Origin of the sequence: Aeromicrobium wangtongii (genome assembly GCF_024584515.1) — a bacterium.
GTDB classification, from domain to species: domain Bacteria; phylum Actinomycetota; class Actinomycetes; order Propionibacteriales; family Nocardioidaceae; genus Aeromicrobium; species Aeromicrobium wangtongii.
Window position 1 is genome coordinate 1,006,667 of sequence record NZ_CP102173.1, and the last position, 57,671, is coordinate 1,064,337.

The following is a 57,671-nucleotide window of genomic DNA, read 5'->3' on the forward strand; positions in this document are numbered from 1 at the left end:
GCCGGCACGGACGTCGTCGACGAGCTGGACGCCCGGATCCAGGCGACGACCGCCGACGCCGCCAAGCCGGCCACGTGGTGGAAGATCGTGCAGATCGTCCAGATCGTGGCCGTCGTCGCGCTGGTCCTGGGACTCGTCTGGCTCGTGGTGCAGGGCATCGCATCCCTCGTCTCCGCCGACCTGCCCGATCTGGGGTCGGTCGGGCCGCTGCCGGTGGCCGCCGTGGTCGCGATCGGGGCGCTCGTCGGCGGTCTGCTGGTGAGCGTGCTGTCGCGGTACGCCGCGGGCGTCAGCGCTCGGCGCAAGGCCGCGCGGGTCGATGCGGCGCTGCGTGCCGACATCGACACGGTGGCCGGCGAGCGGGTCGTCGGACCCATCGAGGCCGAGCTGGCGGCCTACGACCGGTACCGCGCGGGCATCCTCACAGCGCTGGGCTGAGGCCTCGGGCGTCCGGCGCCTGAACCGCCGTGGAGCGGCGCCCATCGGCTCGATAGGCTGGAGAGCATGGCTGAATACGTCCTCTCGCTGCGCAACGTCCGCAAGGCCCATGGCGACAAGGTGGTGCTCGACAACGTCACCTTGTCCTTCCTCCACGGTGCCAAGATCGGCGTCGTCGGCCCCAACGGCATGGGCAAGTCCTCGCTGCTCAAGCTCATGGCCGGGCTCGACCACCCCAACAACGGCGACATCGTGCGCGATCCCGACGCGACGGTCGGCATGCTCCAGCAGGAGCCGCCGCTGAGCGAGGGCAAGACGGTGCTCGAGAACGTCCAGGAGGCGGTCGCCGAGATCAAGGGCAAGCTCGACCGGTACAACCAGATCGGCGAGGAGCTCGCCAGCCCCGACGCCGACTACGACAAGCTGCTGGCCGAGATGGGCGATCTGCAGACCGATCTGGACACCCACAACGCCTGGGAGCTCGACTCGCGTCTCGACCAGGCGATGGACGCCCTGCGGTGCCCCCCGCCCGACGAGCTCGTCGACCACCTGTCCGGTGGTGAGCGCCGCCGCGTGGCGCTGTGCAAGCTGCTGCTGCAGCAGCCCGACCTGCTGCTGCTCGATGAGCCCACCAACCACCTGGACGCCGAGAGCGTGCAGTGGCTCGAGGGCCACCTGAAGACCTACCCGGGCGCCGTCCTGGCCGTGACCCACGACCGGTACTTCCTGGACAACGTCGCCGAGTGGATCGCCGAGGTCGACCGTGGCCAGATCCACGGCTACGAGGGCAACTACACGACGTACCTGGAGAGCAAGAAGGAACGCCTCAAGATCGAGGGCCAGAAGGACGCCAAGCGCGCCAAGATGCTCGAGCGCGAGCTCGACTGGGTCCGCTCGAACGCCAAGGGCCGCCAGACCAAGTCCAAGTCGCGCCTCGCGCGGTACGAGGAGCTCGCGGCAGAGGCCGAGAAGTCCCGCAAGGTCGACACGAGCGAGATCAACATCCCCGCCGGTCCCCGCCTCGGTGACATCGTGCTGGACGCCAAGGGCCTCACCAAGGGATATGACGGCCGCGTGCTGTGGGACGACGTCTCGTTCACGCTGCCGCGCGCCGGCATCGTCGGTGTCGTGGGCCCCAACGGCGTCGGCAAGACGACCCTGTTCCGCATGATCACGGGAGAGGAGACCCCCGACTCCGGCTCGCTCGAGGTCGGCAAGACGGTCAAGATCAGCTACGCCGACCAGAGCCGTGGCGACATCGCCGGCGACAAGAACGTCTGGGAGGTCGTCTCGGAGGGCCTGGACTTCATCAAGGTCGCGAACTTCGAGATGAACAGCCGGGCGTACGTTGCATCGTTCGGCTTCAAGGGCCCCGACCAGCAGAAGAAGGCCGGCGTGCTGTCCGGTGGTGAACGCAACCGCCTCAACCTGGCGCTGACGCTCAAGCAGGGCGGCAACCTGCTCCTGCTCGATGAGCCCACCAACGACCTGGACGTCGAGACGCTGTCGTCCCTGGAGGACGCACTGCTGGACTTCCCCGGATGTGCTGTGGTCACCTCGCACGACCGGTGGTTCCTCGACCGCATCGCGACGCACATCCTGGCGTGGGAGGGCACCGACGAGAACCCCGGCAACTGGTTCTGGTTCGAGGGCAACTTCCAGTCCTACGAGGACAACAAGATCGAGCGCCTCGGCGCCGACGCCGCGCGCCCGCACCGGGTGACACACCGCCGCCTGACCCGCGACTGATCAGGTGCTGCGGGGCGCCGACCGGCGTCCCGTAGCCCGGCCCGGAGCTAGAACTTGCGGCCGTGCAGCTTCTCCACGACGCCGCTCATGACGCGTCCGAGCGCCTCGAGATCGGCGGGGTCGGAGTCCGCGACGAGATAGTCGTGCACCCCCTGCACGTGGGTGTGGGCGGCCTGCTCGAGGATGCTGAACCCGTGGTCGGTCAGCACCGCGGACACGCCACGTCCGTCATCGGAGCACTGGCCTCGCGTGACGATGCCCTCCCGCTCGAGGCGGGCGATGGTGTGGGTCACCCGGCTGCGTGAGTGCGCCACGGCATCGGCGAGCTCGGCCATGCGGATGGCCCGGTCGGGTGATTCCGAGAGACGCACGAGGATCTCGTACTCCGGCATCGACAACCCGTGCTGGCGGCGAAGATCGCGGTCCAGACGGTCCATCAGGACGGTCGTGCCGCCCAGGAACGCACGCCAGATGCGCTGCTGCTCGGTGGTGAGCCACGGGGTCTCGGTTGCCGTCTCCATGGCCCCATCCTACGTCGCGGGACATTTAATTGAAAGTTCAACCGCATGCGTGTATCGTGATCCTTGTTGAATCATCAACCACCAGCGCTTTCGGAGAAACCACATGAGCATCGACACCGCAGTCACCACCGGCACCTGGGCCCTCGACCCGACCCACACGGAGATCGGCTTCACGGTCCGTCACCTGATGAGCAAGGTGCGCGGCAAGTTCGACACCTTCGAGGGCACCCTCGTCACCGCCGAGGACCCGACGGCCTCGACAGTCTCGGTCTCGGTCGACCTCAGCTCGATCAGCACAGGCACGGCGGACCGTGACGCGCACCTGCGCTCGGCCGACTTCTTCGAGGTCGACACCTACCCGTCGATGACGTTCACCAGCACCGGCGTCACCCAGAAGGACGACGACGAGTTCGTCCTGCGCGGCGACCTGACCATCAAGGGCGTCACCAAGCCCCTCGAGCTCGAGGTCGAGTTCCTCGGTGAGGGCGGCGACCCGTGGGGCGGCACCCGCGTGGGCGTCGAGGCGAAGGGCGAGATCAGCCGCAAGGAGTTCGGCATCGACTTCAACATCCCCGTCTCCGGCGACAAGGTGATGATCGGCGACAAGATCAAGCTGCACATCGTCGCCGAGGCCGTCCTCCAGGCCTGATCGACACAGCTCCGCCACGGGCGCGAGCGGCGCAGAGACGTCCGGTTCTTCCCCCGAGAACTGGGCGTCCCTGGGCCGTTCGCGCCCGTGTCGTCTCAGCGAGCCGCGGTCATCCTGACCGCCAGCTCGGCGTGCAGCGACGCCAGGTCGTCCCCGGAGCGCGATCCGCCCGGCTCGAACCAGCGCACCAGGTCCACACCCAGGGACAGCAGCGAGAATGCGGTGCCGGGGATGTCGGTGACGTCCAGGACGCCCTGCGCGACGCCGTCGGCCAGGGCGTCCTGCATGGTCTTCTCGATGCTGCGCCGGAAGGCCGCGACCTCGGCGCGGTGCTCCGGCGTCAGGGCGTGGTACTCCCACTGGACGATCCGTCCGACCCGGCTGTGGTCGGCGTGCCAGCGGCTGAAGTCGTAGACCATGCGGCGGATGCGCTCGACCGGGTCGCTCGTGGCGGCATACGCCCGGTTGATGACGTCCAGCGCGCTGCGGTGGCCCTGCAGGCTCACCGTGAACAGCAGGCTCTCCTTGGAGTCGTGGTGCACGTAGACCGCCGCGGGACTCATCCCGGCGCGCGATGCGATGTCGCGGGTCGTGGTCGCGGCGAAGCCCTTCTCGGCGAATGCCTCGACCGCGGCGTTGATGAGTCGTTCGCGGGCGGTGATCGTGGTCATGTCGCTCCTTCGTCGGTTGACAGCATGACGGAGGGATTGCATGCTAAGCAAGCGCTTAGCGCGTGACGTCCCCCTGAACTGCGAGCACGAGGTGTACCTGACATGAAGCGGATGATCTTCGACGAGGACCACGAGGCATTCCGCGAGTCCTGCGCGGCCTTCCTGGCCAAGAACGTCACGCCCGATCTGGAGACGTACGTCTCCGACAAGGCCCTGCCCCGCGACTTCTGGCTCGCCGCGGGTGCCGAGGGCTTCCTGGGCCTGGAGATCCCCGAGGCATTCGGCGGCGCCGAGGCCGGTGACTTCCGGTTCAACACGGTGTTCGCCGAGGAGCTGGCCAAGCTCAATGCGGCACTGCCCTCGTGCGTCGCGATCCACACCGACATCGCGGTTCCCTACATCGTCGACCTGGGCACCGAGGAGCAGAAGCAGCGCTGGCTGCCCCGGTGTGCGACCGGTGAGATCGTCACGGCCATCGGCATGACCGAGCCGGGGGGCGGTTCCGATCTGGCGGCCCTCAAGACCACCGCGGTGCGCGATGGCGACGAGTGGGTCATCAACGGCTCCAAGACGTTCATCACCAACGGCTTCTCCGCCGACCTGGTGCTGACCGCCGTGCGCACCTCGCCGGAGAAGGGCGCCAAGGGCATCACCCTGTTCGGCATCGAGGCCACCGATCCCGGCTTCAGCCGGGGCCGCAAGCTCGACAAGGTCGGCAACGACGAGGCCGACACCTCCGAGCTGTTCTTCGAGAACGTCCGCCTCGGCGACGACCGCGTCATCGGCGAGGTCGACCGCGGCTTCATCTACATGATGGAGCGGCTGCCGCAGGAGCGGCTGACCTGCTCGGTCGCCAACATCGCCCACGCCAAGCAGATCCTGCTCGAGACGATCCAGTACGCCAAGGACCGGCACGCCTTCAAGCAGCCGATCGGCAGCCTGCAGCACAACAAGTTCCTGATCGCCGAGCTCGTCACCAAGATCGAGGTCGCCGAGTCGTACGTCGACCAGGCCGTGCTCGCGCACTCGCGTGGTGAGCTCACGGCCACCGACGCGGCCAAGACCAAGTGGTGGTCCTCGGAGGTCCAGAACGAGGTCCTCGACCACTGCGTCCAGCTGCACGGCGGTTATGGGTACATGAACGAGTACCGGGTCGCCAGGGCGTGGCGGGACGCCCGCGTCAGCAAGATCTGGGCAGGTTCCAACGAGATCATGAAGGAGCTCATCGGCCGCGACCTCGGCCTCTGAGCACACCGTCGTCAAGCACGTTCCTCCACCGGAAAGGCACGACCATGCCCGAAGCAGTCATCGTCTCCACCGCCCGCTCGCCGATCGGCCGCGCGGGCAAGGGATCGCTCAAGGACATGCGTCCTGACGACCTCACGGTCCAGATGGTCGAGGCGGCCCTCGCCAAGGTGCCGGCGCTCGAGCGCACGGACATCACCGACCTGCACCTGGGAGTCGGCCAGCCGGCAGGGGAGTCGGGCAACAACCTGGCCCGCATCGTGTCGGTCCTGTCCGGCATGGACCACCTGCCCGGCGTGACCGTGAACCGTTACTGCTCGTCGAGCCTGCAGACGACGCGCATGGCCTTCCACGCCATCAAGGCAGGCGAGGGCGATGCCTTCATCTCGGCCGGCGTCGAGACCGTCAGCCGCTTCGGTGCCGGGATGTCCGACATCGCCGACGCCTTCAACCCGGTCTTCGACGAGGCGCTGGAGCGCTCCGGCCAGCGCTCGCAGGGCGGCGCCGACTCGTGGCGTGACCCGCGCGAGTCCGGCCTGCTGCCGGATGCCTACATCGCGATGGGCCAGACTGCGGAGAACGTGCAGCAGCTGATCGGCATGAGCCGCCAGGAGCAGGACGAGTTCGGCGTCCGCAGCCAGAACCTGGCCGAGAAGGCCATCGCCGACGGCTTCTGGGCCAAGGACATCACGCCGGTCACGCTGCCCGACGGGACGGTCGTGAGCACCGATGACGGCCCGCGCGCCGGCGTCACCTACGAGGCGGTCTCCCAGCTCAAGCCCGTCTTCCGTCCCGACGGGACGATCACGGCGGGCAACTGCTGCGCGCTCAACGACGGCGCCGCGGCGATCGTCATCATGAGCGACACCAAGGCCAAGGAGCTCGGCCTGACCCCGCTGGCGCGCATCGTGTCGACCGGCGTCACCGGGCTGTCGCCGGAGATCATGGGCCTCGGTCCGATCGAGGCCGTCAAGCAGGCCCTGGGCCACGCCCGCATGGGCATCGACGACATCGACCTGTGGGAGATCAACGAGGCCTTCGCCGTCCAGGCGCTCGGCTCGGCGCAGGCCCTGGGTGTCGACATCGACAAGCTCAACGTCAACGGCGGCGCCATCGCCGTCGGTCACCCCTTCGGCATGACCGGCGCCCGCATCACCAGCACGCTGATCAACTCGCTGCAGCACCACGACAAGCAGTTCGGCGTCGAGACGATGTGCGTCGGCGGCGGACAGGGCATGGCGATGGTCCTGGAGCGTCTGTCCTGATGGCCGGCACTTCCGGCGGCCGGTTCGACGGCAAGGTCGCGATCGTCACCGGCGCGAGCCGCGGCATCGGCCTGGCGATCGCCGAGCGCATCGTGGCCGAGGGTGGCCGGGTCTGCATCACGGCCCGCAAGGCCCCCGCGCTGGCGGAGGCGGCCGAGTCCCTCGGTGGGCCCGAGCGCGCGATCTTCGTCGCCGGCGCCGCCGATGACGCCGACCACCAGGACGAGGTCGTCGCGACGACGATCGAGGCCTTCGGCGGCCTCGACCACCTGGTCAACAACACCGGCATCAACCCCGTGTACGGCCGGATGATCGACGTCGACCTCGGCGCGGCCAACAAGATCTTCCAGGTCAACGTGGTCGCGGCGATCGGGTGGGCGCAGAAGGTCTATCGCGCCTCGATGGCCGAGAGCGGCGGTTCGATCGTCAACATCGCCTCCGTGGCCGGACAGCTGCCTGCGCCGAACATCGGCACGTACGGTGCGTCCAAGGCCGCGCTGATCCACGTCACCAAGGAGCTCGCGGTCGAGCTCGGGCCGGACATCCGGATCAACGCGGTGGCACCGGCCGTCGTCAAGACGCGGTTCGCGGAGGCGCTGTACGACGGGCGCGAGGAAGAGGTGTCCGCGCCGTACCCGCTCAAGCGCCTGGGTGAGCCGTCCGACATCGGCTCGGTCGTGGCCTTCCTGCTGTCCGAGGACGCTGCATGGGTGACGGGGCAGACCATCACGGTCGACGGGGGACTGCTGCTGACCGGCGGCGTCTGACCGCACCCCACCCGCTGGGCCTGACGTTCTGACCGACACGCTGCGCGTGTCGCGGTCAAAACGTCAGGCCCAGCGTCGTTGGTGACCCAGGACACTCAAGAAACATGAGGAAACCCTCGGATTAAAGTTGAGGAATCCCTCATGTTTTGCGAGGATGGAGGTCACCGACCGTCGATCCAGCGACGGCAGGACCGAGGGACTCCACGTGACGATCGACACCCTGCACGCCACCAGCCACCCGACCGAGCGCCGCGGAGCCCTCGTCGATCGCATCCTGGCCGGCACGCCGTACGCGATCGGATTCGGCGGGCAGGGCAGTCCGTGGCTGGAGCCGCTGGCCTCACTGGTCCGCGACTACGCGCTGGACGCCGAGCTGGAGTCACTCGTGTCGCAGGCCGATGCGCTCGTGGCGCCGGTCGCCACGGAGCTGGCCCGCGTCGGGGTGGCCTTCGACCCGCTGGCCTGGGCGGACGTCCTGGCGTCGGCGGAGTCCGCCGAGGACGATGACGCGCCTGTCCTCCCGGGTGCCGAGGTGCTGGATGCCCCGGGCGCCTCGGTGCCGGGCATCCTGCTGGCCCAGCTCGCCGGGATCCGCGCACTGCGCCGTCAAGGCATCGACCCGCACGTCGTCGCGCCGGCCGCTGTGATCGGCCACTCCCAGGGGCACCTGGCCACGCAGTCGCTCGCCGGGGTGCCCGATGCTGAGCTGCTGGCCGTCGCGCGGCTCATGGGCGCCGCCGCCCAGCTGGTGGGACGCCGCCGCGGTCTGCTGGGTCAGACCATGCTGAGCGTCTCGAACGTCGTCCCCGAGCGCATCGACGCGATCCTCGCCGAGCTGCCGGCGTCGCTGCGCGTCGTGTCGCGCCTGCGCAACGGCCGCCGCAGCGTCGTGCTGTCCGGGCCGGCCGAGGGACTGCAGGTCGTCGAGGCGCGATTCGCGGAGATCTCGGCCGCGGAGAAGGCCGAGCGTGACCGCAAGACCACCGGCGGCTCCCCGTTCGCGCCGGTGCTGGAGCCGCTGCCGGCACGACTGGCCTTCCACCACCCGGACCTGGCGGAGGCCGCCGATCTCGTCGCGACCTGGGCCGCGGCGTGCGGGCTCGACGCGGAGGTGGCTCGCAGCCTCACGATGCACTCGATCGTCGACGCCGTCGACTGGGTCGCCGCGCTGGACGGCGCGGCGGACGCCGGCGCCTCCTGGATCCTGGACCTCGGTCCCGGCGACCTGATGACCCGGCTGTCGTCGCGCGAGCTGCTGGCCCGCGGCGCAGCCGTCATCGCCACGACGACCCGCCGCGGCCACCGCGAGCTGACGGCCGCAGGTGCGACGCCCCGTCTGTCGACGCCGTGGTCGGCCTACGAGCCCACCGTGGTGACCCTGCCCGACGGCACCTTGCACGCCGAGACCCGCTTCACCCGGCTCACCGGCAAGTCCCCGATCCTGCTGGCCGGCATGACGCCGACGACGGTCGACCCCCAGATCGTGGCGGCCGCGGCCAATGCGGGCTTCTGGGCCGAGCTGGCCGGCGGCGGTCAGGTCACCGAGGAGATCTTCGCCGATCACGTCGCCCAGCTGGACGAGCTGCTCACGGCGGGCAGCACCTACCAGTTCAACTCCCTGTTCCTTGACCCGTACCTGTGGAAGCTGCAGCTGGGGCAGAAGCGGCTCGTCCAGCGTGCGCGCGCGGCCGGTTCGCCGATCGACGGCGTCATCGTCACCGCCGGCATCCCCGAGCTCGACGAGGCGGTCGCCCTCGTGGAGGAGCTGCGCGAGGCATCCATCGCCCACGTCGTCTTCAAGCCCGGCACCGTCAAGCAGATCCGCCAGGTCATCGCGATCGCCAAGGAGGTCGCGCCGACGGCGGTGCACATCCAGATCGAGGGCGGCCGGGCCGGCGGCCACCACTCGTGGGAGGACCTCGACGACCTGCTGCTCGCGACGTACGGCGAGCTGCGCAAGCTCGACAACGTCGTGGTGTGCGTCGGCGGTGGCATCGGGACGCCCGAGGTCGCGGCGGCCTACCTGACCGGCGAGTGGTCGCGCCGTCACGGCTTCCCGCTCATGCCGCTGGACGGCATCCTCGTCGGCACGGCCGCGATGGCCACCCTGGAGGCCACGACGTCCCCGGCCGTCAAGCAGCTGCTGGTCGAGACCCGTGGCACCGGCACCTGGGTCGGTGCGGGCACCGCGAAGGGTGGCATGGCATCGGGCCGCAGCCAGCTCGGCGCCGACATCCACGAGATCGACAACACGGCGTCCCGCACCGGGCGCCTGCTCGACGAGGTCGCCGGTGACGCCGAGGCGGTCGCCGCCCGTCGCGACGAGATCATCGAGGCGCTGGACCGCACCGCCAAGCCGTACTTCGGTGATGTCGCCACCATGACCTACGCCCAGTGGCTGCGCCGCTACCTCGAGCTGTCCGGGACCCCCGCATGGCTCGACGTCACCCTGCGTGACCGTTTCGTCGCGATGCTGCAGCGGGCCGAGGCGCGCCTGCACGAGGCCGACCGTGGCCGCATCCCCACGCTGTTCGACGATGCCTCGAGCGTCGACGACGGCGCTGCCGCCCTGCAGAGGCTGCTGGACGTCTTCCCGCATGCTGAGGACGTCACGCTGCACCCGGGCGACGTTGCATTCTTCGTCGACCAGTGCCGGACACCGGGCAAGCCGGTCAACTTCGTGCCGGTGCTCGACCAGGACGTCCGCCGCTGGTGGCGCTCGGACTCGCTGTGGCAGGCTCACGACGCGCGGTACGCCGCCGACGAGGTCTGCATCATCCCCGGCACGGTCTCCGTGGCCGGCATCGACCGGGTCGACGAGCCCGTCGCCGAGCTGCTGCGCCGCTTCGAGGACGCCACGATCGACGGTCTGCTGGCCGCCGGGCGCGCTCCCCAGCGGGTCGCCGGACGCCGCCGCGTCGACGGCGCCGGTGAGATCCTCTCCCTCGTGCTGGCCGCACCCGATCTGGTGTGGGCCGGCCGAACGGTCCGCAACCCCGTCCACCGACTCGGCTCCGGGTGGGTCATCGTCGACGAACGGCGCGCGGAGCACCCCGAGACCGGTGCTGCCCTGCTGCAGGTGGGCGACCGCACCGCCGAGCTGTCGGTGCCGATGGCCCGGCCGCTCACGTTGCGCATCGACGTCGACGGCCCGGTGCTGACCGGCGCCGCGCCGGTCGTCAGCACGTCGAGCGCCGTCGAGGCGATGAGCTCGCTCGTGGCAGGGGCAGCCGGCGGCGACGTCCCGGTCGTCCACGCCGGCCGCGCGGCCGCGACCGTGGAGTGGGACCCGGACCTGATCGCCGACCACGCCGGCGTCACCGGCGCCGAGGTGCCGGTGCACCCGGTGCCGGACGTCCTGGTCGGGCTCGCCTGGCCGTCGGTGTTCGCCGTGCTCGGCGACGCCACGACGCCGGAGGGGCTGCCGGTCATCGAGGGCATGCTCGACCTGGTCCACCTCGACCACGCGATCCGCCTCACGGGCGAGCTCCCGGCCGCGCCGTCGCGGCTGGTCATCTCATCGGTCCTCGACTCGATCGAGGACACCGACTTCGGCCGCGTCGTGTCGGTCGACGTCACGGTCTCCGCGCCTGACGGCCAGGTCGCGACGTTGCGTGAGCGGTTCGCGATCCGTGGCCGCACCGGCGCCGGCCAGCTGTCCGACCCGGCGCGTGCGGGCGGGGCCCTGGGCGACGACGTCCGCGACACGCCGCGCACGTCCCGCGGCACGGCCACGCTGGTCGCCCCCTCGGACCTGCGTGCCTTCGCCGCGGTCACCGGTGACCACAACCCGATCCACACGAGCGTCGCTGCCGCCCGCCTCGCCGGGCTGGGCGCGCCGATCGTCCACGGCATGTGGATCTCGGCGGCGGCCCAGCAGATCGTCTCGGATCGCCGGATCACCGGCTGGACCACCCGCTTCCTGTCCCCGCTGGCACCGGGCGCCCCGGTGTCGGTGACCGCCGACCGGGTCGGCCTGGACGCCGGCGCCGAGGTTCTCGACGTCACTGTCCGCTCCGGCGGGGACGTCGTGATGTCCGCAACCGCCCGTCTGGAGGCACCGCGCACCGCCTATGCCTTCCCCGGCCAGGGCATCCAGCACCGGGGGATGGGCATGGCCGCCTACCAGCGCTCCAAGGCCGCCCGCGAGATCTGGGACCGCGCCGACGCGCACACCCGTGAGGCGCTCGGCTTCTCGATCCTGACCGTCGTCCGCGACAACCCGACGACCCTGGTGACGCGCGGCGTGACCCACCGCCACCCCGACGGTGTCCTGTTCCTGACCCAGTTCACGCAGGTCGCCATGGCCGTCCTCGGCGCGGCGCAGATGGCCGAGCTGCGCGAGTCGGGCGCCTTCGTCGAGGGATCGATCCTGGCCGGCCACTCGGTCGGTGAGTACAACGCCCTGGCCGCGGTCTCCGGCGTCATCCCGCTCGAGGCCGTCGTGGAGGTCGTGTTCCAGCGCGGCTCGGTGATGCACGCGCTCGTCCCGCGCGATGCCGCCGGACGCAGCAACTACCGGCTCGCGGCGATCCGCCCCTCGCAGATCGGTCTGACCGACCACGACGTCACGGCGTTCGTGGACGGCATCGCCGAGCGCAGCGGGGAGTTCCTGCAGATCGTCAACTACAACCTGAAGGACTCGCAGTACGCGATCGCCGGCACCGTCGCCGGTCTGGAGGTGCTGGAGACCGAGGTGGCCCGGTTGCGCGCCGAGCACGGGGGCAAGGCCGCCTTCATCCTGGTGCCGGGCATCGACGTGCCGTTCCACTCCACCGTGCTGCACGGCGGCGTGCCGGACTTCCGGGAGCGACTGCAGGAGCTGCTGCCCGCCACGATCGACCCGTCGATCCTGACTGGGCGCTACGTCCCCAACCTGGTCCCGCGGCCGTTCTCGCTGGACCGCACCTTCCTGCAGGAGATCGCCGACCTGGTGCCGTCCGAGCCCCTCGACGCGGTGCTGTCGGACTTCGCGACCTGGGCCGCGCGGCCCGGCGAGCTGTGCCGGATCGTGCTGATCGAGCTGCTGGCCTGGCAGTTCGCCAGCCCGGTGCGCTGGATCGAGACGCAGGACCTGTTCTTCGGCGCGGTCGAGGACGGCGGCCTGGGCGTCGAACGCTTCATCGAGATCGGCGTCGGCCAGTCACCGACCGTGGCCAACCTGGCCGCCTCGACGCTCAAGCTGCCGGGCCGCTACGGCCCTGCGGTGCAGGTGCTCAACTTCGAGCGCGACAACGCCGTCGTGTTCGGCACCGACGAGCAGCAGGCGGCCCACGAAGAGGAGGCGCCGGTCGTTGAGCCTGTCGAAGCGACGTCGGCTCCGGTCCCTTCGACAGGCTCAACAGGCGTTTCGACAGGCTCAACGGGCAGTGGACCGCGTCCCGCCGACCTGACCTTCGACGCGGCCGACGCCACCACGGTGCTCATCGCCTGGTGGACCAAGCTGCGGCTGGACCAGATCGGCGCGGCCGACTCGATCGAGTCGCTGTGCGACGGCGCCTCGTCGCGGCGCAACCAGCTGCTCGTCGACCTCGGCGGCGAGCTGGGCCTCGGCGCGATCGACGGTGCGGCCGATGCCGACCTCCCGACCCTCCAGGGTCAGGTCAAGGGACTGGCCCGCGGGTACAAGCCCTTCGGTCCGGTGCTGTCCGAGGCGCTGAGCGACCACCTCAAGAAGGTGCTCGGCCCGACGGGCAAGCGCCAGGCGTCGATCGCCGAGCGGGTCACCGACGTGTGGCAGCTCGGCGCGGGCTGGGCCAGCCACGTGCTGGCCGAGCTGGCGATGTCCAGCCGTGACGGTGCGAGCGTCCGCGGCGGTGACTTCGGCCCGCTGGGCGCGATGTCGTCGGCCGCCGACGTCGACGCCGCGGTCGACGCGAGCGTCCAGGCCGTGGCGGCGCGTCACGGCGTCAGCGTCGCGCTGCCGTCCACCGGCGGGGGAGAGGCCACGATCGATGCGGCCGCCCTCGGCGAGTTCACGGCGCAGATCACCGGGCCCGACGGGGTCCTGGCCTCGTCCGCCCGGCTCGTCCTCGACCAGCTGGGCCTGACCGAGGTGCCGTCAGTCGTCGAGCCCGATGCGGCCGACGCCGAGGTGCTCGCCCGGGTCGAGTCCGAGCTCGGCAGCGACTGGGCCAAGCTCACCGCACCTGCGTTCGACCCGTCCAAGGCCGTCCTGCTGGACGACCGGTGGGCCAGCGCCCGCGAGGATCTCGCGCGCATCGCGGTCGGCGAGACGATCGACGCGTCCTTCGTCGGCGCAGGCTCGGCCGTCGCGGCGCAGGCCACCTGGTGGGCATCGCACGTCGGCAGCGCCGAGCTGGCCGAGCGGTTCACGCAGATCGCGCAGGACGCCGCCGCGGCGACGTCCGGGCGCTGGTCCGACGAGCTGGCGGTCGTGACCGGCGCCAGCAAGGGCTCCATCGCGGCGGGCATCACCGCCGAGCTGCTGGCCGGCGGTGCGACGGTCGTCGCGACGACGTCCGGGCTCGACCCGGCCAAGCTCGCCTTCTTCAAGCAGCTGTACCGCAGCCACGCCGTCCACGGCGCCGCGCTGTGGATCGTGCCGGCCAACATGGCGTCCTTCTCCGACGTCGACGCACTGGTGGCCTGGATCAGCGACGAGCAGACGCAGACCCGGGCCGGGGCGACGACCGTGCTCAAGCCGGCCATGACGCCGACCCTGCTGTTCCCGTTCGCGGCGGGACGCGTCGCCGGTGACCTGACGGAGGCCGGCAGCCGCACCGAGGTCGACATGCGCATCCTGCTGTGGTCGGTCGAGCGCCTGATCGGCGCGCTGTCCGCGCACGGCCAGGACCACGACATCGACGCGAAGCTGCACGTCGTCCTGCCCGGCTCGCCCAACCGTGGCATGTTCGGCGGCGATGGCGGCTACGGCGAGGCCAAGGCGGCACTGGACGCCCTGGTCAGCCGCTGGTCGGCCGAGCGTACCTGGGGCGAGCGGGTCACCTTGGCCCACGCGATCATCGGCTGGGTGCGCGGCACCGGGCTGATGGGCGCCAACGATCCGCTGATCGAGGCCGTCGAGGCCGCGGGCGTCCGCACCTGGACGCCGCAGGACATGGCGGCGGCACTGCTGGAGACCTGCACCCCGTCGGCTCGTGCCGCGGCTCAGACCGAGCCGTTGACGGTCGACCTGACCGGTGGTCTGGGCGACACCCAGCTCGACATGCGGGCCCTGGCCGAGGGGCTGGAGCGGCCCGTGGCCGAGGCCCAGGACGAGGCCGGCACGATCGCGGCCCTCGCCCCGTCACCGGCCCAGCTCGACCGCGTCGAACAGCTCGCATGGGCCGCCGTCGACGCCCGTCCCGAGGACCTCGTGGTCATCGTCGGCGCCGGTGAGCTCGGGCCGTACGGCTCGGCGCGCACCCGCTTCGAGGCAGAGGTGTCCGACGAGCTGTCGGCCGCTGGCGTCCTCGAGCTGGCCTGGTCGACCGGCATGGTCAGCTGGGACGAGCAGGGCGGCGGCTGGTTCGACACCGCGACGCAGGACAAGGTGGACGAGGCCGATCTGGTCGAGCGGTACGAGGACGCGGTCCGCGAGGCCGTCGGCATCCGCCGCTACGTCGACGAGGGCGCGATGGTCGAGAACTCGGCCCCGCTGCTGACGTCGGTGTTCCTGGACCACGACCTCTCGTTCACGGTCGGCACCGAGGCCGAGGCACGTGCCCTGCGCGAGGCCGATCCCGAGCGCACCGTGATCTCGGCGGGCGCCGACGGCGACTGGACCGTGACCCGCAAGGCCGGCACCGAGATCCGGGTGCCGCGCCGCATGAAGCTGACCCGGACGGTCGGCGGACAGATCCCGACCGGGTTCGACCCGACGGTGTGGGGCGTCCCGGCGGAGATGGTCGAGTCGATCGACCGGGTCGCGCTGTGGAACCTGATCTGCACCGTCGACGCCTTCTTGTCCAGCGGCTTCACGCCGTCCGAGCTCATGCGCTGGGTGCACCCCGCGCTGGTCGCCAACACGCAGGGCACCGGCATGGGCGGGATGCAGTCCATGCAGTCGCTGTACATCGACACGCTGCTGGGCGAGAGCAAGGCCAACGACATCCTGCAGGAGGCGCTGCCCAACGTCATCGCGGCGCACGTCGTGCAGTCGTACGTCGGCTCCTACGGTGCGATGGTGCACCCGGTCGCGGCCTGCGCCACGACGGCCGTCTCGGTCGAGGAGGGTGTCGACAAGATCCGCCTCGGCAAGGCGCAGTTCGTGGTCTCCGGCGGCTTCGACGACCTGAGCATCGAGGGCATCGTCGGCTTCGCCGACATGTCGGCCACGGCGGACTCGGCGGCGATGCGCGACAAGGGCATCGAGGACCGGTACTTCAGCCGCGGCAACGACCGGCGCTACGGCGGATTCGTGGAGTCGCAGGGCGGCGGGACGATCCTGCTGGCCCGCGGCGACCTGGCCGCCCGGATGGGTCTGCCGGTGCTCGGGGTCGTGGCGTACGCCGGATCGTTCGCCGACGGCGTGCACACCTCGATCCCGGCCCCCGGCATCGGCGCACTGGCCGCCGGTCTCGGTGGTCAGCAGTCGGCGCTGGCGCGCGGCCTGGCCCAGGTCGGCCTGACCGCTGACGACGTGGCCGTCGTGTCCAAGCACGACACGTCGACCGGCGTCAACGAGCGCAACGAGTCCGAGCTGCACGAGCGACTGGCCTCGGCCATCGGCCGCAGCGACGGAAATCCGCTGTTCGTCATCTCGCAGAAGACCCTCACCGGTCACGCGAAGGGCGGCGCGGCTGCCTTCCAGATCATCGGCCTGTGCCAGGTGCTGTCCGGGGGAGTGGTTCCGCCGAACCGCAGCCTCGACTGCGTCATGGACGATCTGGCCGATCACGAGCACCTGGTGTGGCTGCGCGAGCCGCTGCCCACCGGTCAGCTCAAGGCCGGGCTCGTCACGAGCCTCGGCTTCGGTCACGTCGCCGGCCTGCTGGCGATCGTGCACCCCCAGGCATTCCTCGCGACCTTGCCGGCCGCGGACCGTGATGCGTACGCAGAGCGTGCGCAGGCCCGTGCCATCGAGGGCCGGATGCGGATCGTCCGGGCGATGTACGGGGGCCCCTCCCTGTACGAGCGCCCGGCCGACCGGCGTCTGGGCAGCGAGGGAGTGCGGACCCGGGAGGCAGGCATGCTCCTGGACCCGCAGGCACGACTCGGGGAGGACGGCGCCTACGACGGCGTCGCGTGCCGGTGACGGTCGTCGGCGTCGGTGTCGATCTGGTCCACGTTCCCTCCTTCGCGGACCAGCTGGCACGACCCGGCACCGGCTTCCACACCGGCTTCCTCCCCGGGGAGCGACGTGATGCGCGGAGTCGTCCCTCCGACTCCGCGCGTCACCTCGCGGTCCGCTGGGCCGCCAAGGAAGCGGTCATCAAGGCCTGGTCGGCGTCGATGTTCGGGGAGGCGCCGGTCATGTCCGAGCACGTCCACCACCTCATCGAGGTGGTCTCGGACGCCTGGGACCGTCCGAGCATCCGTCTGCACGGTGAGGTCGCCAAGCACCTGGACGGGCACGACGCCCAGGTGTCGCTGAGCCACGACGGCGACTACGCGATCGCCTACGTCGTGCTCATCCGCCGGTAGCGGGGCGCCGGGTCGATGGCCTCCAGGCCGTCGTGGGCCGCTGACAGCGGCGCACCGGCGATCGCGAGGGCGACGGCTCCCAGCACCTCGGCCCGCGCGCCGAGCTCACCGGCGACGACGGGGACCAGCGCCTCGTCCGTCGGCGGGACGCCGCGTCGCAGCGTCTCACCGATCCCGTCCAGCAATGCGGTCCCGGCCGCGGCGGTGCGGCCGCCGATCACCACGAGATCGGGATCCAGCATCGTGCACACCCCGGCCAGTGCGGTGCCCACGGCCCGTCCCGCGTCAGTGACGAGGCGCAGCGCCCCGGGATCGCCCGCGCGGCAGGCCGCCAGCACGTCGTCGAGCTCTGCCGCCTGGCCGCCGGGGCGTACCGGCATGGCCGAGACGAGGGCGCCGGCACCCGCCACGGTCTCCAGGCAGCCCCGGTTGCCGCAGCGGCACACCCGGCCGCCCGGCGCGACGACGACGTGGCCGAACTCGCCGGCGACGCCCTTGGCGCCGAAGTAGGGCCGGCCGTCCAGGAACAGACCTGCGCCGACCCCTTCGGCGAGCATGACGTAGACGAGGTTTCGCGTCGTCCGGGCCGCCCCGAAGAACCGCTCCGCCGTCGCGCCGAGGTTGGCGTCGTTGCCGACCTGCACCGGGACGCCGAGGCGCTGGCCGACGGCGTCGGCGACGTCGATGTCGTGCCAGGTCTCCAGCATGTCCGGCCCATGGTGGGGCAGGGTCGGAACGGGGGAGGAGATCGCCACGCCCGCGCCCAGCAGCTCCGCACGGGCGGTGCCGGCGTGGTCGAGCAGCTCGCTGGTGGCGTCCTCGACGAAGGACAGGGCCGCGTCGGCGCGGTGGTCGACGTCGAGGTCGACGAGCGTCTCGGCCAGGACCGTCCCGGCCAGATCGGCCAGTGCGAGCCGGATGCCGTCGTGGCGCAGGTGGATGCCGAGCACGGCGCCGCCGCTGGGCTCCAGCGTCAGCCGCGTGGGCGGACGACCGGTCTGGCCCGCCGGCGGGACGCCGCCACGATCGGTGCTCTCGGACAGGACGCCCTCTGCGAGCAGCTCGTTGACCAGGCTGCTGACGGTCGTGCGGGACAGCCCGGTGGCGCGCACGATGTCGACCCGGCTCGTGGCGTTGCCGGACTGGACCGCTCGCAGCACCAGCCCGCGGTTGCGGCGGCGCAGCGTCTCGAGGGATCCGGGAGCGTTCACGCGCGTCATGCTACTTCGGCCGGGGTGCGGATGAAGATGCTTCGAATTTCCGCGGAGTTAATCCTTGACGCGGATTAAGTACCCAACCTAGGTTCGAATGACGCCGCGGGGGCGTGACCATCAGGGCCATGTCACGGCGTCATCGAGGGGAAGCACCAGCATGAGACGACAAGTCCTGGCTGCCGCAGTGGTGGCCGCGCTATCGGGGACGGTGGCCTTCCAGGCCGTCACGACGGCCTCAACGGCATCGAGCTCGAACGACTCGCGTGATCCGATCTACCTGAACACCCGGTACTCGCCGGAGGAGCGCGCCGCCGACCTCGTGTCGCGCATGACGCTTCAGGAGAAGGCCAGCCAGATGAACAGCAGCCGGGCCGCGGCGATCCCGCGGCTGGGAGTCGCTGCGTACGGCTGGTGGAACGAGGCAGCCCACGGCGTCGCCCGCGAGCAGACCACCGACAACAGCAATCCGCCGATCCTGACCAACACGACGTCCTACCCCGTGTCGCTGTCGCTGGGCTCGACCTGGAACCCGCAGCTGATGTACGACGAGGCGAGCCTGATCGGCGACGAGGCCCGCGACGTCGTCCAGGAGAACCAGCGCGACCTCGACTTCTGGTCGCCGACCGTCAACCTGGGTCGCGACCCCCGCTGGGGACGCAATGACGAGACGTACAGCGAGGATCCGTACCTGACCACCGCGATCGCGTCCAAGTTCGTCAACGGCATGGAGGGCAAGGACGAGAACGGCAAGCTGCTGCGCTCGGGCCGGGGCTACCTGAAGACCGTCACGACGCTGAAGCACTTCGCGGCCAACAACAGCGAGTTCAACCGTCGCAACGGCTCCTCGGACATGGACGACCGCACGCTGCGCGAGTACTACACGGCGCAGTTCCGAGGCATCGTGAAGAAGTCGCAGCCGGGCTCGATCATGAGCTCGTACAACCGCGTCAACGGGACCCCGGCCGCGGCCGACGTCTACCTGATCGACACGCTGGCCCGCAAGACCTTCGGTTTCAAGGGCTACTTCACCTCCGACTGCGACGCGATCTACGAGATCCAGGCCGGGCACAAGTGGCAGCCGCCGGGATTCCCGCGGCCGCTGAACGAGATCGAGCGGCATGCGTTCGCCAACAGCGCCGGTGAGGACCTGGACTGCAACCAGGGCTATCACGACCAGTACAACTACGGGAACACCGTGCCGACCGCGGTCGCGCAGGGCATCACGACGCAGACGGGTCTGTACACCGAGAACGACGTCGACGTGTCGGTCGTCCGGCTGTTCACCGCCCGCATGCGCCTCGGTGAGTTCGACGACGAGTCGAGGGTCCCGTGGGTGCGTGAGGCCCGCAGGCGCCTCGCGCCCGGCACGTGGACCAACAGCGACGCCAACGGCGCCGTCACCCAGACGCCCGAGCGACTCGCGATGGCCCGCAAGGCCGCCGACGAGAGCCTCGTGCTGCTGAAGAACGACGCGGTGAAGGGATCGGGCAAGAAGGCCGGCACCCTCCTGCCGCTGCAGGTTCCCCGCAAGGGTGCGTACAAGGTCGCCGTCGTGGGGCCGTACGCCAACCCCGAGTCGATGTACCTCGGCGGCTACAGCAGCATCCAGGGTGCAGCCGGCAAGGCCAACCACGTCAACGGCTTCCAGGGCATCTCGAAGGCCGTCAAGGCCATCGACCCGCAGGCCACGGTGGACTACCTGCCGGGCCTCTCGGGCGATCACAACACGGTCATCGCGGAGGACGTCGCCAAGGTCAAGGGCTATGACGCCGTCGTGGTCTACGCCGGCACCGACAACAAGACCGCGGACGAGGACACCGACCGCAAGTCGCTGGCCCTGCCCGGTGCGCAGGCACAGCTCATCGAGCAGGTCGCTGCGGCCAACCCGCGCACGGTGGCCTACCTGGAGACGATGGGCCAGGTCGACGTCGAGTCGTTCAAGTCCGAGGTCCCCGCGATCCTGTGGAGCTCCTACAACGGTCAGCGCAAGGGTGAGGGCCTCGCCGATGTGCTGCTGGGCCGCCACAACCCGACCGGGCACCTCCCGTTCACGTGGTACCGCTCGGTCGACCAGCTGCCGGACATCGCCGACTACAACATCCGCCCCACCGCGACGACCCAGGGACGTACGTACCAGTACTTCACCGGCCCCGTGTCGTACGCATTCGGGCACGGTCTGGGCTACTCGTCCTTCCGCTACTCCAAGGTCCGGGTCGACCGGTCCTCGGTGGATGCCAACGGCCGCGTGACGGTCACCGCCAAGGCGACCAACACCGGTCGGGCGACCGGGACGGACGTCGTGCAGCTGTACGCGGCGACGCCCGACTCCAAGCCCTCGCTGGAGCGTCCGATCAAGCGGCTGGCCGGTTTCGACCGGGTCACGCTGAAGCCCGGGCGCAGCGCGACGGTGCGCATCAAGGTCAAGATCGCCGACCTGGCGTTCTACGACGAGGCGCGCAGCCGGTACGTCGTCGACCAGGGCCGGTACGACCTGCAGCTCGCGTCGTCGGCCAAGGACGTCCTGGGCCGCGCGACGACGCGGGTGCGAGGCACGCTCGACGCGGTTCCGTCCGTCGTCACGGCGAACCCGCACACGGCGAAGGACGCGGCGCGGGACATCCCGCAGCGGGTGTTCTTCACCAAGGGTGACGTGATCGACCCGCAGCTGACCGTCACGCTCAGCGACGACCGGATCTTCGGCCACGTCACGAAGGGCAAGAGCGTCGCCCTCCCGGCCGGCATGAGGGTGTCGTACCGCAGCAACCGTCCGGACGTCGTCGACGTCACGCGCCGCGGGGCCGTCAGGGCCACCGGCAAGGGCGTCGCGACGGTCACCGCCACGGTCCGCTACCACGGAAGGAGCAGCACCGGCACCTTCGTGGTGCACGTGGGCTAGCGCCCGCAGCCGGACGGCCCGTGACGGTTTACCACGGTCCCTCCGCAAACCGCGTCCGCCCGAGGGAAATTTCCCTCGGGCGGACGTGGTTTGCCGCGGGTGGACGAGCAGGCGTCAGACGATCGTCGTCCTGTTGCGGCGATAGAGCCTGCGGGACCGTTCCCGTCCCTGCTCGATCCGGGCGGCGGTCGCCGCCTGGCGAGCCGCCGACATCTCTGCCCACGTCCATCGCGTCATGCCGAGCTGCTGATCCCGAACGAGGTCCTCGCGTGCCTTCTCGTCGGTCAGCACCTGGCCCACGTCGGAGACGTACGGGTTGAGGCGCCCGTACTTGACGAGTCCGTCGAACTCGCCGGTGTGGCAGTCGTCGATCCAGGCGAAGTCGGTGCGTGCGATCAGGCGCCCGTCCGGGCCGACGATCTCGCGTTGGAGCTCGGGATGCGGGATCCGGTGGCGCCACATCATGTGGAGCGAACGGACCTCGCCCACGGTCTCGAGCCGCGGGTCCGCCATGCGGATCGCGAGCCGTGCCGTGCGGGTGCCGGGCCAGTGGTCGAAGCGGTGGCCGTCCTCCTCGAGGTCGGCGTGCGAGACCTCGCCCGTCCGCATCGCCGAGGTCGCCAGCACCATGCCGGTCTCGAGCGGCGACAAGCTGCACGCCTCGAACACCGCGCGCTTCGGGGAGCTGACGAGGCGCCCTCCGACGGTGACGACGTCGTCCCGGTCGTCATCCACCACGCCTTCGTGGAAGACGACCCCGGCCTCGCGCCGGCCGCGGCGACGGTCCAGGCGGGTGACGTGGACGTCCCTGAGGTCAGCGCCGTACAGATCGAATCCGAGCAGCGCTGCCGCGGACTGATGCGTCGCCACGACCTGAGGACCGAGCTTGTCGAGGATGGACCGTGTGATGACCGCGTGCTGCTGGGACTCGGTCATCAGGTCCCACCCGCGCTGAGGGACGTACGTGCCGTGACGGACCCGGCGCAGGACGCCGGCGCGCATGGCCTGCCGGATCATGGCATCGCTGTAACCGAGGTCGTTCAGCTGGTGCCGCATCAGGTAGCCGCCGTTCGCCTCGGCGATGACAGTGAGATCGTCCATGGGGCCACGGTGGGCGATCGCAGGCCGGCTGCGCCGGTGACGGCGTACGTCCTGTGGACGGCTCGATCCATTCTCCGACCTGGGGATGACGCATCCGCCCAGGGCAAACCACGTCCCCCCACCGGAGATTTGCCACGGGCGGACGCGGTTTGCGGAGGGACCGTGGTAAACCGCCTCCCGGGGTCAGGTGCGTTCGGCGCTGAGGAGGTAGGCGGCGAGGAGGCGCTTGAGCTCGATGATCGACTCGCTGTGCTCCTGGCCGTCGCGGATCGAGAAGTTCAGCATCGAGTACACGACGTGGACGAGCACCTCGGCCATGATGGTGCGTCGTTCGCGGGGGGTGCCGGGGGTCAGTGGTGCCAGGGCGCGGGCCACCTCGCCGGCGAGCTCGCGCTCCGTGACGGCCGCGGTCGCCCGGGTGGCAGGCGTGGACTGCACCGCGAGCCACACGGCCCGGCGCGACGGATCATTGACCCACAGCGCCGCCATGTGGTCGATGAACCGGTCCAGGAACTTGAGCCAGTCCAGCGACGGGATCGCCTCGGCGAAGCTGTGCAGCTCCTGACGGACCGCGACGGCGTCCACCCGGTCGAGCTCGCACACGATCACGTACTTGTTCTGGAAGAACTGGTACAGCGTGCCGATCGGGAGCTCCGCCCGGTGGGCGACCTCCTCGCAGGTGAACGACTCGAAGCCGACCTCGAGCAGCAGCTCGCGGGCCACCAGCAGCAGGTGGTCGAACTTCTTGTGGCTGCGCTCCTGGGTCGGGCGGCGCCGGGGTTCGAGGATCTCGGCCGTCACGGGCGCCACCCTAGCGTGAAGCGGCCAGTCCTGCGTCGATCAAGGGCACGATCATGTCCCCGATGCCGTCGAACCCGGTTCCCACGGTCTGCCCGTGGGAGTGCCGGTAGTGGATGCCCTCGAGGATCACGGCGAGCTTGAAGAAGGCCAGCGACTGGTGGTAGCCGATGTCGCTGACGTCCCTGCCGGAGCCCGCGGCATATCGCTCGATGGTCTCGTCCCGGTTCAGGTAGCCGGGCGCGCGAGGGGCGTCCGTCACCACGGCGCCGCCGCCGTCCGTGGCCGTCTCGCCCAGCTGCTGGTAGGCCAGCATCAGGGCGACGTCGCTGAGCGGATCGCCCAGCGTGCTCATCTCCCAGTCCAGGACCGCGGTGACCTGGTCCTGGTCGTCGACCAGCACGTTGTCGAGACGGAAGTCGCCGTGCACGATCGTCCCGTCGCCGGACTCGGGGACGTTCGCGTCCAGATGGGCCACGAGCTCGTCCATGCCGGGCAGCTCGCGGCTCGTGGACGCCGCCAGCTGCTTCTTCCAGCGCGAGACCTGGCGCCCGATGTAGCCATCGGGACGTCCGAACTCGCCCAGCCCCACCGCGCGGTAGTCGACCGCGTGCAGGTCCACGAGCGTGTCGACCATCCGGCCGGTGATGTCGCGGGTGCGCTGCTCGCCGAGCTTCTCCAGCTGCGCGGCGCGGGCGTACGGCGTGCCGTCGACCCGTTCCATGACGTAGAACGGGGCGCCGATGACCTCGGTGTCCTCGCACAGCGCCACCATGGGCGGGACGGGGACGTCGGTCGGCGCGAGCGCCGCCATGACGCGGTACTCGCGCGCCATGTCGTGGGCGGTCGCGAGCACGTGCCCCAGGGGTGGACGCCGCACCACGTAGTCGTGCGTCCCGTCCGTGACCAGATAGGTCAGGTTGGACTTGCCGCCGGTGATCAAGGACGCGTCGAGCGGGCCGCTGACGGCATCGGGGGCGACGGAGGCCAGCCAGCGTCCGACGGCTGCGGTGTCCAGGCCCTGGGGATCGGTGCTCATGTCAGTCCTTCGGCCCGCCGGCGACGTAGATGACCTGGCCGGACACGAAGCCGGCACCCTCGCTGACCAGGAAGGAGGCGGTGTGCGCGATGTCCTCCGGCTGGCCGACGCGCTGGACCGGGATCTGGTCGGCGCTGAACTTGATGAAGTCGTCGAACGGCACCTTCATGCGCTCGGCGGTCGCCGCGGTCATGTCGGTCTGGATGAAGCCCGGAGCGATGGCGTTGGCGGTGATGCCGAACTTGCCCAGCTCGATCGCCAGCGTCTTGGTGAAGCCCTGCAGGCCGGCCTTGGCCGCCGAGTAGTTGGCCTGGCCACGGTTGCCGAGCGCCGAGGTGCTGGACAGGTTGACGATGCGACCGTAGCCCGCCTCGGTCATGTGCTTCTGGGCGTACTTGGTCATCAGGAACGAGCCGCGCAGGTGCACGCCCATCACCAGGTCCCAGTCCTCGACCGTCATCTTGAACAGCAGGTTGTCGCGGAGGATGCCGGCGTTGTTGACCAGCACCGTGGGGGCGCCGAGCTCGGCGGCGATGCGCTCGATGGCTGCCTTGACCTGCTCCTCGTTGCTGACGTCGGCGCCGACGGCGAGCGCGGTGCCGCCGGCGGACGTGATGGCGTCGACGGTCGCGGCGCACGACGACTCGTCGAGGTCGACGACGGCGATCTGGAAGCCGTCGGAGGCCAGGCGCTGCGCCACGGCTGCACCGATGCCGCGGGCGGCTCCGGTCACGATGGCGGTACGGGGTTCGGTCACGGTGTTCTCCTCGAGGGCGCGCGATCTAAGCGCTTGCTTAGTAGGACGTTCCGAACGTTATCGCACGATGGGCGCGGGGGCGAGGTTCTGCGACGCGCGGATCAGCAAAATATGAGGGATTCCTCATCTTTGTGTATAGTTGAGGAAAACCTCATGTTTAGGAGTTCGTGTGTCGAAGCTCGATCGCCCCGTGGTCGCCGAGACCACCGCACCGACCGGCCAGCGCACGGTGCTCACGCAGCGCCGTGAGGACCGGTTCGCCCGCGTCGAGCCGAAGGGCAAGCGCGTCCACACCGCGCGTGAGCGCGCCGAGATGCTCGTCGACGAGGGCTCCTTCGTCGAGATGACGCCGATGCGCTCGGCCGGGGCGGGCACCGGCAGCGGTGTCGTCGCCGGGTGGGGGACGACCGACGGCCACTCCGTCGTCGTGGTCTCGCACGATGCCGCCGTCGCCTCAGGTGCGATCGGTGCGGTCATGGCCGAGAGCATCCAGAAGGCCCAGCGGTTCGCGATCGACAAGGGCTACCCGATCGTCTACATCAACGACTCGGGCGGAGCCCGCATCCACGACGGCATCTTCGCGCTGCACGGATGCGGCGGGATCTTCGCGCTGAACATCGAGGCGCAGAGCCGCATCCCGCAGATCTCGCTGATCCTGGGGCCGTGCGCGGGCGCCGCGGCGTACTCGCCGGCCCTCACGGACTGGACGATCATGGTCAAGGAGCAGGGACAGATGTTCCTGACCGGGCCCGACATCGTCAAGGCCGCGACGGGCGAGGACGCCACTGCCGAGGACATCGGTGGTTCCGCGCTGCACACCAAGGTCAGCGGTGTCGCGCATCTCGAGGTCGACAGCGAGCAGGAGGCGTTCTACGCGACCCGCCTGCTGCTGTCGTTCCTGCCCACCCACAAGGGTGGAGCGCAGAAGCGCCACGACCCCGTGCCGGCCAATCCCGGTGCCGCCGCGGCGCTGCCGACCCTCGTCCCGGAGAAGTCCAGCGTCGTGTTCGACATGAACAAGCTGCTCGACGGGGTGCTGGACAACGGCGCCCGGCTCGAGCTGATGCCCGAGCACGCGCCGAGCATCCTGACCCTGTTCGCCCGGCTCGACGGTCACGCCGTCGGCGTCCTGGCCAACCAGCCCAATGCCCGCGGCGGGATCCTGGACTCCAAGGCGTCGGTCAAGGCCGCCCGCTTCGTGGAGTTCTGCGGCCGCTTCGATCTTCCCGTCCTCACATTCGTCGACGTGCCGGGCTTCCTGCCGGGCACCGTCGAGGAGGGGCGAGGCGTCATCACGCATGGCGCCAAGCTCCTCAAGGCGTACGTCGAGACCAAGAGCCCCAAGCTCACGGTCGTGGTGCGCAAGTCGTACGGCGGCGCGTACATCGCGATGGGATCGGCGTCGCTCGGTGCCGACGCCAACTGGGCGTGGTCGAACTCCGAGATCGCCGTGATGGGTCCCGGCGGGGCCGTCGCGCTGCTGCACCGGCGCGCCCTCAAGGAGGCCGAGGAGCCGACCGTCCTGCGTGACCAGCTGGCCGCCGTGTACCGCGAGGAGGTCGCCCGTCCGTATCTCGCTGCGGAGGCCGGCATCGTCGACGACGTCATCCACCCCGAGGAGACCCGCGAGCGCATGGTCGCCGCGATGCGCATGCTGACCCACGGATCGGCGGTCTGATGCACACCGCACGGGCCGAGATCGTCTCGAACGTCTGGAAGATCGTCGCCCGTGAGGGTGACCAGGTGGGGCCCGGGGACACTCTGGCCATCCTGGAGTCGATGAAGATGGAGATCCCGCTGGTCGCGCAGGTGGGCGGCCACGTCAGCAAGATCCTGGTCGAGCTCGGCCAGATCGTCCAGGAGGGCGATCCGGTCGTCGAGATCGACGAGACCGCCAGCGCCTGAGCGGTGTCTGCCATCATCGGCGGGTGCCAATCACCGACGCCGTCGTCCATGAGATCGCGATGCGCTGGGCGGACATCGACTCGCTCAACCACGTCAACAATGTGGTGTACGTCGACTACGCGTCCGAGGCGCGGGCCGTGCTGGGGGAGGCTGTGGCCGACGCCCCGGTCCGGAGCATGTCCGTCCGGTTCCTGCAGCCGCTCCTGCTGAGCAGGGAGCCGGTGGCGGTCGCCTCCGCCGTCGACGGCGCCACGGTGACGCAGCAGATCCGCCGCCGCGGTTCCGACGCCGTGTTCGCCGAGATCCGGACCGAGCTCGGCGCGCTCCGGCCGATTCCGCCGCACCCGGCCGGCGGGATGCCCTTCGCGATGGCGGTCCGCCGCAGCGACCTGGACCAGAGCGGGAACGTCAGCCTGCCGAAGCTGTTCCAGCTCGTCCAGGAGCTTCGCATCCTGTTCGTCTCCGAGCAGGTGCAGCAGATGCAGGCCGGGCGCTTCGTGGTCGGGACCGTGGCCGTCGAGCAGGCCCGACCGGTGCCGTGGCGCGCCGAGCCGTACGCCGCACGAGCCCGGCTCACCCGGGTCGGAGCGGGCTCGATCACGATCGAGTCCGAGATCCTCGACGAGGACGCCGTGCTGGTGCGCTCGACCTCGGTGATGGTGGGCTTCGACGCCCAGCACCAGCGGTCACGCCGCCTGGACGATGACGAGCGGGCGATCTTCGAGGCGACCCTCGACGCCTCCTGACCATCCGGTGGGACGGGAAAATCTGGTTTCGTCCGGGGGACAGGAAAATCTGGTCTCGTCGGCACCGTCGCTGACAGGACCAGATTGTCTGGTCGAAAACCGGCGCGGCGGACGGAACCAGATTCTCTCGTCCAACCCCGGGCGGGGTCAGCCCGGCGCGTTCACCATGAACTGGGCGGCGTGCTGGACGTAGGCCCAGAACTGCGCATCGTGCTCGGGGGAGAGGTCGGCCTTGTCCAGGGCGGCGCGGAAGTGCTTGAGCCAGTGGTCGCGGGCCCGTTCGTCGACGACGAAGGACACGTGCCGCATCCGCAGGCGCGGGTGCCCGCGCTGCTCGGAGTAGGTCGTCGGTCCGCCCCAGTACTGCTCGAGGAACATCGTGAACCGGTGCGCCGCGGCGGCGAGGTCCTCCTCGGGGTACATCGGGCGCAGCACCTCGTCCTCGGCGACGCCCTCGTAGAACGTGTCCACGATCGCCTTGATCGTGTCGTGACCACCGATCGCGTCGTAGAACGTCTGCTCGGTCTGGGTCATGACTTGGCGTCCTCCACCTGGATCGTCGGGAACGTCGTCGGGATGCGGATCCCGGCGCGGTCGAACTCGGCCTTGATGCGGCGCCGCATCGCGCGAGCCACCAGCCACTGCTGGGCGGGTGCGGTCTTCAGCACGACACGGACCACGATGCCATCCTTGTCGAACCGCTCGACGCCCCACACCTCAGGGGCCTCGATGATGACGTCGTGGAACTGCGGCTCCTCGTAGGTCGACGTCGCGACGTCCTGCAGGATCGCCTGGACCCGGTCGAGATCGGTCTCGTACGACACCGTGATGTCCAGGACGGTGCGCGCCCAGTTCTGGCTCTGGTTGCCGACCCGCAGGATCTCACCGTTGCGGACGTACCAGACCGTGCCGTTGACGTCGCGCAGCCGCGTGACCCGCAGGCCGACGGCCTCGACCGTCCCCTCGGCCTCGCCGAGGTCGACCGAGTCGCCCACGCCGTACTGGTCCTCCAGGATCATGAAGATGCCGGACAGGAAGTCCTTGACCAGGTTCTGTGCGCCGAAGCCGAGGGCCACGCCGACGATGCCGGCGCTGGCGATGATCGGTGCGATGTTGATGCCGAGCTTGGCCAGCACGCTGACCGTCACGATCGCGAAGATGACTCCGGTCGCAAAGCTCTTGAGCAGTGAGCCCATCGTCGCCGCGCGCTGCTGACGGCGGGCGTGGACGGCGGGGCGCCGGTCGGCCAGGAACTCGCCGGCGCGGCTGTTGGCGATGACGCCGGGCACGGCACCCTTGCCCGCCCGTGTGACGAGTCGGTCGATCGCCCGGCAGACGAACCAGCGGAACAGCAGGCCGAGGACGATGACCAGCACGATGCTGCCCGGTGTCGCGACGAACCATTCGTAGGCCTTGCCCTCGGGCAGCTTCCAGTTGATGTCGAGGTGAGGCATTGCCCCAGCCTACGGGTGGCTACGATGGGGCCCATGAAGACTCCTGCTCGCGTGCTCGGACTCGTGCTCGCCACCGTCGTGACGTTCATCGCCGGCTCGGGCGCGGCCTTCGCCGACGCCCCCACGGGATCGGCGTGGCCCAAGGGAGACGGTCGCAGCGACCTCGACAACTGGCTGCTGTTCGGCGGCGGCACGGTGGGCCTGTTCATCGTCATCTCGCTGTTCGGCCTGCTGACCGCGCGTCGCAACTTCGTCCCGCCGGCGCCCGGCGCCCACGTCGCCACCACGAGCGACAACAGCCCCGCCCACCACTGAGGGCGGACGGGGCCGTGACGGCTCCGATGGGCGACGCGGTCAGCGCGGCGCCATGCGCAGTGCGCCGTCCATCCGGATGGTCTCGCCGTTGAGGTAGTCGTGATCGATGATCATGCCCACGAGCTTGGCGTACTCGGCCGGCTCGCACAGCCGCTGCGGGAACGGGACGCCGGCGGCCAGACCCGCGCGGATCTCCTCGCTGACGGTCGCGAGCATCGGGGTGTTGACGATGCCCGGGGCGATCGTGCAGACCCGGATGCCGTACTGGGCCAGGTCGCGCGCAGCGGGCAGCGTCATGCCCACGATGCCGCCCTTGGACGAGGAGTAGGCGACCTGCCCGATCTGGCCGTCGAAGGCGGCGATCGAGGCGGTGTTGACGATCACGCCCCGCTGGCCGTTCTCGTCGGCCTCGGTCCGGGCGATGGCCTCGGAGGCCAGGGCCAGCACCGTGAAGCTGCCGACCAGGTTGATCTGCACGATCTTGGCGTACAGGCCCAGGTCGTGGACGCCCTTGCGGCCCAGGATGCGGGCCGAGGGGCCGATGCCGGCGCAGTTGACGACCGAGCGCAGCGGAGCGGCCTCGGCGGCGGTCGCGACCGCTGAGCGCACCTGCTCCTCGTCAGTCACGTCGGCGGCGACGTAGGTGACGCCGTCGATGGCCGGCGCCTGCTCGATCGAGCCGGGCAGGTCCAGGGCGAAGACCGACGCGCCCTGCTGGGCGAGATGGGCGGCCGTGGCTGCGCCGAGGCCGGAGGCTCCGCCGGTGACGATCGCGGCGGTGTCGTTGAGCTGCATGCTTCTCCTGTGGGTGGGACGGGTCAGCGCGCGAGGTTGCGGCTGATGACGAGTCGTTGGATCTGGTTGGTGCCCTCGAAGATCTGCATGACCTTCGCCTCGCGCATGAAGCGCTCGACCGGGAAGTCCTTGGTGTAGCCGGCTCCGCCGAGCACCTGCACGGCGTCGGTGGTGACCTTCATGGCGTTGTCGGTGCACACCATCTTGGCGATCGACGCCTGGCGTGAGAACGGCAGCCCGGCGTCCTTGCGGCGCGCCGCGGCCAGATAGGTCGCCCGGGCGGACTCGACCGCGGCGGCCATGTCGGCCAGCAGGAAGCCGAGGCCCTGGTGGTCGATGATCCGGCTGCCGAACGTCTCGCGCTCCTTGGCGTAGGCGATCGCGACGTCGAGTGCCTCCTGGGCCAGGCCGGTCGCGACCGCGGCGATGCCCAGCCGTCCGGAGTCCAGGCCCGCGAGCGCGATGGGCAGGCCCTGTCCCTCGGCGCCGAGGCGCCGTTCGGCGGGGACGTGGACGTCGTCGAACAGCATCGTGGCCGTCGTCGAGCCCATCAGGCCCATCTTGTCCTCGGGGGTGTCGGCGGTCAGGCCGGGGGAGTCGGCCGGCACCAGGAAGCAGGAGATACCGCGGCCGCCGCCTCGTCCTGAGCCTGTCGAAGGGTCCTCGGACGTGCGGGCCATCACCTTGTAGAAGTCGGCCTGGCCGCCGTGGGTCGTCCACGCCTTCGCCCCGCTGATGACGTACTCGTCGCCGGAGCGGACGGCCTTGGTGCGCATCGCGGCCGGATCGGAGCCGGCGTGGGCCTCGGACAGGCAGTAGGCGCCCAGCTGCTCCCCGGACAGCATGCCCGGCAGCCACTGCTGCCTCTGCTCCTCGGTGCCGGCGGTGAACAGCCCGAAGCACGACAGGGCGTGGACGCTGACGCCGACCCCCACGCTCGCGGACGCCGAGGCGATCTCTTCCAGCGCCTGCAGGTAGACCTCGTACGACTGACCGCCGCCGCCGTACTCCTCCGGGTACGGCAGGCTCAGCAGCCCCGCGCGTCCGAGCGTCCGGAAGACCTCGCGGGGGAATCGGCCGCTGGCCTCGATCTCGGCGACCGCGGGACGCAGCTCCTTGTCGACGATGCTGCGGGTCAGCTCGATCAGGTCCTGCGACTCCTCGGTGGGCATGAGCCGTTCGGCGGGCATGGCGTCCTCCTGCGTCGGTGTACGAAGCACTGTACTGCAGGACGCGCTCTGGTACCGTGGCGCCATGACCGACCGCGCGACGACGACCGCGTCACGCACCGCGGTGCTGCGCGAGGAGATCATCGCCATTGTCCTGGCCGAGGGATTCGCCGATCTGCGCCTGTCGTCGCTCGCCGCACGACTCAGCTGCTCCAAGTCGACGCTGTACGCGATCGCGCCCAGCAAGGAGCAGCTGCTGGTCTCGGTGGTGCGGTCGTTCTTCCGCACCGCCACCGAGCGGGTCGAGGCGTCGCTGGCCGAGGCCACGGCGCCGGTCGAGCGCATCGCGGTCTACCTGCAGGCGATCGCCGCCGAGCTCGCACCGGCCTCGGACCGGTTCTTCGCCGACGTGGACGCGTTCGCGCCGGCCCGCGAGATCTACCGCGACAACACCCGCGCCGCGGCGCGCCGGGTGCAGGCCCTGGTCGAGCAGGCCGATCCGTCGGCGGACGCGCGCTTCATCGGTGCCGTGGCCGGGCAGGTCATGGAGTCGATCCACCGCGGCGACATCCGGGCCTCGACCGGCCTCGACGACTCGGCGGCCTACCGGTCCCTCGCCGAGCTGATCGTCGCCAGGCTCTCGGGCAGCGCGGCGTGACCACGACGCAGGAGGTCCCCACGCTGCTGGTCGTCGTCCCGGTGGCCGCGGTGACGCTCGGGCTGATGACGTGGCTGCTGCACCGCCGCGCGGGTGTCACCGTGCCGCGCCTTGCCGTGGCCGTCGTCGCCGCGGTCTACGTCGCCGGCATCGTCGCCAACACGCTGCTGCCGTTCCGCCTCGGCGCCACCGGCCCCAGCCCGTCGTGGACGGTCTTCCTGGACCTGGTGCCGCTGGCCGACGTCGAGCAGGGGGACGTGCTGCAGAACGTGGTGGTGTTCCTGCCGCTGGGCTGGCTGCTGGCCCTCGTGCTGGGCGTCGACTCCGCGGTGCGCGTCGTGCTCGGCGGTCTCCTGCTCAGCCTGGCCATGGAGGCGGTCCAGCTCGGCAACGCGGTCACCGGCCACGGCGGGCACGTCGCCGATGTCGATGACCTGTGGGCCAACACGGTCGGCGGCGCGCTCGGGTACGGCCTGTTCCGGCTGGTCGTGCTGGTGCCGCCCCTCGGACGGCTGGCGGCGGCGGCCACGTGGCCGGCCCCCGGGCGGGAGCGCCGGCTCACCGCTCGCCGAGCACGTCGCGCATCGGCGGACGCTCGGCGGTGGTGACGGTCCGCTCGGACATCTGCATCCGGCTGCCGACGCGGGCGAAGACCACGGCCGTGCTCTCGACGACGCCCGGCCCGTCGGGCTCGGCGCGCAGGTCGAAGGCGGCCCGGACGTGCTGCGTCATGGCGCTGAGCGCGGCGAGGTCCTGGTGCCGGTGGCGGCGCAGCCCGAGGTCGACCTGCGCCATCGCCGCCAGCCCTTCGCGGCGCTCCACGTCGATCATCAGGCCGATGTCGACGCCGTAGTGCGACACGAACGGGATCGAGCGCAGCACGTCGGCGCGGAATGCGCACTCACCGGCCAGCGGCTGGACGAATCCGGCGAGCCGGGGTGCGCGCTCCAGGATCAGCGGCCGTGCGACGAGCTCGGTGACCCGTCCGCCGCCGGAGGAGCGCGGGGGACCCGATGACCACGGCCGGTCGTAGAAGGCCTTCACGAAGGCGAGGTCCTCCTCGAGCAGCAGCGGCCCCACGAGCCCGGTCACGAAGTCGGCGGTGAAGTCCTCGACGTCGGCGTCCAGGTAGACGCCGATGTCGCCGGACATCACCGCGAGCGCCTTCCACATCGCCTCGCCCTTGCCGGGCCGGCCGCCGAGCTCGGGCAGCAGGTCGTCGACGTGGAACACCTGGGCGCCGGCGTCGCGCGCGATCGCGGCGGTGTCGTCGGCGGAGTGCGAGTCGATCACGATGATCTCGTCGACGAGTGCACACTGCTGCATCAGCTCCGTGCGCAACGTCGTCACGATCGGGCCGATCGTGGCCGCCTCGTCCTTGGCCGGGATGAGCACGCTGATGCCGCGCCCGCCCTTGGCCGCGACGAGCGTCGCGGCGTCGAACTGGTCGGCCCGGTACGTGTGGGTGTCGAACCACGTCGAGACGTCCACCTGCTCAGGCAAGGCCGCGCACCACCCGGGCCGGGGGCCGGTCGCCGCGGATGCTGGCGGCCATCTCCAGGACCCGCCGCGTCGCGACGACGTCATGCGACCGGAACACCGCCGCGCCCGCACGTGCCGCGATCGCCGTCGCCGCGAGCGTCCCCTCGTGCCGCTGGTCGACCGGCTGCCCGAGCGTCTCGCCGATGAAGTCCTTGTTCGACAGCGCCATCAGCACCGGCCAACCGGTGGCGACCAGCTCGTCGACGCGGCGCAGCAGCTCGAGCCCGTGCCAGGTGTTCTTGCCGAAGTCGTGCGTCGGGTCGATCAGGATGCCCGCGCGGGGCACGCCACGCGCGACCAGGTCGTCCGCGGCGCGGGTCGTCTGGGCGATGACGTCCTGCACGATGTCGTCGTAGTGCACCCGGTGCGGACGCGTGCGCGGCACCGCGCCGCCGGTGTGCGAGCACACGTAGCCGCAGCCGAACTCGGCGGCGACGTCGGAGAGCTCCGGATCGGCGCCGGCCCAGGTGTCGTTGATGATGTCGGCGCCCGCATCGGCGCACCGGCGGCCGACGTCCGCGCGCCAGGTGTCGATGCTGATCAGGACATCCGGGAACTCCTGGCGGATCGCCGCCACGAAGGGCACCGTCCGACGGATCTCCTCGGTGACGTCCACCTCCGAGCCGGGTCCGGCCTTGACGCCGCCGACGTCGATGATGTCGGCGCCGTCGGCGACGGCCGCCCGCACGGCGGTGCGGGCGGCCTCGTCGGCGAAGGTCGCGCCCCGGTCGAAGAACGAGTCGGGTGTGCGGTTCACGATGGCCATGACCAGCGCACGGTCACTGGTGACCCTCCGGCCCCTGAACGTGAGGTCGACGGTCATGGGATCGAGTGTGTCAGAAGGCTGCCTGCGCCCTGAGGGCACGAGCCAGGTCGTCACGTCCCTCGGACACGTAGCGCTTCGCGGCGGGATTGGCCGACGTCGACTCGAGCCATGCGTCGACCTTGTCGAGCGTCGCCTGCGACGGGTTCGCCAGCGGGAACAGGTTGATCAGCGCGACCTGCCCGATCCAGACGCCCATGTCGTCGATGATCGTCGCGGCCATCTCCAGGTAGCGGTCGACGAACGGCTCGAGCACATCGGCCTGACCGGACACCTGGAAGGCGCCGGCGGTCTGCCGACGGGTCTCGTTGGGCGTCGAGGGGTCGACCGCCGCAGCCTGCCACGCGGCCTCCTTGGCCTCTGCGGTCGGACGGATGGCGCGCGCCGCCGCGGCCCGCTCCTTGCCCGAGATCGTGTTGTCGGCCTCGAGCGTCGCGGCGATCTCGGCCTCGTCGGCGTCACCCAGGCGGGCCAGGGCCGTGACCAGGCTCCAGCGCAGGTCGGTGTCGACCGTGAGCCCGTCGAGGCTCCCGCCGAGGATCTCCCGCAGGCGAGCCGGGTCGGACGATGCGGATGCCAGCGCCCGGACCAGCGCCAGCTGGTGGTCGCTGCCCGGCTCGGCGGCCTCGACCAGCTCGTTCAGGCCGGCCTCCCAGCGCCGCGCCAGGGCGGGCCGCGCCTCGTCGGACGTGTACAGGTTGACAGCGCCGTTGCCCTGGCGCAGCAGCGAGCCGACGGCCGTCAGGTCGGTCTCGGAGCCCACGCCGGCCAGGACCAGTGTGACGAAGTCCGATCCGGACAGCTCGGCGTCGCGGGTCATGTCCCACGCCGATCCCCAGCACAGGGCGCGGGGGAGCGACTCCTCGAACGTGGCGATGCTGTCGACCAGCGTCGCGAACGAGCGCTCGTCGAGGCGGATCTTGGCGTAGGTGAGGTCGTCGTCGTTGAGCAGCACCAGATCGGGCTGGCGGTGACCGATCAGCTCGGGGATCTGCGTCGACGCCCCGTGGACGTCGGTCTCGATGCGCTCGGTGCGCACGAGCTTGCCTTCGACGCGGTCGTACAGGCCGATCGCGATGCGGTGCCGGCGCAGGGTCGGGTACGCCTCGATCGCGGTCTGCTCGACCGAGAAGGACGTGAAGACACCCTCGTCGTTGGTCTCGAAGACCGCCCGCAGCGTGTTCACGCCGGACGTCTGCAGCCACTCCTTGCTCCAGTCGCCCAGCTCACGGCCGGAGGCCGCCTCGAGCTCGACCAGCAGGTCGGACAGCTGCGTGTTGCCGTAGGCGTGCTTGTCGAAGTAGGCGCGCAGACCGGCGAAGAAGTCCTTCTCACCGACCCAGGCCACGAGCTGCTTGAGGGCGGAGGCGCCCTTGGCGTAGGTGATGCCGTCGAAGTTGGCCTCGACCGCGTGCAGGTCGTAGTTGTCGGCCGCGATGGGGTGCGTCGAGGGCAGCTGGTCCTGGCGGTAGGCCCAGTTCTTGCGGGCATTGGTGAAGCTCGTCCACGCATCGGTGAACCGGGTGGCGTTGCTCGAGGCGTGCGAGGCGGCGAACTCCGCGAACGACTCGTTGAGCCACAGGTCGTCCCACCACTTCATGGTCACGAGATCGCCGAACCACATGTGGGCCATCTCGTGCAGGATCGTGTTGGCGCGGCTCTCGTAGGCCGCGACGGTCTGGCGGCTGCGGAAGATCATCTCGTCGCGGAACGTCACCGCGCCGGCATTCTCCATCGCGCCCATGTTGTACTCCGGCACGAACAGCTGGTCGTACTTGCCGAACGGGTAGGCCATCTCGAAGGCGCCCTCGAAGAACTCGAAGCCCTGCTTGGTGATCAAGAAGATGTCGTCGGCGTCGAGGAACTCACGCACCGACTGGCGGCAGAAGATGCCGAGCGGGATCTCGTCGTAGGCGCCCTGGTACGAGTCGGTGACCGAGACGTAGTCGCCGGCGATCAGCGCCGTGATGTAGGTCGACATCTTCTTGGTGGGTGCGAAGTGCCAGGTGGACGTGCCCTCGGCGGCCGGCTCCGGCTCGGGGGTGGGGGAGTTGGACACCACGGCCCAGTGCGACGGCGCGGTGACGTGGAAGACGAACGTCGCCTTCAGGTCGGGCTGCTCGAACGTCGCGAACACCCGGCGGGCATCGGGCACCTCGAACTGCGTGTAGAGGTAGACCTTGCCGTCCGACGGGTCGACGAAGCGGTGCAGGCCCTCGCCCGAGTGCGAGTACGGCAGGGTCGCGGCGACGACCAGCTCGTTGGTCTCGGCCAGGTCGGTCAGCGCGATGCGGTGATCGGCGTAGGCCGAGACGTCGACGTCCTGGCCGTTCAGCGTGATCGAGGAGATGTCACCGTCGACCAGGTCGACGAATGTCGACGCGCCGGGTGTGGCGCCGAAGGCGATCGTCGTGACCGAGCCGAAGTGGGACTCGGAGTCGAGGGTGAGGTCGAGCTGCACGTCGTACGTCTGGGTGGAGACGACGGCTGCGCGCTCGCTGGCTTCTTCGCGGGTGAGATTGGTACCAGGCATGTCTTCATGCTTTCACGGGGTCGGTGAGTGGGCGAGGCGGGTGATCAGGCCCATCTCGGGCAGGATGGGGGCATGCACATCCCGTTCGCGCAGTCCGAACGTTCGACCGTGGGCATCGAGTGGGAGCTCGCGCTGGTCGACGCCGACTCCGGTGACCTGCGACAGGTGGCGCAGACGGTCCTCGAGGCGGTGAAGCCCGCCGACGCCGAGCAGCACCCGCACATCCGCCAGGAGCTGCTGCTCAACACCGTCGAGGTCGTCTCGGGCGTGTGCCGCACCGTCGCCGAGGCCGGCGCGGACCTGCAGCGCGCGATCGACGAGATCCGCGAGGTCACCGACCCGCTGCGGGTCGAGCTGATGTGCGCCGGCACCCATCCCTTCGCCAGCTGGACGCAGCAGAAGGTCACCGACAAGGAGCGGTACGCGACGCTCATCGACCGCACCCAGTGGTGGGGACGCCAGATGATGATCTACGGCGTCCACGTGCACGTCGGCATCGAGGACCGCGACAAGGTCCTGCCGATCAGCCGGGCGATGCTGACGTACTACGGCCACCTGCAGGCGCTCAGCGCGTCGTCACCGTTCTGGGGCGGCAAGGAGACCGGGTACGCGTCCAACCGGGCGCTGATGTTCCAGCAGCTGCCCACCGCGGGGCTGCCGTTCCAGTTCGAGCACTGGAGCCAGCTGGAGGGCTATGTCGACGACATGCTGCACACCGGTGTCATCGACGTGTTCGACGAGATCCGCTGGGACCTGCGCCCGTCCCCGAAGTTCGGGACGCTCGAGGTGCGCGTGTGCGACGGCATCCCGACGATGTCGGAGCTGCTGAGCATCTCGGCGCTGACCCACTGCCTGGTCGAGTACTTCTCCTGCGAGCTCGACGCCGGCCGTGAGCTGCCGACCATCCCGCCGTGGTTCGCCCAGGAGAACAAGTGGCGCTCGGCGCGCTACGGCATGGACGCGATCCTCATCCTGGACAAGCACGGAAACGAGGACCTCGTCACGACCGACCTGCACCGGCTGCTGGACCGGCTGGAGCCCATCGCCGCACGCCTCGGCTGCACCGAGGAGCTCGGCGGCATCCACGACATCGTGTCGGGCGGGGCCTCCTACCAGCGGCAGCGGCACACCGCAGCGCTCAACGCCGGCGAGCTCGACGCGGTGGTCGGCTCGCTCGTGCAGGAAATGCGCGCGGGACGTCCGGTGTTGCACCCGTCATGACCTCAACCGAGACCGTCGACTTCTGGTTCGACCCCCTGTGCCCGTTCGCCTGGATCACGTCCCGCTGGATGCTGGAGGTGGAGAAGGTGCGCGACGTGCACACCAACTTCCACGTCATGAGCCTGTCGGTGCTCAACTCCGGTCGCGACCTGCCGCAGGAGTACGCCGACATGATGGAGCGCGGCTGGGGCCCGGTCCGCCTCGCGATCGCCGTCGAGCAGCAGCACGGCCCCGAGGCGCTGCGCCCGCTGTACACCGCGCTGGGCACCCGCAAGCACAACGAGGGCCGCGAGTTCGACATGGCGCTGTACGGGGAGGCGCTCGAGGAGGCCGGCCTGCCGGTCGAGCTGGCGAAGGCCGCCGAGGACGCATCGCTGGACGACGCCGTCCGGGCCTCCCACCAGGTCGGCATCGACAAGGTCGGCGAGGACGTCGGCACTCCGGTCATCGAGATCGCGGGCGTCGCGTTCTTCGGCCCGGTGCTGCAGAGCATCCCCAAGGGCGAGCAGGCCGGCACGGTGTTCGACGGCGCGCGGGCGCTGGCCGGCTTCCCGGACTTCTTCGAGCTCAAGCGCACCCGCAAGGGCGATCTGTCCTTCGACTGACGCAGACCCGGCCTAGGCTCTTCGCATGAGCCTCCACCCGCAGTCACAGGCCCTCCTCGACGCACTCGCCGCCGAGGAGGGCCTGTCGCTGCCCGGGGACCTGGACCGGATCCGCGCCGAGGCGCACGACGCGGCGCTGAGGGCGGACCGCATCGGGCTCGACCACGTCGCCGACGTCGACGCGGACGGTGTCCCGTGCCGGCTGTACCGGCCGCGTCCGGGCGCGCCGGTCGCGCTGTACGTGCACGGCGGTGGTTGGGTGCTGCACGATCTGGAGACCCACGACGTGTTCTGCCGCTACCTGGCGCACCGGACCGGCTGGGCGCTGCTCGCCGTGGACTACCGGCGGGCCCCCGAGCACCCCTATCCGGCGCCGCTGAACGACGTCCAGACCGCGGCGGCCTGGATCCGGGCGCACGACCGTGAACACCGCGTCGACGCGTCCTTCCTGCCCGGGATCGGTGACTCCTCGGGAGCCAACCTGGTCGCGGGCCTGTGCGTCCGGCACCCGTCGGCGCTGAACTTCCAGGTCTTGATGTACCCGCCGGTCGACCGCCGGGCCGAGCTGCCGGAGGACGAGGCCAATGCGGCACTGGACGGCCCCGGCATGGAGTGGTTCTGGGAGGCGTACGCGCCCGGCGACCTCGGCGATCACCCGGAGGTCTCGGTGCTCGGTGCCGACAACCTGGCCGAGCACCCGCCGGCCTATGTGGTGAGCAACGAGCACGACGTGCTGCGCGACCAGGCGGAGGACTACGCGGCCCGGCTCGCGGCGGCGGGGGTCGACGTGCTGGCCCATCGCGCCCTGGGCATGGTGCACTCGTTCTGGCGGCAGCCTGCGGCCTTCGACGCCTCGCGGTCGACCGTCACGGCGGTCGGTGCGCTGCTCGACGCGCAGCGGTCGCGTATGCGCTGACTGGCATACTGTCCGCGTGCCAGCCCTGTCGTCGAACGAATCGTTGCGCGAGCGGTACGAGCGTCGCAAGCTGTTCTTCATCCACGACCACCGGATCAGCGTCCGGTTCAGGCGGTGGGCCGCCGCCGCGGTGTGGCTCAACGCCGCCGCGCTCGTGGCGCTGGCGCTGGCGGTCCGGACCCTCGTCGACAGCGCGCCGGGCGTCGGGCTGTGGGCGATGGCGGTGCTGGCGGCCGCGGCGACCGTCGTGGCCCTGCGGCGTCCTGCCCCGGCGCCGCACACCCACGGGCTGCCGGGTGTCCCCGACGGGCCGTGCCCCGGTGAGCACCCGGACCTCGGACCGTGGGTCATCGGCAGCCGGATCGCCGGCCCCCTGACCCTGGCCGTGCTCGCGGCCGGTCTGCCGGCGTGGGCGGTGCTGATCCCGTTCGTGGCGGTGCTCGTGCTGGCGTCCCGGGTGGCGATCTACGCCGTGGGGGTGCGCCGGCGCACCCGCCGCATCGCCCGCGCCCTGGCCGACCACGCGCCACGGTTCGCGATCGCGTACGCGGGCTACGGCGGCGGCCCGACCCACTTGACGATGTGGGAGGAGCCGCTTCTGAGCGCGGGCTACCCCGGCGTCATCTTCAACTTCCGCGAGCAGTACTGCCAGTACCTGCGCGAGAACACCGACCTGACCTCGCCGTTCATCCAGCTGAGCACCGACGCCGTCCGCGATCTGCAGATCCTGGTCGTCCCGACGCTCAAATGGTTCTTCTACCTGCACAACGCCCGGTCGAACTACCGGTACATGGCGATCCGCCGGGTCACGCACGTGTGGCTCGGCCACGGCGACTCCGACAAGCCCGCCAGTGTCTTCGCCCGCCACGCTGACTACGACCTGCTGGTCGTGTCCGGCACGGCCGCGATCGAGCGGTACGAGACCAGCGGTGTGCACATCCCGCGCGAGAAGTTCGTGGTCCTCGGCCGTCCGCAGGTGCACGGCATCGAGGCCGCGACGCGTCCCATCGCCGAGGTCGAGCGGCCCGTCGTGCTGTACGCGCCGACATGGCAGGGCAAGCGCATGAGGGTCAACTTCTCGTCGCTGCGGCAGGGCCCGGAGATCGTGCGGGCCCTGATCGACGCCGGTGCCGATGTCATCTTCCGGCCGCACCCGCTCTCCAAGCGGCACCCCCGGCTCGCGCAGTTCGTGGTGTACACCGAGCGCGTCCTCGCGGCGGACAACGACGACCCGTCGACCCCCGGTCAGCACGTGTGGGGCACGCTCCCCAACGAGACGTGGACGCTCAACGAGTGCATGAACCGTGCGGACGCGCTGATCTCGGACGTCTCGAGCGTGGTCTCGGACTGGCTGCAGTCGGGCAAGCCGTACGCGATGGTGAGCTCCAAGGGGATACCGGTCGAGGAGTTCCGCGAGCGGTTCCCCGTCGCCCGCGGGGCATACATCCTGATGCGCGGCCTGGACGGCGCTCACGAGGTGCTGACCGACATGCTCGGCGAGGACTCGATGCAGGAGCAGCGCCGCGCACTGCAGGTGAGGGTCCTGGGCGGTTACACGGGCAGGCAGTCCGCCGAGGCGTTCGCGGCGTACTTCCATGATCGCTTTGCCGGGGTGTCGGCCTGAGGGTCGCGACTGGGACACTTCTTGCATGCGCATCCACATCGCCGCCGACCACGCCGGCTACGAGCTCAAGACCCACCTCATCGACTGGCTGACCACCCAGGGTCACGAGCCGGTCGATCACGGCGCCCACACGTACGACGCCGATGACGACTACCCGCCGTTCTGCATCGCCGCCGCGGCGGCCGCCGTGGCCGATCCGGAGTCGCTCGCGATCGTGATCGGCGGATCGGGCAACGGCGAGCAGATCGCCGCCAACAAGGTCAAGGGCGCTCGCGCGGCGCTGGCCTGGAGCACCGAGACGGCATCGCTGGCGCGCCAGCACAACAACGCGCAGATCGTCTCGGTGGGCGCCCGCATGCACACCGCCGACGAGGCCGTCGCGATCGTCGAGGCGTTCCTGACCACGCCGTGGAGCGATGCGGCCCGCCATCAGCGCCGCATCGACATGCTGCTGAACTACGAGGAGACCGGCGAGCTTGCCTGAGGGGCACACGCTCCACCGGCTCGCGGACGACCTCACCGCCACCTTCGCCGGGCACGCGGTCAGGTCGTCCAGCCCACAGGGCCGCTTCGCCGCCGAGGCGGCCCGGCTGGACGGCCGCGTGCTGGAGGGCGCGGAGGCGTACGGCAAGCACCTGTTCGTCTCGTTCGCCGACGTGCCGTCGGTCGTCCACGTGCACCTGGGGCTGTACGGGTCGTTCGTGATCTCCCCGGGCACGGCGCATCCCGTCGTGGGGCAGGTCCGCTGGCGGCTGGAGTCGGAGGCGACGGCCGATCTGCGCGGACCCAATGCGTGCGAGCTGCTGGCGCCGCCGGAGGTCGACGTGATCATGTCCCGGCTGGGCCCGGACCCGTTGCGCGCCGACGCCGACCCGGATCTGGCGTGGCACCGCATCCACCGGTCCGACACGCCGATCGCCGCGCTGCTGATGGACCAGAAGGTGCTGGCCGGCGTCGGCAACGTCTACCGCGCCGAGGTGCTGTTCCGGCACGAGGTCGCGCCGATGACGGCCGGACGACGCCTCACCCGCCGGCGCTGGACCGCGATGTGGGACGACCTGTGCGCGCTGATGCGAGTCGGTGTCGAGCGCGGCCGGATCGACACGGTCCGGCCGGAGCACGAGCCCGAGGCGATGGGCCGCCCCCCACGCGCCGATGACCATGGCGGAGAGGTCTACGTGTACCGCCGGGAGGGCATGCCCTGCCTGGTCTGCGGCACCGCGATCCGGCGCCGCGACGTGGCGGGGCGGAATTTGTTTTGGTGTCCTTCCTGCCAGCGTCGCCACTAGGCTCTGACCCGTGAACCGGAGCCTGCGCCGCGCCCTGCCGTCGGTCGCGCGATATCTCGATGAGCGCATCGTGCGCTGGCGCACCGGCACGTCCGAGGGCCAGGCGGCGGTCTTCCTGGTGCTGCTCGCGCTGTCCGGCGCGATCCTGGTCGCATCGCTGGTCAGCTACACCGTCTTCCCCGCGGCCACCTTCGTCATCCCCTTGCTGCTGGGGGCGATGGCGCTGCGGTACCGGCCGCTGCTGACGCTGGTGCTGGTCATCGTCGTCTGCGTCGCCGTGACGGTCGTGCGCCAGTACTTCAGGGCCGTCGAGATGGGGCAGGAGGGCATCACCGCCGGACGCATCAGCAACCTGGTCACCATGGCCGTCGTGGCCGCCCTGGTGCTCTACGAGTCCAGTCGTCACCGCAGCGGCCTGCCCGGCCCTCTCGGCGAGGCGATGCTGGTCGACCTGCGCGACCGCCTCCAGGCTCAGGGCGTCGTGCCGGCGCTGCCCGACGGATGGCGCTCGCAGAGCGCGATGATCTCCTCGGGCGGTACCAAGTTCGCCGGCGACTTCCTGGTGGCGAACCTGTCCGAGGACGAGACCAGGCTGGAGATGGTCCTGGTCGACGTGTGCGGCAAGGGCGTGGCCGCGGGGACCCAGTCGCTGCAGTTCGCCGGGGCGCTGGGCGGGCTCATCGGCGCCCTGCCACCACTGGGCCTGTTCTCGGCGGGCAACGACTTCTTGTTGCGACAGAACTGGGACGACGGATTCGCCACGGCGGTCCACGTCCTGATCGACCTGAGGACGGGCGAGTACTCGATCACCAACGCCGGTCACCCCCCGGCGCTGCGCTGGGACGCCCCGGCACAGGAGTGGGTCGTCGACGGCGCCCGCGGCACGGCGCTGGGCATCGTCAAGCGTCCGGACCTCCACCAGACGACCGGTCGGCTCGAGGTCGGCGACGCGTTGATGTTCTACACCGACGGCGTCGTGGAGTCGCGGTCGCAGGACTTCACCAGCGGCATCCAGTGGCTCCGCGCGACCGCCAAGGACGTCGTCCGCTCCGGATTCGACCAGGCGCCGCGCAACATCATCAACCACGTCGTGACCGGAGACGACGACCGTGCCGTGCTGATCCTGGACCGGTCGGCCGTCGCGGCTCGTACGTCTGCCGGCCCTCCGGACGAGCCGCGATCGCTGCAGTACCTGGAGACCGTGCAACCCGAGGGCATCCGGCACCCGCAGGAGCTGTGAGCGAGCACCGACCCCGACCGGTTCACGCTGACGGGCCGGGCTGTGGCATCATGGTTCCGCTGCTTCGGCAGCACCCGCGGACGTAACTCAATTGGCTAGAGTCTCTGCCTTCCAAGCAGAATGTTGCGAGTTCGAGTCTCGTCGTCCGCTCCGCTGAGAGGCCCCTCATCGAGGGGCCTTTCGCAGTTCCGGTGGTCTACGTCGTCACCACCACGTCGGCGTGCTGCCGGGTGGCCTCCTGCGTGAAGTGCTCCGCCTCCTGCGCGGCCCACATGTCCCAGAACGGCGCGTACGTGCCGCCGTCGCGGGCCAGCGCGCGCTCCTTGCGGACCGCGGTCGGAGCGTCGACCCAGATCAGCAGGCTCAGGTACGGCCGCAGGATCGCGGCCCCGCTGCCCACGCCGTCCAGGATCAGCAGACGGGTCGGCAGGACCCGCAGCAGGCGGCCGGGTCGGTGGTGCTCCCAGTCCCAGCGCGGCACGGTGCCGATCCCGTCGGCCGCGACGGTCTCCAGGACGCCGGCGATCAGCGGGGGAGTGGCCGCGAGACCGTCCCACCCCGGGTAGACGTCCTCGAGGTGCAGCACCCGCGCGCGGGCCGCCTCGGCCAGTCCCGCGACGAAGCTGGTCTTGCCGGCGCCGCTCGGGCCGTCGACCGCCACCACGGTCGTGGAGCCGCACGCGGGTTGACGATCACCGATCACCTGCAGGATCTGGTCGTACCGGTGCGACGTCATGGCCCCAGTGTCCTCTAGACTGACGCGGCTACGGGATGTAGCGCAGCTTGGTAGCGCGCGCCGTTTGGGGCGGTGAGGTCGCAGGTTCGAATCCTGTCATCCCGACGGGCCGAAGGTCTGCTTCCGGCCAGTTCCCGGTCGTGAGAGACTGGAGGGACGCTTCCGCGGCCGATTCCGGCCGCAGCGGGCCAAGCCCGGCCCCACCACCCGAGATCATGCAGGAGTCACCCACGTGAAAAGCACCACCGAGACACTGAGCCCGACACGGATCAAGCTCACCATCGAGGTGCCGTTCGAGGAGTTCAAGCCCAGTCTTGACGCCGCCTACAAGACCATCGGCTCGCAGATCACCATCCCGGGCTTCCGCAAGGGCAAGGTCCCCGCGGCGATCGTCGACCAGCGCGTCGGTCGTGGAGCGGTTCTCGACGAGGCCCTCAACGCCGCCCTGCCCGGCTGGTACAGCCAGGCCCTGCAGGACACCGACGTCCAGCCGCTGAGCCAGCCCGAGATCGACCTCTCGACGTTCGAGGACGGCGAGCCCATCGTGGTCACCGCCGAGCTCGACGTCCGCCCCGAGCTGACGCTGCCCGACGTCTCCACCATCGAGGTGACGGTCGAGGACGCCGAGGTGACCGAGGACGACGTCAACGAGCAGCTCACCGCCCTGCAGGAGCGCTTCGCGACGTTCGCCGAGGTCCAGCGTCCCGTCGCCGAGGGCGACTTCCTGACGATCGACCTGTCGGCCGCCCAGAACGGTGAGGCGATCCCCGAGGCGCAGGCCGAGGGCATGCCGTACTCGGTCGGCAAGGCCACGATGCTCGAGGGCCTCGACGAGGCCGTCATCGGCCTGTCGGCCGGCGAGTCCAAGACCTTCACGACCCAGCTGGTCGGCGGCGAGCTGGCCGGACAGGACGTCGACGTGACCGTCACGGTCAAGGACGTCAAGGAGCAGCAGCTGCCCGAGCTCGACGAGGAGTTCGCGCAGACCGCCTCGGAGTTCGACACGATCGAGGAGCTCAAGGCCGACCTGACGGACCGCGTCACCCGCGGCAAGCGCATGCAGCAGGCCAACGAGGCCCGCGACCTCGTCCTGGACGAGATCGTCAGCGCCATCGACGCCCCGCTGCCGGAGAGCCTCGTCGCCGAGGAGATCTCCAGCCGCCGTCAGCAGATCGAGCAGCAGCTCGCGATGGCCGGCGTGCCGTTCGAGAAGTACCTCGACGACGAGGAGCAGACGGTCGACGAGTTCGAGGCCGAGCTGGAGAAGCGCGTCCGCGACTCGCTGGTGGCTCAGTTCGTGCTCGACCAGATCGTCGCGAACGAGGAGTTCGGCATCGACGACGCCGAGCTGTCGCAGCACATCATGCGCCGCGCCCAGCAGTCCGGCGAGGACCCGAACTCCTACATCCAGCACATCATGGAGCACAACCACGTGCCCGAGATGGTCAGCGAGGTGCTGCGCGGCAAGGCGCTGGCATCGCTGGTGGAGTCGGCCAAGGTCACCGACAAGTCCGGCAACGTCATCGAGCTGTCCAAGCTGCGCGCCGACGGCACCTTCGCCGACGACGAGGCCGATGCGGACTCGGACGCCGACGAGAGCGCTGACAAGGCGTGATCGATCCCTCCCCGCGGGGAGGTTCACATCCCGGGCGGGAAGCGGCAGCATGAACGACATGCCTGCCGCTCCCGCACGGACCACTGATGTCGCGGCGCTGGCTCTCGACTACGGCGACCGCCTGATCGTCGGGACCGCCCGCGACATGCACCGCGCCATGGCCGCGCGCGCCTTCAGGGCGACGCGGCTGGTGGGCGGTCATGTCCCCGAGTCGTTGCACGATGCGGTGGTCACATCCGTCTACGGAGCGATCTCCGGCACGCTGCGCGTCTCCAGCGGCACCGTCCGCGCGCTGGCCACGCGCGGTGTCGGTCGTCCCATCGAGTCGGGGCGGCGTGGGCGGCTGGTCGTGGCCACGATCAACGGCCTGATCGGCGACGAGCTGCGGATGCTGGACGATCCGCAGGCCATCTCGATGGCCGTCCGCTCCGAGGGCGCCGACGTCCCGGTGACCGGCTGGCAGCTGGCCGAGGCGTTCCGCGGCGCCACCAGCCATCCGGTGATCTTCGTGCACGGCCTGTGCGAGAACGACGAGTCGTGGTCCAACGGGGCCAAGGTCCACGGCACGACGTACGCCGAGCGCATCGCCGACGAGACCGACGGGACGCCGGTCATGATCCGCTACAACACCGGGCTGCACATCTCCGAGAACGGCCAGCACCTGGACACGCTGGTCCAGCAGCTGGTCGAGCACTGGCCCGTCCCGGTCACCCGCATCACGCTGGTCGGTCACTCCATGGGCGGACTGGTCGCCCGCGCCGCGACCAATCACGCGACCGCCGCCGGAGCGACCTGGCAGCACCTGGTGCGCGACGTCATCTGCCTGGGCACGCCGCATGCCGGGGCGCGCCTGGAGAAGATCGCCCACGTCGGGTCGCGCCTGCTGCGCTTCTGGCCCGAGTCGACGCCGATCGGCGCGATCCTCGAGCAGCGGTCCGCCGGGATCGTCGACCTTCGGCACGGCTACATCACCCGCGACGAGTGGGAGGGGCAGGACCTCACCGCGCAGTGGGGACTGGACCGCATCGCCGCCGCCCCGCTGCCGCACGCGGAGTACCACTTCGTCGCCTCGACCCTGGCCGCCTCGCAGAAGCATCCGCTGAGCTCGGTGCTGGGTGACCTGATGGTGCACTTCTCGTCGGCCACGGGCGTCGGACCTGCCGGCCCGATCGTCGACGGGGCGCGGTTCGAGTACCTGCCGAGCGTCCATCACTTCGCCCTGCTCAACCACCCGCAGGTCGCGGACTGGATGGTCTCGTGGATCAACGCCCACGACCGCGATCCGCGCGCCATCGCCGCGCCCGGGCAGGCCTGACGTGGGAGACCAGCCCGCCCTGGAGGCGTCGATCGAGATCGCCGCGAGCCCCGACGAGGTGTGGGCGCTCGTGTCCGACCTGCCGGCGATGAAGCACGCCAGCCCCGAGCTCGTCGGGACGCGGCTGCTCGGACGTCCCGGGGTGGGCCGGCGCGGCCTCAACCTCAACCGGCGCAAGGGATTCGTGTGGCCCACGATCACGCGGATCACCCGCTGGAAGCCGCCCGTGCACGATCGCGGTCGCGGCGCGCTGGCCTTCCACGTGTGGCCGACCGACGTCGAGTGGTCGTACGAGCTGACGCCGGTCGGCGACGGCATCGCGACGGTGCTGACCGAACGGCGCACCGCGGTGGTCGACCCGTCCTGGATCGTCCGGGCCACGGCGCGGCTGGCCCTCGGAGGTGCGGACTCGCACGACCGGGAGATCCTGGCCGGCATGCACCGCACGCTCGCGCACTACCGGCGGGCCGCCGAGCGCTGAGCCCGGCTCGGCGTCAGCGGTCGACGAGGGTCAGCTCGAACGCGTACAGATCGGGTCGGTAGGCGTGGCGGCCGTACTCGACGGCGCGTCCCGCGTCGTCGTAGGCCGTGCGCTGCATCGACAGCAGCGGTGCTCCCTTGCGCTCGCCCAGCAGCCTGCCCTCCTCAGGCGTGGCACCGCGCGCGCCGATGCGCTGTCGGGCGACGCGCATGACGACGCCCGAGTCGCGCAGGAGGGCGTACAGCCCCGTCTCGGCGAGGTCGACGGCGGCGAGATCGACGACGTCGACCGGGATGTAGTTGTGCATGAGGGCCAGCGGCTCGCGATCGACCCAGCGCAGGCGCTCCAGCGACCAGACATCGGCCCCCCGCATGAGCTGGAGCTCGCGGGCGACGTCCTCGTCCGCGGGCACCTTGCCGACGGAGATGACATCGGTGCGCGGCTGCTTGCCGGCCGCGACCAGGTCGTCGAACAGGCTGGTGAGCTCGACGGAGCGACGGATCTTGCCGTGCACGACCTGCGTGCCCACGCCCCGCTTCCGCACCAGCATTCCCTTGTCGACCAGCACCTGGATGGCCTGTCGCATCGTCGGGCGCGACAGCCCGAGCTCCGCGGCGAGCGCGATCTCGTTGTTGATGCGCTCGCCGGGCGCGATCGTGCCGTCGACGATCGCCCGCTCGAACTGCTCCGCGATCTGGAAGTACAGCGGCACGGGGCTGGAGCGGTCGAGGACGAATTTGGGGCCGGCCATGCGCACAATGTAGCCCCATCCGAGCGAATGTCCTTATGTCATGACAAATGCTTGACAGTCGCTATGTCGTGGGTCACACTCGCTGTCACGACGAATGGAAGATCCGAGGAAGCCGTGCCGTCACACCGCGAGCCCCAGGGCCGGGCCCCCCTCCGCATTGCCGGTGCACCGATCTCGTGGGGCGTCTGCGAGGTACCCGGTTGGGGCTACCAGATGTCCGCCGAGCGGGTCCTGACCGAGATGCAGTCCCTCGGACTGACCGCGACGGAGTTCGGACCCGACGGCTTCCTGCCGGGCGACCCCTCCGCGAAGGCAGCGTTCCTCGACGGATTCGGCCTGCACGCCGTCGGCGGATTCCTGCCGGTCCTCCTGCACGACCCCGGACACGACCCGTTCCCCGAGGTCGACCGCTTCGTCGATGCCTGCCTGGCATCCGGCGCGGGAGTCGTCGTGCTGGCCGCCTCGACCGGGGCCGAGGGGTACGACGCGCGGCCCGTCCTGGACGACCAGCAGTGGACGACCCTGCTCGGCAACCTCGACCGCATCGCAGAGCACGCCACGTCGCGGGGTGTCGTGGCCGCGATCCATCCGCACATCGGCACGGTGGTCGAGAACGCCGACGACGTCCAACGGGTGCTCGAGGGATCGCACGTCGGGCTGTGCGTCGACACCGGCCATCTCACCGCGGCCGGAGCCGATCCCGTCGCCCTCACGCTGGCGAACCTGTCGCGGGTCGAGCACGTCCACCTCAAGGACGTCGACGCCGCCACCGCCGCCCGGGTCGTGTCGGGCGAGCTCGCCTTCACCGATGCCGTCGCCGCGGGGATGTGGCGGGTGCTCGGTCAGGGCGACGTCGACGTCCGCGCCATGATCGACGCACTCCGCAGCCACGGCTACTCCGGCTGGTTCGTCCTCGAGCAGGACGTCATGTTCACGGACGGGGCCCCGACGGGCGAGGGCCCGGTCGCCGATGTGCGGGCCTGCCTCGACTTCGTGAAGGCGGCGCTGGCATGACCGCCCACGAGCTCATCACGATGGGACGGGTGGGCGTCGACATCTATCCCGAGCAGATCGGGGTCGGCCTCGAGGACGTCACCTCGTTCGCCAAGTTCCTCGGTGGCAGCGCGACCAACGTCGCCGTCGCGGCTTCGCGCCTGGGCCGCAGGTCGGCCGTCGTGACCCGCACGGGCGACGATCCCTTCGGCCGATTCGTCCACACGGCGCTCGGCGGCTTCGGCGTGGACGACACGTTCGTGTCCGCGGTCGACGGGCTGCCCACGCCCGTCACCTTCTGCGAGATCTTCCCGCCGGACGACTTCCCGCTGTACTTCTACCGCGAGCCGAAGGCACCCGACCTGACGATCCGCGTCGACGATCTGGACCTCGACGCGATCCGGGCCGCGGACGTGTTCTGGGTGACCGTCACCGGTCTGTCGCAGGAGCCCAGCCGCGAGGCCACGCTGGCCGCGCTCGAGGCACGCGGCAGGAAGGCAGGCACCGTGCTGGACCTCGACTACCGACCGATGTTCTGGGAGTCCGCCGAGCTGGCGACCGCCCAGGTGCAGGCGGCGCTGCCGTACGTCACCGTGGCCGTCGGCAACCGCGAAGAGGCGCAGGTCGCCGTCGGTGAGACCGATCCGCCGGCGGCGGCCAAGGCGCTGCGATCGGCCGGCGTCGAGCTCGCGATCATCAAGCAGGGACCTGGCGGGGTGCTGGGCGTGCGCGGTGACGAGTCGGTCGTCGTGCCGCCCGTCCCCGTCGACGTGGTCAACGGCCTCGGCGCGGGCGACGCCTTCGGCGGCGCGCTGGTGCACGGACTCCTCAGTGGCTGGGACCTCACCCGCGTGCTGTCCTTCGCCAACGCCGCGGGAGCCTACGTCGCCGGCCAGCTGTCATGCTCGGACGCGATGCCCACGGTCGACCAGGTCGACGCCGTGCTCACCAGAGGGAGGGTCTGATGCGGGTCACCGCGAAGGACATCGCAGAGATCGTGTCCGTCCGCGTCGAGCACCCCGAGCGCATCGCCGAGCTGGCCGCCGCCCGGGTCCAGCCCGATGGTCTGGTCGGCAGCACCGGACGCCTGTTGCTCGTGGCGGCCGACCATCCGGCCCGTGGGGCGCTGCGCGCGGGTGACGACCCCCTTGCGATGGGCGACCGCGCCGAGCTGCTCAGTCGTATGGTGCGTGCCCTCGAGCGTCCCGGCGTCGACGGCGTGCTCGGCACCGCCGACGTCATCGAGGACCTCCTGCTGCTGGGGTCGTTGGAGGGCAAGGTCGTGATCGGCTCGATGAACCGGGGCGGACTGGCCGGGACGGACTTCGAGATCGACGACAAGTTCACGGCCTACGACGCCGCATCGATCGCCGCGGCGGGGTACCAGGGCGGCAAGATGTTGTTCCGCATCGATCCGCGCGATCCCGCGACGCCGGCCACGATGCAGGCCTGCGCGGAGGCCGTACGAGATCTGGCGGACCACCGGGTCATGGCCATGGTGGAGCCCTTCATCTCCGGTCGTGACGCGGCGGGCCGCCTGCGCAACGACCTGTCGACCGAGGCCGTCGTCCGCTCGGCGAACGTGGCCGCCGGGCTCGGGCCCACCTCGGCGTACACGTGGCTCAAGCTGCCCGTGGTCGACGACATGGAGGCCGTCCTCGCGGCGTCCACGCTGCCCGTGGTGCTGCTGGGCGGCGAGGTCTCGGCCGACCAGGACGCCCAGTTCGCGACGTGGTCCAAGGCCCTCACGAGCCCGACGGTGCGTGGCATGGTCGTGGGTCGCTCACTGCTTTTCCCGCCCGACGGCCAGGTCGAGGACGCGGTCGATGCGACGGTGGAGATGATGACAGCGTGAGCCCGGTGCTGCGATCAGGTGAGTCGGCTGCCGACCGGTTCGCCCTCGAGATCACCCCGAAGTCGGCCGGGTGGGAGTTCAGCGGGCTGCGGATCCTCGTGCTCGCGGCCGGTCAGGCCGAGGAGCTCGACACCGACGACTCCGAGGTCGTCGTGCTGTCACTGGGCGGATCGGCCGTGGTGACGGTCGACGGCCACGCCTTCTCGCTGGCCGGACGCCGCAGCGTCTTCGACGGGCCGAGTGACGTCGTGTACGCGCCGCGGGATGCGCGGCTGTCGATCTCCAGCACCGACGGCGGACGCTTCGCCCTCGCCTCGGCCGTGTGCAGCGAACGTCTCGAGCCGGCGTACCTGCCCACGCAGGACGTGCCGGTCGAGCTGCGCGGCGCCGGGCAGTCGAGCCGCCAGGTCAACAACTTCGGCGTGCCGGGAGTGCTGGCCGCCGATCGCCTCATTGCGTGCGAGGTGCTGACGCCCGGCGGCAACTGGTCGTCCTATCCACCGCACAAGCATGACCAGGAGCGCGACGGCGAGACCTCGCTGGAGGAGATCTACTACTTCGAGATCGCCGACGGACCCCACGGCCCCGGCATCGGGTTCCAGCGCGTCTACGGCCACGAGACCGCCGACATCGACATCTCGGCCGAGGTGCGCACCGGGGACGCCGTGCTGATCCCGCACGGGTGGCACGGTCCGTCCATCGCGGCTCCCGGCTACGACATGTACTACCTCAACGTGATGGCCGGACCCGGCGCGGAGCGGGCGTGGCTGATCTGCGACGACCCCGCCCACACCTGGATCCGCGACACCTGGGCCGACCAGCCCGTCGATCCCCGACTCCCGTTCGGAGGACAGCGATGACGGTCCTGACCGTGGCGCAGGCAGTCGTCCGCTTCCTCGAGGCGCAGCACACCGAGCGCGATGGCGTCGAGCGGCCGTTCTTCGCCGGCTGCTGGGGCATCTTCGGCCACGGCAACGTCGCCGGGGTGGGGCAGGCGCTGCTCGAGCGTGACCGGTCGGACGACCCGTCCCGCCTGCGCTTCCTGCACGGCCGCAACGAGCAGTCGATGGTCCACGCCGCGGTGGCGTACGCCCGCCAGCGGGACCGCCTCGCGACGATGGCCGTCACGAGCTCCGTCGGGCCCGGTGCCACCAACATGGTGACCGGCGCCGCTCTGGCCACGATCAACCGGCTGCCTGTGCTGCTGCTGCCGGGAGACACCTTCGCGACCCGCGTCTCCAGCCCCGTGCTGCAAGAGCTCGAGAGCCTCCAACAGGGCGATGTCTCGGTGAATGACATCTTCCGCCCCGTGTCGGTGCACTTCGACCGCGTCAACCGCCCCGAGCAGCTCGCCTCGGCGCTGCTGCACGCGACGCGCATCCTCACCGATCCCGCCGAGACCGGCGCGGTGACCCTCGCGCTGCCGCAGGACGTGCAGGCCGAGGCGCACGACTTTCCCGACGAGCTGTTCGCGAAGCGGGTCTGGCACGTCGCGCGCCCCGTGCCGCAGCCTGCGGCGCTCGACCGGGCGGTCGCGGTGATCCGCTCGGCGCGCCGCCCGCTCGTCGTCGCCGGCGGGGGAGTCACCTACTCGGGTGCCAACGACGCCCTGCGCGCCTTCGCCGAGGCGACCGGCATCCCGGTCGCGGAGTCCCAGGCCGGCAAGGGAGCCCTCCCGTACGACCACCCGCAATCGGTCGGGGCGATCGGCGTGACCGGCACGACGGCCGCGAACGCGCTGGCCGCCGAGGCCGATGTCGTGATCGGGGTCGGCACCCGCTACAGCGACTTCACGACCGCTTCCCGGACGGTGTTCGAGGCGGACGGTGTCCGATTCGTCAACCTCAACGTCTCGGCGTTCGACACGCACAAGCACTCAGCCGTCAGCCTCGTCGCCGACGCCCGCGAGGGACTTGCCGCGCTGACGCGAGCGCTCGCCGGATGGACCGCGGAGCCGGCGCACACCGCCCGCGCGACCGAGCTCGCGGGGGAGTGGGACGCGGTCGTGCAGCGCGCGTACGACGGGGAGGGCGCGCCCCCGGTCGCCGATGGGCTCGCGATCCAGTCGCAGGTCATCGGCGCGGTCAACGAGCTGTCCGATCCGCGCGACATCGTCGTGTGTGCGGCCGGTTCGATGCCCGGCGACCTGCACAAGCTCTGGCGCACCCGCGACCGCAAGGGATATCACGTCGAGTACGGCTTCTCCTGCATGGGATACGAGATCCCCGGCGGGCTCGGCGTCAAGCTCGCGGCCCTCGACGAGGAGCGTGACGAGGGGGCGGACCCGCGCGACGTCTTCGTGCTGGTCGGCGACGGCTCGTACCTGATGATGAGCTCCGAGCTCGTCACCGCGGTGGCCGAGGGCATCAAGCTCATCGTGGTCCTCGTGCAGAACCACGGCTACGCCTCGATCGGGGCGCTCTCGGAGTCCCTCGGCTCGCAGCGTTTCGGCACGGCGTACCGCTACCGCACCGACACGGGGCTCGACGGTGACAAGCTGCCGGTCGACCTGGCGGCGAACGCGGCGAGCCTCGGAGCCGATGTGCTGACGGTGGCCGGGATCGAGGAGCTCCGCGACGCGGTGCACGTGGCCCAGAAGTCGGCCCGCACGACGGTCATCCACGTCGAGACCGACCCCCTGGTCCCGGCGCCCGACAGCCCCGCCTGGTGGGATGTCCCCGTGGCAGAGGCGTCCGCGTTGCGCTCGACACGCGAGGCTCGCCGCACCTATGACGACCACAAGACCCGGCAGCGTGATTACCTGACCCCGTCGTCCGACTCGGCGGATCTTGCATGACCGGCACGACCACATCGAACGTCCCGACCGCACCGAGGCGCCGGGGCATCACAGCAGAGGCAGGAACTCCATGAAGAAGATCACCATCGTCGGCGCCGTTGCGGCCGCGAGCGTCCTCCTTGCCGCGTGCAGCGGCACCGGCAAGGAAGATGCGACCAAGGAGAACTCCCAGGACCTGACCTACGCGGTCATCACCCACAGCAGCTCGGGCGATGCCTTCTGGGACCGGGTGAAGTCGGGCGCCGAGAAGGCCGGCGACGACTACGGCGTCAAGGTCGAGTACAGCTCGGACCCCGATCCGGCCAAGCAGTCGCAGCTGATCGACGGCGCGGTGGCCGACAAGGTCGACGGCATCGTCGTGTCGATGGCCAACCCCGACGGGCTCGAGGACAGCATCAAGAAGGCCGTGGCGGCCGGCGTCCCGGTCGTGACGATCAACTCCGGCGTCGACAAGTTCAAGCAGTTCGGCGCGATCACGCACATCGGCCAGACCGAGACCATTGCCGGCGAGGCCGTCGGTGAGCGGCTCAAGGGCGAGGGGTACAAGAACGTCGTGTGCGTCATCCAGGAGGCCGGCAACATCGGTCTGGAGGAGCGCTGCAAGGCGGTCGGCTCGACCTTCGGCGGCAAGGTCTCCAACCTGCAGGTCGACGGCACCGACGACAGCGCTGTCCAGGCCACGATCACGTCGCAGCTGCAGACCGACAAGGCGATCGACGTCGTCCTGACGCTCGGCGGCCAGTACGCGATCGACGCCGTCGGCGCGGTGGAGCAGTCCGGCAGCAAGGCGAAGATCGCCACGTTCGACCTGTCGGAGGACGTCATCAAGAACATCCAGGACGACAAGATCCTCTTCGCGGTCGACCAGCAGCCCTACGTCCAGGGATTCCTGGGCGTCACCACGCTGTACCTGAAGGACATCAACGGCAATGACGTCGGTGGCGGCCAGCCGGTCAACTCCGGGCCGGCCTTCATCACCAAGGAGAATGCGGACGCGGTGCTCAAGTTCGCCGCCAACGGAACCCGCTGACGGTTCATCCGACGAGGGAGCAGAACATGGCAACAGCCACCGTGGGGGACGAACGCATCTCGCAGACGTCCACCCTCACCAAGCTCATGAAACGCCCGGAGATCGGCGCACTGGTCGCGGCCGTCGTCATCTTCGTGTTCTTCGCCGTCACCACCGAGGCGTTCGCCACCGCCAGCGGGGCCAGCACATGGCTGCGTGGCGCGTCGACGATCGGCATCATGGCGGTGGCTGTTGCGCTGCTCATGATCGGCGGGGAGTTTGACCTCTCCGCCGGTGCGATGACCGGGTTCACCGGTCTGGTCGTCGGGGTGCTGACCACCGAGTACGGCCTCAACATCTGGGCGGCGATCTTCGTGTCCCTGGCCCTGGCGCTGATGATCGGGGCGATCAACGGCATCCTGGTCATGCGGACGGGGTTGCCGAGCTTCATCGTGACCCTGGGGACGTTCTTCGTCCTGCAGGGCATCGACCTGGCCGGCACCAAGGCCCTCATCGGTCAGGTCGCGATCCAGGGCATGTCCAACGTCCCGTACTACGACCAGGCCAAGAAGATCTTCGGCTCGTCGATCGACGTCAACGGCTCGGGCGCCGGCGGCCAGATCTACGCCTCGGTCTTCTGGTGGATCGGCATCACGGCGGTGGCGACCTGGGTGCTCCTGCGCACCCGGACGGGCAACTGGATCTTCGCGGTCGGCGGTCAGCAGACGGCAGCCCGGCAGATCGGTGTCCCGGTGCTCAAGACCAAGGTCGGGCTGTTCATGACGACCGCGGGGGCCGGTTGGCTGGTCGGCATGCTGCTGCTGTTCACGACCTCGACCGTCCAGAGCAACACCGGCGTGGGGCAGGAGTTCATCTACATCATCTGCGCGGTGGTCGGCGGCTGCCTGATGACTGGGGGCTACGGATCGGCGATCGGCGCCGCGTTCGGCGCCCTCATCTACGGCATGGTCAACCAGGGAATCGTCTACTCGGGCTGGGACAACAACTGGCTCCGGGCCTTCCTCGGAGTGATGCTCCTCGGTGCGGTTCTTCTCAACGAATGGGTACGCAAGCGAGCGGAGACAGCACAATGAGCGTTGACAGCGAACAGCCGGAGACCGGCTCCGGCGCGTCCCACGGCCTGTCGAGCGCCGCGCTCCCCCCGGTGGGCACCGCGATCCTCGAGGTGCGCGACATCGGCAAGCACTACGGCAACATCATCGCGCTGAGCGAGATCACGACCTCCGTGCGCGCCGGCGAGGTCACCTGCGTGCTCGGCGACAACGGCGCCGGCAAGTCGACCTTCATCAAGATCCTCGCGGGCGCCCACCAGCACAGCGACGGCGAGCTGATCATCGACGGCGTGGCGACCACATTGGGCAGCCCTCGCGAGGCGCTCGAGCTCGGGATCGCGACGGTCTACCAGGACCTCTCAGTCGTCCCGCTCATGCCGGTGTGGCGCAACTTCTTCCTCGGCTGCGAGCTCACCAAGGGTGTGGGACCGTTCCGCAAGCTCGACGTCGAGCAGATGAAGCTGATCACCAAGAGTGAGCTCGCCGCGATGGGCATCGACCTGCGTGACGTCGACCAGCCAATCGGCACGCTGTCGGGCGGTGAGCGGCAGTGCGTCGCGATCGCCCGCGCGGTCTACTTCGGCGCGCGGGTGCTGATCCTGGACGAGCCCACGGCGGCGCTCGGCGTCAAGCAGTCCGGTGTCGTGCTGAAGTACGTCGCCAAGGCCCGCGACCGCGGCCTCGGCGTCGTCTTCATCACCCACAACCCGCACCACGCCTACCCGGTCGGCGACCGCTTCATGCTGCTTCGCCGTGGCAAGAGCATGGGTGACTTCCCGAAGCAGGAGATGACCCTCGAGGAGCTGACCGCGATGATGGCCGGTGGCGCCGAGCTGGAGTCCCTCGCCCACGAGCTGGAGAAGACGATGGGGCCCGACTCCGAGATCGCGAAGACCATCAAGGCCGATTCGCCGTGACCCAACCCGTTCGGGTCGGCATCGTCGGCTTCGGCTGGATGGGGCAGGTGCATGCGCGTGCCCTGTCCCGCTTGCTCCAGCACTATCCCGAGTCCCCGCTCGTGCCCCGGCTCGTGGCGGTGGCCGACAACGCCCCCGACCACCGCACCCAGCGGGCAGCCGCGGCCTACGGCTTCGAGCGCCAGCTGACGGACTGGCGCGAGCTGGTGACCGACGACGAGATCGATCTCGTGTGCGTGACCGGGCCGAACTTCATCCATCGTGACGTCGCCGTCGCGGCCGCGGGGGCCGGCAAGCACCTGTGGGTCGAGAAGCCCGCAGGACGCAACGCCGCCGAGACCGCCGAGATCCTCGCCGCGGTGGAGGCGGCCGGCGTCCAGGCCGCCACGGGCTTCAACTACCGCAACGTGCCGGCCGTCGACCGCGCCCGCGAGATCATCGCGTCGGGACGCATCGGCGACGTCGAGCACAGCATCGTGCGGTTCCTGGCCGACTACTCGGCCGATCCCGACGCAGCCCTGTCGTGGCGGTTTCGCAGCGAGTTCTCCGGATCGGGGGTGCTCGGTGACCTGGTC

Annotated in this window: 50 protein-coding genes and 2 tRNA genes (2 of these 52 running past the window's edge); 36 read left to right on the forward strand and 16 right to left on the reverse strand. The window is 70.3% G+C overall.

Annotated elements, in window-relative coordinates; all coding sequences use genetic code 11:
- A protein-coding gene (locus tag NQV15_RS05150) for a GTPase (protein ID WP_232398531.1) crosses the window boundary here: on the forward strand, window positions 1-438 show its 3' portion. It extends 1,206 nt beyond the left edge of the window; the window shows 438 of its 1,644 coding nt (coding positions 1,207-1,644); its start codon lies beyond the left edge, outside the window; the stop codon is at window positions 436-438.
- A gap of 66 nt (window positions 439-504) precedes the next feature.
- Window positions 505-2,187: an energy-dependent translational throttle protein EttA gene (ettA, locus tag NQV15_RS05155; RefSeq protein ID WP_232398532.1), complete on the forward strand. Its 1,683-nt coding sequence runs from the start codon at window positions 505-507 to the stop codon at window positions 2,185-2,187.
- A gap of 47 nt (window positions 2,188-2,234) precedes the next feature.
- Here ettA and NQV15_RS05160 read toward each other — a convergent pair whose 3' ends face one another.
- A complete protein-coding gene (locus tag NQV15_RS05160) occupies window positions 2,235-2,708 on the reverse strand; it encodes a MarR family winged helix-turn-helix transcriptional regulator (RefSeq protein WP_232398533.1) in 474 nt (157 codons plus the stop codon).
- A 103-nt stretch (window positions 2,709-2,811) separates the two neighbouring features.
- Here NQV15_RS05160 and NQV15_RS05165 point away from each other — a divergent pair, with 103 nt between their 5' ends.
- Window positions 2,812-3,357: a YceI family protein gene (locus tag NQV15_RS05165; RefSeq protein ID WP_232398534.1), complete on the forward strand. Its 546-nt coding sequence runs from the start codon at window positions 2,812-2,814 to the stop codon at window positions 3,355-3,357.
- Window positions 3,358-3,452: 95 nt separating this feature from the next.
- Here NQV15_RS05165 and NQV15_RS05170 read toward each other — a convergent pair whose 3' ends face one another.
- The gene (locus NQV15_RS05170) at window positions 3,453-4,028 is read right to left on the reverse strand and encodes a TetR/AcrR family transcriptional regulator (RefSeq protein ID WP_232398535.1); all 576 of its coding nucleotides are present in this window, start codon (window positions 4,026-4,028) and stop codon (window positions 3,453-3,455) included.
- A 102-nt stretch (window positions 4,029-4,130) separates the two neighbouring features.
- Here NQV15_RS05170 and NQV15_RS05175 point away from each other — a divergent pair, with 102 nt between their 5' ends.
- The 5 genes from NQV15_RS05175 (at window position 4,131) to acpS (ending at window position 16,914) form a co-directional block, all read left to right on the forward strand.
- On the forward strand, window positions 4,131-5,276 hold the full coding sequence (locus tag NQV15_RS05175) for an acyl-CoA dehydrogenase family protein (RefSeq protein ID WP_232398536.1): 1,146 nt from the start codon (window positions 4,131-4,133) through the stop codon (window positions 5,274-5,276).
- A 44-nt stretch (window positions 5,277-5,320) separates the two neighbouring features.
- Entirely contained in the window at window positions 5,321-6,538 is a 1,218-nt protein-coding gene (locus NQV15_RS05180) for an acetyl-CoA C-acetyltransferase (protein ID WP_232398537.1), read from the forward strand.
- Complete coding sequence (locus NQV15_RS05185) at window positions 6,538-7,305, forward strand: SDR family oxidoreductase (RefSeq protein ID WP_232398538.1); 768 nt, start codon at window positions 6,538-6,540, stop codon at window positions 7,303-7,305. The genes NQV15_RS05180 and NQV15_RS05185 overlap by 1 nt, the downstream gene beginning before the upstream one ends.
- Window positions 7,306-7,510: 205 nt before the next feature.
- Complete coding sequence (locus NQV15_RS05190) at window positions 7,511-16,525, forward strand: type I polyketide synthase (protein WP_232398539.1); 9,015 nt, start codon at window positions 7,511-7,513, stop codon at window positions 16,523-16,525.
- Window positions 16,516-16,914, forward strand: coding sequence for a holo-ACP synthase AcpS (gene acpS / locus NQV15_RS05195; protein ID WP_232398540.1), 399 nt, complete (start codon window positions 16,516-16,518; stop codon window positions 16,912-16,914). The genes NQV15_RS05190 and acpS overlap by 10 nt, the downstream gene beginning before the upstream one ends.
- Here acpS and NQV15_RS05200 read toward each other — a convergent pair.
- Window positions 16,890-18,125 carry an ROK family transcriptional regulator gene (locus NQV15_RS05200; protein ID WP_232398542.1) on the reverse strand — a complete coding sequence of 412 codons (1,236 nt, stop codon included), beginning with the start codon at window positions 18,123-18,125 and terminating at the stop codon, window positions 16,890-16,892. The genes acpS and NQV15_RS05200 overlap by 25 nt on opposite strands.
- A gap of 160 nt (window positions 18,126-18,285) precedes the next feature.
- On the opposite strand from NQV15_RS05200, the gene NQV15_RS05205 reads away from it, so the two are divergent.
- Entirely contained in the window at window positions 18,286-21,024 is a 2,739-nt protein-coding gene (locus tag NQV15_RS05205; RefSeq protein ID WP_232398543.1) for a glycoside hydrolase family 3 C-terminal domain-containing protein, read from the forward strand.
- A gap of 114 nt (window positions 21,025-21,138) precedes the next feature.
- Here the strand turns inward: NQV15_RS05205 and NQV15_RS05210 are convergent, their stop codons facing one another.
- From NQV15_RS05210 to fabG, 4 genes are all read right to left on the reverse strand, one after another.
- Window positions 21,139-22,125, reverse strand: a complete 987-nt coding sequence (locus NQV15_RS05210; protein ID WP_232398545.1) for a type IV toxin-antitoxin system AbiEi family antitoxin domain-containing protein — start codon at window positions 22,123-22,125, stop codon at window positions 21,139-21,141.
- Between the two features lie 183 nt (window positions 22,126-22,308).
- Entirely contained in the window at window positions 22,309-22,926 is a 618-nt protein-coding gene (locus tag NQV15_RS05215; RefSeq protein WP_232398546.1) for a TetR family transcriptional regulator, read from the reverse strand.
- 10 nt (window positions 22,927-22,936) lie between these two features.
- The gene (locus NQV15_RS05220) at window positions 22,937-23,962 is read right to left on the reverse strand and encodes a phosphotransferase family protein (RefSeq protein ID WP_232398547.1); all 1,026 of its coding nucleotides are present in this window, start codon (window positions 23,960-23,962) and stop codon (window positions 22,937-22,939) included.
- Between the two features lies 1 nt (window position 23,963).
- Window positions 23,964-24,719, reverse strand: a complete 756-nt coding sequence (gene fabG, locus NQV15_RS05225; RefSeq protein ID WP_232398548.1) for a 3-oxoacyl-ACP reductase FabG — start codon at window positions 24,717-24,719, stop codon at window positions 23,964-23,966.
- A 169-nt stretch (window positions 24,720-24,888) separates the two neighbouring features.
- Here fabG and NQV15_RS05230 point away from each other — a divergent pair, with 169 nt between their 5' ends.
- Genes NQV15_RS05230 through NQV15_RS05240 form a run of 3 tightly spaced genes read left to right on the forward strand, consistent with a single transcriptional unit; the run spans window position 24,889 to window position 27,370 of the window.
- Entirely contained in the window at window positions 24,889-26,397 is a 1,509-nt protein-coding gene (locus NQV15_RS05230) for an acyl-CoA carboxylase subunit beta (RefSeq protein ID WP_232398549.1), read from the forward strand.
- Window positions 26,397-26,624, forward strand: a complete 228-nt coding sequence (locus NQV15_RS05235) for a biotin/lipoyl-binding carrier protein (protein ID WP_232398550.1) — start codon at window positions 26,397-26,399, stop codon at window positions 26,622-26,624. Before NQV15_RS05230 ends, NQV15_RS05235 begins: the two co-directional genes overlap by 1 nt.
- A 23-nt stretch (window positions 26,625-26,647) precedes the next feature.
- Entirely contained in the window at window positions 26,648-27,370 is a 723-nt protein-coding gene (locus NQV15_RS05240) for an acyl-CoA thioesterase (protein WP_232398551.1), read from the forward strand.
- A 147-nt stretch (window positions 27,371-27,517) separates the two neighbouring features.
- Here the strand turns inward: NQV15_RS05240 and NQV15_RS05245 are convergent, their stop codons facing one another.
- On the reverse strand, window positions 27,518-27,904 hold the full coding sequence (locus NQV15_RS05245) for a globin (protein WP_232398552.1): 387 nt from the start codon (window positions 27,902-27,904) through the stop codon (window positions 27,518-27,520).
- Complete coding sequence (locus NQV15_RS05250) at window positions 27,901-28,824, reverse strand: mechanosensitive ion channel family protein (RefSeq protein ID WP_232398553.1); 924 nt, start codon at window positions 28,822-28,824, stop codon at window positions 27,901-27,903. Before NQV15_RS05250 ends, NQV15_RS05245 begins: the two co-directional genes overlap by 4 nt.
- A gap of 33 nt (window positions 28,825-28,857) precedes the next feature.
- Here NQV15_RS05250 and NQV15_RS05255 point away from each other — a divergent pair, with 33 nt between their 5' ends.
- Window positions 28,858-29,139: a hypothetical protein gene (locus tag NQV15_RS05255; RefSeq protein ID WP_232398554.1), complete on the forward strand. Its 282-nt coding sequence runs from the start codon at window positions 28,858-28,860 to the stop codon at window positions 29,137-29,139.
- 39 nt (window positions 29,140-29,178) lie between these two features.
- Here the strand turns inward: NQV15_RS05255 and NQV15_RS05260 are convergent, their stop codons facing one another.
- Both NQV15_RS05260 and NQV15_RS05265 read right to left on the reverse strand, forming a co-directional pair.
- Window positions 29,179-29,934 (reverse strand): SDR family NAD(P)-dependent oxidoreductase, encoded by a 756-nt coding sequence (locus tag NQV15_RS05260; protein ID WP_232398555.1) that lies wholly within the window; start codon window positions 29,932-29,934, stop codon window positions 29,179-29,181.
- A 23-nt stretch (window positions 29,935-29,957) separates the two neighbouring features.
- Window positions 29,958-31,124: an acyl-CoA dehydrogenase family protein gene (locus NQV15_RS05265; RefSeq protein WP_232398556.1), complete on the reverse strand. Its 1,167-nt coding sequence runs from the start codon at window positions 31,122-31,124 to the stop codon at window positions 29,958-29,960.
- Window positions 31,125-31,188: 64 nt separating this feature from the next.
- Here NQV15_RS05265 and NQV15_RS05270 point away from each other — a divergent pair, with 64 nt between their 5' ends.
- Together NQV15_RS05270 and NQV15_RS05275 are read left to right on the forward strand one after the other, a co-directional pair.
- Window positions 31,189-31,761, forward strand: a complete 573-nt coding sequence (locus tag NQV15_RS05270) for a TetR/AcrR family transcriptional regulator (protein ID WP_232398557.1) — start codon at window positions 31,189-31,191, stop codon at window positions 31,759-31,761.
- A complete protein-coding gene (locus NQV15_RS05275) occupies window positions 31,758-32,369 on the forward strand; it encodes a VanZ family protein (protein ID WP_232398558.1) in 612 nt (203 codons plus the stop codon). Before NQV15_RS05270 ends, NQV15_RS05275 begins: the two co-directional genes overlap by 4 nt.
- Here NQV15_RS05275 and NQV15_RS05280 read toward each other — a convergent pair.
- From NQV15_RS05280 to pepN, 3 genes are read right to left on the reverse strand one after another with little or no spacing between them, the layout of a single operon-like run.
- The gene (locus NQV15_RS05280) at window positions 32,320-33,264 is read right to left on the reverse strand and encodes a glucosyl-3-phosphoglycerate synthase (protein WP_257125095.1); all 945 of its coding nucleotides are present in this window, start codon (window positions 33,262-33,264) and stop codon (window positions 32,320-32,322) included. The two genes, NQV15_RS05275 and NQV15_RS05280, sit on opposite strands and share 50 nt — an antisense overlap.
- Window positions 33,257-34,126 (reverse strand): dihydropteroate synthase, encoded by an 870-nt coding sequence (folP, locus tag NQV15_RS05285; protein WP_232398560.1) that lies wholly within the window; start codon window positions 34,124-34,126, stop codon window positions 33,257-33,259. The genes NQV15_RS05280 and folP overlap by 8 nt, the downstream gene beginning before the upstream one ends.
- Window positions 34,127-34,139: 13 nt before the next feature.
- Window positions 34,140-36,659, reverse strand: a complete 2,520-nt coding sequence (gene pepN / locus NQV15_RS05290) for an aminopeptidase N (RefSeq protein WP_232398561.1) — start codon at window positions 36,657-36,659, stop codon at window positions 34,140-34,142.
- A gap of 72 nt (window positions 36,660-36,731) precedes the next feature.
- Here pepN and NQV15_RS05295 point away from each other — a divergent pair, with 72 nt between their 5' ends.
- The 8 genes from NQV15_RS05295 (at window position 36,732) to NQV15_RS05330 (ending at window position 43,704) form a co-directional block, all read left to right on the forward strand.
- Entirely contained in the window at window positions 36,732-37,880 is a 1,149-nt protein-coding gene (locus tag NQV15_RS05295; protein ID WP_232398562.1) for a glutamate--cysteine ligase, read from the forward strand.
- On the forward strand, window positions 37,877-38,485 hold the full coding sequence (locus NQV15_RS05300; RefSeq protein WP_232398563.1) for a DsbA family protein: 609 nt from the start codon (window positions 37,877-37,879) through the stop codon (window positions 38,483-38,485). The genes NQV15_RS05295 and NQV15_RS05300 overlap by 4 nt, the downstream gene beginning before the upstream one ends.
- A gap of 25 nt (window positions 38,486-38,510) precedes the next feature.
- On the forward strand, window positions 38,511-39,401 hold the full coding sequence (locus tag NQV15_RS05305; protein ID WP_232398565.1) for an alpha/beta hydrolase: 891 nt from the start codon (window positions 38,511-38,513) through the stop codon (window positions 39,399-39,401).
- A gap of 16 nt (window positions 39,402-39,417) precedes the next feature.
- Window positions 39,418-41,025 (forward strand): CDP-glycerol glycerophosphotransferase family protein, encoded by a 1,608-nt coding sequence (locus tag NQV15_RS05310; protein ID WP_232398566.1) that lies wholly within the window; start codon window positions 39,418-39,420, stop codon window positions 41,023-41,025.
- Window positions 41,026-41,050: 25 nt separating this feature from the next.
- On the forward strand, window positions 41,051-41,509 hold the full coding sequence (locus NQV15_RS05315; RefSeq protein WP_232398567.1) for a ribose-5-phosphate isomerase: 459 nt from the start codon (window positions 41,051-41,053) through the stop codon (window positions 41,507-41,509).
- Entirely contained in the window at window positions 41,502-42,314 is an 813-nt protein-coding gene (locus NQV15_RS05320) for an Fpg/Nei family DNA glycosylase (RefSeq protein WP_232398568.1), read from the forward strand. Before NQV15_RS05315 ends, NQV15_RS05320 begins: the two co-directional genes overlap by 8 nt.
- Before the next feature lie 10 nt (window positions 42,315-42,324).
- Window positions 42,325-43,554, forward strand: coding sequence for a PP2C family protein-serine/threonine phosphatase (locus NQV15_RS05325; RefSeq protein ID WP_232398569.1), 1,230 nt, complete (start codon window positions 42,325-42,327; stop codon window positions 43,552-43,554).
- A gap of 76 nt (window positions 43,555-43,630) precedes the next feature.
- Window positions 43,631-43,704: transfer RNA gene (locus tag NQV15_RS05330), tRNA-Gly, on the forward strand.
- A gap of 46 nt (window positions 43,705-43,750) precedes the next feature.
- Here NQV15_RS05330 and NQV15_RS05335 read toward each other — a convergent pair.
- On the reverse strand, window positions 43,751-44,290 hold the full coding sequence (locus tag NQV15_RS05335) for a nucleoside/nucleotide kinase family protein (RefSeq protein WP_232398570.1): 540 nt from the start codon (window positions 44,288-44,290) through the stop codon (window positions 43,751-43,753).
- Between the two features lie 31 nt (window positions 44,291-44,321).
- On the opposite strand from NQV15_RS05335, the gene NQV15_RS05340 reads away from it, so the two are divergent.
- From NQV15_RS05340 to NQV15_RS05355, 4 genes are all read left to right on the forward strand, one after another.
- Window positions 44,322-44,395, forward strand: a tRNA-Pro gene (locus NQV15_RS05340).
- Window positions 44,396-44,522: 127 nt separating this feature from the next.
- Entirely contained in the window at window positions 44,523-45,905 is a 1,383-nt protein-coding gene (tig, locus tag NQV15_RS05345; RefSeq protein ID WP_232398572.1) for a trigger factor, read from the forward strand.
- 58 nt (window positions 45,906-45,963) lie between these two features.
- The gene (locus NQV15_RS05350; protein ID WP_232398573.1) at window positions 45,964-47,220 is read left to right on the forward strand and encodes an esterase/lipase family protein; all 1,257 of its coding nucleotides are present in this window, start codon (window positions 45,964-45,966) and stop codon (window positions 47,218-47,220) included.
- 1 nt (window position 47,221) lies between these two features.
- Entirely contained in the window at window positions 47,222-47,701 is a 480-nt protein-coding gene (locus tag NQV15_RS05355; protein WP_232398575.1) for an SRPBCC family protein, read from the forward strand.
- Between the two features lie 13 nt (window positions 47,702-47,714).
- On the opposite strand, the gene NQV15_RS05360 is transcribed toward NQV15_RS05355, so the two are convergent.
- Complete coding sequence (locus NQV15_RS05360) at window positions 47,715-48,452, reverse strand: GntR family transcriptional regulator (RefSeq protein WP_232398576.1); 738 nt, start codon at window positions 48,450-48,452, stop codon at window positions 47,715-47,717.
- A gap of 213 nt (window positions 48,453-48,665) precedes the next feature.
- Between NQV15_RS05360 and NQV15_RS05365 the strand changes: the two genes are divergently transcribed.
- From NQV15_RS05365 to NQV15_RS05405, 9 genes are all read left to right on the forward strand, one after another.
- Window positions 48,666-49,466 (forward strand): TIM barrel protein, encoded by an 801-nt coding sequence (locus tag NQV15_RS05365; protein ID WP_232398577.1) that lies wholly within the window; start codon window positions 48,666-48,668, stop codon window positions 49,464-49,466.
- Complete coding sequence (gene iolC, locus NQV15_RS05370) at window positions 49,463-50,410, forward strand: 5-dehydro-2-deoxygluconokinase (RefSeq protein ID WP_232398579.1); 948 nt, start codon at window positions 49,463-49,465, stop codon at window positions 50,408-50,410. Before NQV15_RS05365 ends, iolC begins: the two co-directional genes overlap by 4 nt.
- Window positions 50,410-51,300, forward strand: coding sequence for a Cgl0159 family (beta/alpha)8-fold protein (locus NQV15_RS05375; RefSeq protein WP_232398580.1), 891 nt, complete (start codon window positions 50,410-50,412; stop codon window positions 51,298-51,300). The genes iolC and NQV15_RS05375 overlap by 1 nt, the downstream gene beginning before the upstream one ends.
- On the forward strand, window positions 51,297-52,160 hold the full coding sequence (iolB, locus tag NQV15_RS05380; protein WP_232398581.1) for a 5-deoxy-glucuronate isomerase: 864 nt from the start codon (window positions 51,297-51,299) through the stop codon (window positions 52,158-52,160). Before NQV15_RS05375 ends, iolB begins: the two co-directional genes overlap by 4 nt.
- Entirely contained in the window at window positions 52,157-54,097 is a 1,941-nt protein-coding gene (iolD, locus tag NQV15_RS05385; RefSeq protein ID WP_232398582.1) for a 3D-(3,5/4)-trihydroxycyclohexane-1,2-dione acylhydrolase (decyclizing), read from the forward strand. The genes iolB and iolD overlap by 4 nt, the downstream gene beginning before the upstream one ends.
- 70 nt (window positions 54,098-54,167) lie before the next feature.
- Window positions 54,168-55,127 (forward strand): sugar ABC transporter substrate-binding protein, encoded by a 960-nt coding sequence (locus NQV15_RS05390; RefSeq protein WP_232398584.1) that lies wholly within the window; start codon window positions 54,168-54,170, stop codon window positions 55,125-55,127.
- A 26-nt stretch (window positions 55,128-55,153) separates the two neighbouring features.
- The gene (locus tag NQV15_RS05395; protein ID WP_232398585.1) at window positions 55,154-56,200 is read left to right on the forward strand and encodes an ABC transporter permease; all 1,047 of its coding nucleotides are present in this window, start codon (window positions 55,154-55,156) and stop codon (window positions 56,198-56,200) included.
- A complete protein-coding gene (locus tag NQV15_RS05400) occupies window positions 56,197-57,096 on the forward strand; it encodes an ATP-binding cassette domain-containing protein (protein WP_232398586.1) in 900 nt (299 codons plus the stop codon). Before NQV15_RS05395 ends, NQV15_RS05400 begins: the two co-directional genes overlap by 4 nt.
- A protein-coding gene (locus tag NQV15_RS05405) for a Gfo/Idh/MocA family protein (protein WP_232398587.1) crosses the window boundary here: on the forward strand, window positions 57,093-57,671 show its 5' portion. The gene runs 573 nt beyond the window's last position; the window shows 579 of its 1,152 coding nt (coding positions 1-579); the start codon lies at window positions 57,093-57,095; its stop codon lies off the right edge, out of view. The genes NQV15_RS05400 and NQV15_RS05405 overlap by 4 nt, the downstream gene beginning before the upstream one ends.

Coding starts and splice junctions, on each gene's coding strand:
- ettA (WP_232398532.1), top strand. CDS start 505: ATGGCTGAATACGTCCTCTCGCTGCGCAACGTCCGCAAGGCCCATGGC.
- NQV15_RS05160 (WP_232398533.1), bottom strand. CDS start 2,708: ATGGAGACGGCAACCGAGACCCCGTGGCTCACCACCGAGCAGCAGCGC.
- NQV15_RS05165 (WP_232398534.1), top strand. CDS start 2,812: ATGAGCATCGACACCGCAGTCACCACCGGCACCTGGGCCCTCGACCCG.
- NQV15_RS05170 (WP_232398535.1), bottom strand. CDS start 4,028: ATGACCACGATCACCGCCCGCGAACGACTCATCAACGCCGCGGTCGAG.
- NQV15_RS05175 (WP_232398536.1), top strand. CDS start 4,131: ATGAAGCGGATGATCTTCGACGAGGACCACGAGGCATTCCGCGAGTCC.
- NQV15_RS05180 (WP_232398537.1), top strand. CDS start 5,321: ATGCCCGAAGCAGTCATCGTCTCCACCGCCCGCTCGCCGATCGGCCGC.
- NQV15_RS05185 (WP_232398538.1), top strand. CDS start 6,538: ATGGCCGGCACTTCCGGCGGCCGGTTCGACGGCAAGGTCGCGATCGTC.
- NQV15_RS05205 (WP_232398543.1), top strand. CDS start 18,286: ATGAGACGACAAGTCCTGGCTGCCGCAGTGGTGGCCGCGCTATCGGGG.
- NQV15_RS05210 (WP_232398545.1), bottom strand. CDS start 22,125: ATGGACGATCTCACTGTCATCGCCGAGGCGAACGGCGGCTACCTGATG.
- NQV15_RS05220 (WP_232398547.1), bottom strand. CDS start 23,962: ATGAGCACCGATCCCCAGGGCCTGGACACCGCAGCCGTCGGACGCTGG.
- NQV15_RS05235 (WP_232398550.1), top strand. CDS start 26,397: ATGCACACCGCACGGGCCGAGATCGTCTCGAACGTCTGGAAGATCGTC.
- NQV15_RS05245 (WP_232398552.1), bottom strand. CDS start 27,904: ATGACCCAGACCGAGCAGACGTTCTACGACGCGATCGGTGGTCACGAC.
- NQV15_RS05250 (WP_232398553.1), bottom strand. CDS start 28,824: ATGCCTCACCTCGACATCAACTGGAAGCTGCCCGAGGGCAAGGCCTAC.
- NQV15_RS05255 (WP_232398554.1), top strand. CDS start 28,858: ATGAAGACTCCTGCTCGCGTGCTCGGACTCGTGCTCGCCACCGTCGTG.
- NQV15_RS05260 (WP_232398555.1), bottom strand. CDS start 29,934: ATGCAGCTCAACGACACCGCCGCGATCGTCACCGGCGGAGCCTCCGGC.
- NQV15_RS05265 (WP_232398556.1), bottom strand. CDS start 31,124: ATGCCCGCCGAACGGCTCATGCCCACCGAGGAGTCGCAGGACCTGATC.
- NQV15_RS05270 (WP_232398557.1), top strand. CDS start 31,189: ATGACCGACCGCGCGACGACGACCGCGTCACGCACCGCGGTGCTGCGC.
- folP (WP_232398560.1), bottom strand. CDS start 34,126: ATGACCGTCGACCTCACGTTCAGGGGCCGGAGGGTCACCAGTGACCGT.
- pepN (WP_232398561.1), bottom strand. CDS start 36,659: ATGCCTGGTACCAATCTCACCCGCGAAGAAGCCAGCGAGCGCGCAGCC.
- NQV15_RS05295 (WP_232398562.1), top strand. CDS start 36,732: ATGCACATCCCGTTCGCGCAGTCCGAACGTTCGACCGTGGGCATCGAG.
- NQV15_RS05300 (WP_232398563.1), top strand. CDS start 37,877: ATGACCTCAACCGAGACCGTCGACTTCTGGTTCGACCCCCTGTGCCCG.
- NQV15_RS05305 (WP_232398565.1), top strand. CDS start 38,511: ATGAGCCTCCACCCGCAGTCACAGGCCCTCCTCGACGCACTCGCCGCC.
- NQV15_RS05315 (WP_232398567.1), top strand. CDS start 41,051: ATGCGCATCCACATCGCCGCCGACCACGCCGGCTACGAGCTCAAGACC.
- NQV15_RS05335 (WP_232398570.1), bottom strand. CDS start 44,290: ATGACGTCGCACCGGTACGACCAGATCCTGCAGGTGATCGGTGATCGT.
- NQV15_RS05350 (WP_232398573.1), top strand. CDS start 45,964: ATGCCTGCCGCTCCCGCACGGACCACTGATGTCGCGGCGCTGGCTCTC.
- NQV15_RS05360 (WP_232398576.1), bottom strand. CDS start 48,452: ATGGCCGGCCCCAAATTCGTCCTCGACCGCTCCAGCCCCGTGCCGCTG.
- NQV15_RS05365 (WP_232398577.1), top strand. CDS start 48,666: ATGTCCGCCGAGCGGGTCCTGACCGAGATGCAGTCCCTCGGACTGACC.
- iolC (WP_232398579.1), top strand. CDS start 49,463: ATGACCGCCCACGAGCTCATCACGATGGGACGGGTGGGCGTCGACATC.
- NQV15_RS05375 (WP_232398580.1), top strand. CDS start 50,410: ATGCGGGTCACCGCGAAGGACATCGCAGAGATCGTGTCCGTCCGCGTC.
- iolD (WP_232398582.1), top strand. CDS start 52,157: ATGACGGTCCTGACCGTGGCGCAGGCAGTCGTCCGCTTCCTCGAGGCG.
- NQV15_RS05390 (WP_232398584.1), top strand. CDS start 54,168: ATGAAGAAGATCACCATCGTCGGCGCCGTTGCGGCCGCGAGCGTCCTC.
- NQV15_RS05395 (WP_232398585.1), top strand. CDS start 55,154: ATGGCAACAGCCACCGTGGGGGACGAACGCATCTCGCAGACGTCCACC.
- NQV15_RS05400 (WP_232398586.1), top strand. CDS start 56,197: ATGAGCGTTGACAGCGAACAGCCGGAGACCGGCTCCGGCGCGTCCCAC.